This window comes from Streptomyces zagrosensis, from assembly GCF_014203645.1.
Taxonomy (GTDB): Bacteria; Actinomycetota; Actinomycetes; order Streptomycetales; family Streptomycetaceae; genus Streptomyces; species Streptomyces zagrosensis.
In genome coordinates, this window is sequence record NZ_JACHJL010000024.1 from 1 (window position 1) to 57,671 (window position 57,671).

Annotated in this window: 48 protein-coding genes, 1 tRNA gene and 2 pseudogenes (1 of these 51 running past the window's edge); 21 read left to right on the plus strand and 30 right to left on the minus strand. The window is 67.6% G+C overall.

Annotated elements, in window-relative coordinates:
• Nucleotides 1-90: 90 nt before the first annotated feature.
• Nucleotides 91-537: pseudogene (locus FHS42_RS31235) on the minus strand (BUD32 family EKC/KEOPS complex subunit); the annotation flags it as partial.
• Nucleotides 512-664, minus strand: coding sequence for a hypothetical protein (locus FHS42_RS31240; RefSeq protein WP_184578568.1), 153 nt, complete (start codon nt 662-664; stop codon nt 512-514). The pseudogene FHS42_RS31235 and the gene FHS42_RS31240, both read right to left, overlap by 26 nt.
• A 211-nt stretch (nt 665-875) precedes the next feature.
• Here FHS42_RS31240 and FHS42_RS31245 point away from each other — a divergent pair, with 211 nt between their 5' ends.
• Genes FHS42_RS31245 through FHS42_RS31260 form a run of 4 tightly spaced genes read left to right on the plus strand, consistent with a single transcriptional unit; the run spans nt 876 to nt 9,640 of the window.
• Nucleotides 876-2,135 (plus strand): helix-turn-helix domain-containing protein, encoded by a 1,260-nt coding sequence (locus FHS42_RS31245; protein WP_184578573.1) that lies wholly within the window; start codon nt 876-878, stop codon nt 2,133-2,135.
• A 60-nt stretch (nt 2,136-2,195) separates the two neighbouring features.
• Nucleotides 2,196-3,440: a restriction endonuclease-related protein gene (locus FHS42_RS31250; RefSeq protein WP_184578576.1), complete on the plus strand. Its 1,245-nt coding sequence runs from the start codon at nt 2,196-2,198 to the stop codon at nt 3,438-3,440.
• A complete protein-coding gene (locus tag FHS42_RS31255; RefSeq protein ID WP_184578579.1) occupies nt 3,437-6,766 on the plus strand; it encodes a hypothetical protein in 3,330 nt (1,109 codons plus the stop codon). The genes FHS42_RS31250 and FHS42_RS31255 overlap by 4 nt, the downstream gene beginning before the upstream one ends.
• Before the next feature lie 24 nt (nt 6,767-6,790).
• Nucleotides 6,791-9,640, plus strand: a complete 2,850-nt coding sequence (locus FHS42_RS31260; protein WP_184578581.1) for an RNaseH domain-containing protein — start codon at nt 6,791-6,793, stop codon at nt 9,638-9,640.
• 559 nt (nt 9,641-10,199) lie between these two features.
• Here the strand turns inward: FHS42_RS31260 and FHS42_RS31265 are convergent.
• The 8 genes from FHS42_RS31265 to FHS42_RS31300 form a co-directional block, all read right to left on the minus strand.
• Nucleotides 10,200-10,397, minus strand: coding sequence for a hypothetical protein (locus FHS42_RS31265; protein ID WP_184578584.1), 198 nt, complete (start codon nt 10,395-10,397; stop codon nt 10,200-10,202).
• A gap of 124 nt (nt 10,398-10,521) precedes the next feature.
• Complete coding sequence (locus FHS42_RS31270; protein WP_184578587.1) at nt 10,522-11,049, minus strand: ATP-binding protein; 528 nt, start codon at nt 11,047-11,049, stop codon at nt 10,522-10,524.
• Nucleotides 11,050-11,161: 112 nt separating this feature from the next.
• The gene (locus FHS42_RS31275) at nt 11,162-11,899 is read right to left on the minus strand and encodes a class I SAM-dependent methyltransferase (RefSeq protein ID WP_184578590.1); all 738 of its coding nucleotides are present in this window, start codon (nt 11,897-11,899) and stop codon (nt 11,162-11,164) included.
• Between the two features lie 62 nt (nt 11,900-11,961).
• Nucleotides 11,962-13,362: a hypothetical protein gene (locus tag FHS42_RS31280; protein WP_184578798.1), complete on the minus strand. Its 1,401-nt coding sequence runs from the start codon at nt 13,360-13,362 to the stop codon at nt 11,962-11,964.
• Nucleotides 13,363-13,364: 2 nt separating this feature from the next.
• The gene (locus FHS42_RS31285) at nt 13,365-14,120 is read right to left on the minus strand and encodes a hypothetical protein (protein WP_184578593.1); all 756 of its coding nucleotides are present in this window, start codon (nt 14,118-14,120) and stop codon (nt 13,365-13,367) included.
• Between the two features lie 40 nt (nt 14,121-14,160).
• Nucleotides 14,161-14,745 (minus strand): CYTH domain-containing protein, encoded by a 585-nt coding sequence (locus tag FHS42_RS31290; RefSeq protein ID WP_184578595.1) that lies wholly within the window; start codon nt 14,743-14,745, stop codon nt 14,161-14,163.
• Between the two features lie 156 nt (nt 14,746-14,901).
• Complete coding sequence (locus FHS42_RS31295) at nt 14,902-15,201, minus strand: hypothetical protein (RefSeq protein WP_184578598.1); 300 nt, start codon at nt 15,199-15,201, stop codon at nt 14,902-14,904.
• An 80-nt stretch (nt 15,202-15,281) separates the two neighbouring features.
• Nucleotides 15,282-15,791, minus strand: a complete 510-nt coding sequence (locus FHS42_RS31300; protein ID WP_184578601.1) for a nucleoside-diphosphate kinase — start codon at nt 15,789-15,791, stop codon at nt 15,282-15,284.
• Nucleotides 15,792-16,196: 405 nt separating this feature from the next.
• Between FHS42_RS31300 and FHS42_RS31305 the strand changes: the two genes are divergently transcribed.
• The 3 genes from FHS42_RS31305 to FHS42_RS31315 all read left to right on the plus strand — a co-directional run bounded on the left by FHS42_RS31305 (nt 16,197) and on the right by FHS42_RS31315 (nt 18,340).
• On the plus strand, nt 16,197-16,850 hold the full coding sequence (locus FHS42_RS31305; protein ID WP_184578604.1) for an NUDIX hydrolase: 654 nt from the start codon (nt 16,197-16,199) through the stop codon (nt 16,848-16,850).
• Nucleotides 16,851-16,852: 2 nt separating this feature from the next.
• A complete protein-coding gene (locus FHS42_RS31310) occupies nt 16,853-17,263 on the plus strand; it encodes an NUDIX hydrolase (RefSeq protein WP_184578606.1) in 411 nt (136 codons plus the stop codon).
• 210 nt (nt 17,264-17,473) lie between these two features.
• Nucleotides 17,474-18,340, plus strand: a complete 867-nt coding sequence (locus FHS42_RS31315; RefSeq protein ID WP_184578802.1) for an SPDY domain-containing protein — start codon at nt 17,474-17,476, stop codon at nt 18,338-18,340.
• A gap of 255 nt (nt 18,341-18,595) precedes the next feature.
• On the opposite strand, the gene FHS42_RS31320 is transcribed toward FHS42_RS31315, so the two are convergent.
• From FHS42_RS31320 to FHS42_RS31345, 6 genes are all read right to left on the minus strand, one after another.
• Nucleotides 18,596-18,967: a hypothetical protein gene (locus tag FHS42_RS31320; RefSeq protein WP_246495676.1), complete on the minus strand. Its 372-nt coding sequence runs from the start codon at nt 18,965-18,967 to the stop codon at nt 18,596-18,598.
• Between the two features lie 108 nt (nt 18,968-19,075).
• Nucleotides 19,076-20,815, minus strand: a complete 1,740-nt coding sequence (locus tag FHS42_RS31325) for a relaxase/mobilization nuclease domain-containing protein (protein ID WP_184578608.1) — start codon at nt 20,813-20,815, stop codon at nt 19,076-19,078.
• Entirely contained in the window at nt 20,812-21,327 is a 516-nt protein-coding gene (locus FHS42_RS31330) for a mobilization protein (RefSeq protein ID WP_312867115.1), read from the minus strand. Before FHS42_RS31330 ends, FHS42_RS31325 begins: the two co-directional genes overlap by 4 nt.
• A gap of 308 nt (nt 21,328-21,635) precedes the next feature.
• On the minus strand, nt 21,636-22,928 hold the full coding sequence (locus tag FHS42_RS31335; protein WP_184578611.1) for a hypothetical protein: 1,293 nt from the start codon (nt 22,926-22,928) through the stop codon (nt 21,636-21,638).
• 92 nt (nt 22,929-23,020) lie between these two features.
• On the minus strand, nt 23,021-23,719 hold the full coding sequence (locus FHS42_RS31340; RefSeq protein ID WP_184578614.1) for an ATP-binding protein: 699 nt from the start codon (nt 23,717-23,719) through the stop codon (nt 23,021-23,023).
• Nucleotides 23,716-24,633: a hypothetical protein gene (locus FHS42_RS31345; protein WP_184578617.1), complete on the minus strand. Its 918-nt coding sequence runs from the start codon at nt 24,631-24,633 to the stop codon at nt 23,716-23,718. The genes FHS42_RS31340 and FHS42_RS31345 overlap by 4 nt, the downstream gene beginning before the upstream one ends.
• A gap of 628 nt (nt 24,634-25,261) precedes the next feature.
• Here FHS42_RS31345 and FHS42_RS31350 point away from each other — a divergent pair.
• The 3 genes from FHS42_RS31350 (at nt 25,262) to FHS42_RS31360 (ending at nt 27,615) form a co-directional block, all read left to right on the plus strand.
• Nucleotides 25,262-25,513, plus strand: a complete 252-nt coding sequence (locus tag FHS42_RS31350; protein ID WP_184578620.1) for a helix-turn-helix domain-containing protein — start codon at nt 25,262-25,264, stop codon at nt 25,511-25,513.
• Nucleotides 25,514-25,716: 203 nt separating this feature from the next.
• Entirely contained in the window at nt 25,717-26,067 is a 351-nt protein-coding gene (locus FHS42_RS31355) for a helix-turn-helix domain-containing protein (RefSeq protein WP_184578623.1), read from the plus strand.
• A gap of 30 nt (nt 26,068-26,097) precedes the next feature.
• Nucleotides 26,098-27,615 carry a LacI family DNA-binding transcriptional regulator gene (locus FHS42_RS31360; protein WP_184578626.1) on the plus strand — a complete coding sequence of 506 codons (1,518 nt, stop codon included), beginning with the start codon at nt 26,098-26,100 and terminating at the stop codon, nt 27,613-27,615.
• Between the two features lie 335 nt (nt 27,616-27,950).
• Here the strand turns inward: FHS42_RS31360 and FHS42_RS31365 are convergent, their stop codons facing one another.
• The 3 genes from FHS42_RS31365 to FHS42_RS31375 all read right to left on the minus strand — a co-directional run bounded on the left by FHS42_RS31365 (nt 27,951) and on the right by FHS42_RS31375 (nt 31,553).
• On the minus strand, nt 27,951-29,234 hold the full coding sequence (locus FHS42_RS31365) for a DNA sulfur modification protein DndB (RefSeq protein WP_184578629.1): 1,284 nt from the start codon (nt 29,232-29,234) through the stop codon (nt 27,951-27,953).
• A 968-nt stretch (nt 29,235-30,202) separates the two neighbouring features.
• Nucleotides 30,203-30,276, minus strand: a tRNA-Pro gene (locus tag FHS42_RS31370).
• 335 nt (nt 30,277-30,611) lie between these two features.
• The gene (locus FHS42_RS31375; protein WP_184578632.1) at nt 30,612-31,553 is read right to left on the minus strand and encodes a metallophosphoesterase; all 942 of its coding nucleotides are present in this window, start codon (nt 31,551-31,553) and stop codon (nt 30,612-30,614) included.
• A 78-nt stretch (nt 31,554-31,631) separates the two neighbouring features.
• On the opposite strand from FHS42_RS31375, the gene FHS42_RS31380 reads away from it, so the two are divergent.
• The gene (locus FHS42_RS31380) at nt 31,632-32,096 is read left to right on the plus strand and encodes a GatB/YqeY domain-containing protein (protein ID WP_184578635.1); all 465 of its coding nucleotides are present in this window, start codon (nt 31,632-31,634) and stop codon (nt 32,094-32,096) included.
• A 157-nt stretch (nt 32,097-32,253) separates the two neighbouring features.
• Here the strand turns inward: FHS42_RS31380 and FHS42_RS31385 are convergent, their stop codons facing one another.
• Nucleotides 32,254-34,554 (minus strand): transglycosylase domain-containing protein, encoded by a 2,301-nt coding sequence (locus FHS42_RS31385; RefSeq protein ID WP_184578637.1) that lies wholly within the window; start codon nt 34,552-34,554, stop codon nt 32,254-32,256.
• Between the two features lie 386 nt (nt 34,555-34,940).
• Between FHS42_RS31385 and FHS42_RS31390 the strand changes: the two genes are divergently transcribed.
• Nucleotides 34,941-35,300, plus strand: a complete 360-nt coding sequence (locus FHS42_RS31390) for a WhiB family transcriptional regulator (protein ID WP_184578640.1) — start codon at nt 34,941-34,943, stop codon at nt 35,298-35,300.
• A gap of 831 nt (nt 35,301-36,131) precedes the next feature.
• Here FHS42_RS31390 and bagB read toward each other — a convergent pair.
• The 3 genes from bagB to bagA are packed head-to-tail and all read right to left on the minus strand — an operon-like array spanning nt 36,132 to nt 38,883.
• Nucleotides 36,132-37,694, minus strand: a complete 1,563-nt coding sequence (bagB, locus tag FHS42_RS31395; protein ID WP_184578813.1) for an ATPase BagB — start codon at nt 37,692-37,694, stop codon at nt 36,132-36,134.
• Between the two features lie 2 nt (nt 37,695-37,696).
• Complete coding sequence (locus FHS42_RS31400; RefSeq protein WP_184578642.1) at nt 37,697-37,909, minus strand: hypothetical protein; 213 nt, start codon at nt 37,907-37,909, stop codon at nt 37,697-37,699.
• Entirely contained in the window at nt 37,906-38,883 is a 978-nt protein-coding gene (gene bagA / locus FHS42_RS31405; RefSeq protein WP_184578645.1) for an ATPase BagA, read from the minus strand. Before bagA ends, FHS42_RS31400 begins: the two co-directional genes overlap by 4 nt.
• 72 nt (nt 38,884-38,955) lie before the next feature.
• Here bagA and sp36 point away from each other — a divergent pair, with 72 nt between their 5' ends.
• The 4 genes and pseudogenes from sp36 to FHS42_RS31425 all read left to right on the plus strand — a co-directional run bounded on the left by sp36 (nt 38,956) and on the right by FHS42_RS31425 (nt 42,075).
• The gene (gene sp36 / locus FHS42_RS31410) at nt 38,956-39,114 is read left to right on the plus strand and encodes a Sp36 family protein (protein ID WP_184578648.1); all 159 of its coding nucleotides are present in this window, start codon (nt 38,956-38,958) and stop codon (nt 39,112-39,114) included.
• Nucleotides 39,111-39,578 (plus strand): RidA family protein, encoded by a 468-nt coding sequence (locus tag FHS42_RS31415; protein ID WP_184578651.1) that lies wholly within the window; start codon nt 39,111-39,113, stop codon nt 39,576-39,578. The genes sp36 and FHS42_RS31415 overlap by 4 nt, the downstream gene beginning before the upstream one ends.
• Nucleotides 39,579-40,153: 575 nt before the next feature.
• A pseudogene (locus FHS42_RS31420) lies at nt 40,154-41,041 on the plus strand (NUDIX hydrolase); the annotation flags it as partial.
• Between the two features lie 203 nt (nt 41,042-41,244).
• On the plus strand, nt 41,245-42,075 hold the full coding sequence (locus FHS42_RS31425) for an MBL fold metallo-hydrolase (protein WP_184578654.1): 831 nt from the start codon (nt 41,245-41,247) through the stop codon (nt 42,073-42,075).
• A 153-nt stretch (nt 42,076-42,228) separates the two neighbouring features.
• On the opposite strand, the gene FHS42_RS31430 is transcribed toward FHS42_RS31425, so the two are convergent.
• The gene (locus tag FHS42_RS31430; RefSeq protein WP_003981529.1) at nt 42,229-42,903 is read right to left on the minus strand and encodes a Crp/Fnr family transcriptional regulator; all 675 of its coding nucleotides are present in this window, start codon (nt 42,901-42,903) and stop codon (nt 42,229-42,231) included.
• A gap of 274 nt (nt 42,904-43,177) precedes the next feature.
• Between FHS42_RS31430 and nth the strand changes: the two genes are divergently transcribed.
• The 3 genes from nth (at nt 43,178) to FHS42_RS31450 (ending at nt 46,392) form a co-directional block, all read left to right on the plus strand.
• Complete coding sequence (gene nth, locus FHS42_RS31435) at nt 43,178-44,002, plus strand: endonuclease III (RefSeq protein WP_184578656.1); 825 nt, start codon at nt 43,178-43,180, stop codon at nt 44,000-44,002.
• A gap of 275 nt (nt 44,003-44,277) precedes the next feature.
• Nucleotides 44,278-45,180, plus strand: coding sequence for an NUDIX hydrolase (locus FHS42_RS37760; RefSeq protein WP_312867116.1), 903 nt, complete (start codon nt 44,278-44,280; stop codon nt 45,178-45,180).
• A 12-nt stretch (nt 45,181-45,192) separates the two neighbouring features.
• Nucleotides 45,193-46,392, plus strand: a complete 1,200-nt coding sequence (locus FHS42_RS31450) for a MarP family serine protease (RefSeq protein ID WP_184578659.1) — start codon at nt 45,193-45,195, stop codon at nt 46,390-46,392.
• A 503-nt stretch (nt 46,393-46,895) separates the two neighbouring features.
• Here the strand turns inward: FHS42_RS31450 and FHS42_RS37765 are convergent.
• The 5 genes from FHS42_RS37765 to acs all read right to left on the minus strand — a co-directional run bounded on the left by FHS42_RS37765 (nt 46,896) and on the right by acs (nt 53,756).
• Complete coding sequence (locus FHS42_RS37765; protein ID WP_246495677.1) at nt 46,896-47,081, minus strand: hypothetical protein; 186 nt, start codon at nt 47,079-47,081, stop codon at nt 46,896-46,898.
• A 388-nt stretch (nt 47,082-47,469) separates the two neighbouring features.
• Nucleotides 47,470-48,405: an alpha/beta fold hydrolase gene (locus FHS42_RS31455; protein WP_184578662.1), complete on the minus strand. Its 936-nt coding sequence runs from the start codon at nt 48,403-48,405 to the stop codon at nt 47,470-47,472.
• The gene (locus FHS42_RS31460) at nt 48,402-48,866 is read right to left on the minus strand and encodes a phage holin family protein (protein WP_184578665.1); all 465 of its coding nucleotides are present in this window, start codon (nt 48,864-48,866) and stop codon (nt 48,402-48,404) included. The genes FHS42_RS31455 and FHS42_RS31460 overlap by 4 nt, the downstream gene beginning before the upstream one ends.
• A 103-nt stretch (nt 48,867-48,969) precedes the next feature.
• A complete protein-coding gene (nhaA, locus tag FHS42_RS31465) occupies nt 48,970-50,364 on the minus strand; it encodes a Na+/H+ antiporter NhaA (protein ID WP_184578670.1) in 1,395 nt (464 codons plus the stop codon).
• A gap of 1,385 nt (nt 50,365-51,749) precedes the next feature.
• Entirely contained in the window at nt 51,750-53,756 is a 2,007-nt protein-coding gene (gene acs / locus FHS42_RS31470; RefSeq protein WP_184578673.1) for an acetate--CoA ligase, read from the minus strand.
• Between the two features lie 568 nt (nt 53,757-54,324).
• On the opposite strand from acs, the gene FHS42_RS31475 reads away from it, so the two are divergent.
• Entirely contained in the window at nt 54,325-55,860 is a 1,536-nt protein-coding gene (locus FHS42_RS31475; protein ID WP_246495679.1) for a polysaccharide deacetylase family protein, read from the plus strand.
• Here FHS42_RS31475 and FHS42_RS31480 read toward each other — a convergent pair.
• Nucleotides 55,841-56,830: an ATP-binding protein gene (locus tag FHS42_RS31480; RefSeq protein WP_184578676.1), complete on the minus strand. Its 990-nt coding sequence runs from the start codon at nt 56,828-56,830 to the stop codon at nt 55,841-55,843. The two genes, FHS42_RS31475 and FHS42_RS31480, sit on opposite strands and share 20 nt — an antisense overlap.
• 102 nt (nt 56,831-56,932) lie before the next feature.
• Here FHS42_RS31480 and FHS42_RS31485 point away from each other — a divergent pair, with 102 nt between their 5' ends.
• Nucleotides 56,933-57,671, plus strand: partial view of a Fic family protein gene (locus FHS42_RS31485; protein WP_246495681.1) — the 5' portion only. The gene runs 104 nt beyond the window's last position; only the first 739 of its 843 coding nucleotides appear in the window; the start codon lies at nt 56,933-56,935; the stop codon falls past the right edge of the window.

Genomic DNA, 57,671 nt, shown 5'->3' on the forward strand with positions numbered 1-57,671 from the left:
ACTCCGGTGCTCCACCACCCGGATCACCGCCCTCATCCAGGCCGTCCTCGCCCTGCATCTGGCCAGCTCAGACCGATGATGGAAAAGGCTCAGTGCGTAGATGTCGGCCGCCGGGGTCGGTTCCGCGACTCCGCGTTCGAGGACGCTGCGGGAGATCTCTGGCGCCTCGTAGTGGACGAGGCATCCGCGGTACGGGAAGTCGTAGCTCGGGGGCACGGGTTGCCCGTGTGCCAGTGCCAGGTCGATCAGGTGCGTGTCGTCCGGGCCGATGATGAAGTGGGCGGGCTGGACGTCACCGTGGGCCCATCCTTGGGCGTGAAGACGGGCCAGGGACTGGGCGCAGGACAGGGCGACGCTCGCGTACGGCTCGATCGTGGAGTCCTTGGCCCGGCATGGTTCCCAGAGCGCGTAGAGGTCGGGGCCTTCGTGCCAGGGCTGGATGTTCCAGGTGCCCAGCTCCCATTCGCCGTAGGCGATGCTGTCAACGTCCAGCCGCTGGAACACAGCGCCCTCACGGCCGGGTGCGAGGGCGGTCCAAGCCGGAGGACTGCAGGCCGAGGGCGTAGCCGGTGGGGCCGTCCGGACTGAGGAACTCCAAGCGCTCTTGCTGGACGAGGCTCGCGCCGAAGCCGACCGAGGCCATGGTCACGGCTGATGCGGTCACTTGTGAGTCGGGGTGCAGGGCGATGAACAGTGGGCGAAGCCTGCGGCTGCTTGGAATGCCGGCCGAGGCCAGTAGTTGTCGTGAATATGGCAGTCGTCTGCCAGTTGCGTAGGTAGCGCGATACACATTTCTGGAACGGCTGGCGGACGTCATCCCTGTGGTTGGAGCGGCACCATTGCACTGAAGTCTTCATGCGACTTCCATAGAAGGCATGCCATCGCCGTTGCGCACAGTCGATCCGGTACGTCTGGTGGCTCGACGTGTCGAGCTGGGACTCTCCCGCGCCGCCCTAGCCGCCCTAGCCGGCGTTTCAGCTCGGATGATCTTCTTCTACGAGGAGGGCCGTCACACCCCCACTTCACCGCGCCTGGAGCAGTTGGCGACCGCGCTCAGATGCAAAGTAGAGACGCTCACCGGTGCCCCGCGTGGACAGGAGACGCTGATCGATCTCAGGTATGCCGCCGGGCTCACCTTGAGGCGGGTCGCCGAACTACTCAAGACCACGCCTGCGGGGAGGGAGCTGCGCGTGTCCGCGCCGAAGGTCTCCGCGCTGGAGAGCGGGGGACAGGTCACCGGGCGGCACTGGCAGGACCCCGAGGCGACGGGGCGCCTAATCGGTCCCCTGGCCAGGGCGTACGGCGTTCCGGTACGCATGGTCCTTGACGCATGGCTGCGCACCAGGCCGGAAGATCCTGCTCCTGTGTTGTCGGACAAAGCCAAGCAGGCACCTTCGAGGGCGGCACTGTCAACATGGGATTCGTTGAACGAGCGTCAGCAGGTCTACCTAGGGGAGGTCATGCGGGACGACCGGATGACCGCGACCGAGATGTGGATGCGGCGGCTTCAGCGGTTGCCCGTGCCCAAGGCCGCTGAGTGGCGCCGATTGCCCCTGGCCCTGAGGGCCGCACCTTCCGTTGCCGGATACACCCGGTTGCAGGAGCGGCTTCGCCAGCGTGGCGTTCACGATCCCGGTGTGGGGTCGACGGTGCACGCTCTAGAGCGGCGGGGGCTGTTGGTGGTCAGTGAGGATTCCGTTGACCACCCGGCTGTTGGGGAGGTTGGACGCGTGCTGGTGGAAATCACCAGGCGCGGCCGGGCTGCCGCCCGTGCGGGGCTTGGTGAACCGCGCGAGCCGGATCCTGCGCCCCACCTGCTTTCGGAGTGGCTATGGGGCGTCGTTGCCCGTGTTGCTTCCGCAGAGCCTGCTGGCCTGGAGGACGACCAACTAGCCGGCCGCTCACTGTTCTTCATTGGAGTGGGCTACCGGGGCAGGTCCGGAGCACAACCGAGTCGTGGCTTCGTGGACTCCGTCCCGGTCATGGCACCGGGAGGGACACACGTTTCGGAGTACCGCTGGCGGCTGACCCATCTCGGCCTACGCCATGTAGCGGAGTACCTGCACGTCTACCGAGACCTCTATCCGAGTGTCAATACCACAGAACTCGAAGCAATCGCGGGTAACGCGCCGTAGTTCGCGCCTTTTCTCCTTGGGCAGCCCGATTGTCAGAGGCGCCACTTACGCTCCATGACTGTGACGAGTTCAACGGAGAACAGCACGCAGGAACTTGGCGATGTCCGGGTTCGCTATCTGGTAACCCGGGCCGCCCTGCGCGCGGCAAAGGCTGTGACTGAGCCCGGACTTGAGCCGCAACAGCGGCTGGCAACCCTGATGGAGTGCCACGGAACGCTGCATGCGGCGCGCGGCCCGGGGATTCCTCTGTCGTTCGGGGAGTTCCGCCACGCGCTTGGAGGGAATTTGGCTGCCCTGCTGCCCGACGGTGTGGATCCGCTGGACTTGGAAGGGATGCTGGTCGTCGACCGGGATGGACAGGTTACGGAGGACGCCTTCGATCTCGATCTTGAGCAGCAGATGCTGCTGCACACGCTGCGGAAGCTCGACACGACCGCGGGGGTGGTGAGCGACAGGGAGCTTCAGTCGGAGATCGACCAGGAGACCGCGTTCACGCTGCTGTACAAGCAGGGTGACCAGGCCGTCTACGAAGCCGGACGGTCGGACCTGATCCGTTCCCCCTCCGGTGCCGTGGACGACCTCTGCGAACTACGGTTGCCCCCGTTGGTCGCGGACTTCTACCGGGAGATTCCCTACAACTCGCAGTTCGAGGGCTGGTGGTTCCCGTGCCCGGTATGCCGGTGGCCGATGCGGATCGTCCTACGGAAGAACAGCGGCGCTCTGGTAGGAGCAGTCCGTTGCTGGCACGCTCCGCACGCGGACATGGGGGCCTCCTACCTGTTTCGGCCGACCATGAATACCAGCGCCCCCGAGTTGCTTACTGAACCGTCGCCGGCCCGACCGAGTGGCCGTGAGGCAGTCCTGTATCCGGACCTCGGGGACATCCCGCTGGCTGTGCCCGTCGCTGGGCACAAGGCCGTCAGCCGGGGGATTTGGCGGTACACGACCGTTCCCGGACTTCCTGAACTCTCGCTGTACGACCGGCTGGTCGATCGCGGCCTCAAAGTGAAGCTGTGGCCAGGACTCGATGCTTACGACCTGCTGGTCGAGGCCGGGCCCAAGCGGGCCAAGAAGGTGCCGTTCAAGGTTGACGTGAAGGACTACACCTCAGCGGCGACGCTGGCCAAGCTGATCCATGCGCAGGACGGCGACCGCGGCGGTGCCGAGTGGCTGGTGGTGCCCGACTACCGGGCCCGCCAGGTGCCGCTGCTGTCGGGGGTGTGCGAAAAGTACAGCATGCGGGTGGCGGCGGCCTCCGAATTCGGCGAGATGGTCTGCGAGAAGGCTGGGGTGAGCTGGACATGAGTGATGTGCCGATCGCAGAGACCGCCGTCTACACGGCGCTGGCCCTCGCGGCCCACTACTTTCCCAAGTCTGTCGACGGAGACTCCCGCACTGCGGCCCCGTTCGCCGAGGCGGCATCCCTGGTCTCGGGGAAATACCGGGCTTGGGACCGGTGGAAGGAACTGCCTCACGACGAGAGGCAGCGCATCGCCATGGTCTGCTCCATCGCCCCCGGCGAACTCGCCGACGTCCGCACATTCTCGGTAGCGGCGCGCACCCTGTTGTCGCCGCTCACCGCGGACGGAACCAGCAGCGTCCCGGTGATGGGCCCCTTCGAGCTCGTGGGCACTGATCCCTTCACGGCGGATTCCGCGTTCCCCAGGCTCGGCGGTGATCCTTTGGGCTACGTCGACCGCATGACCAGCCGGTTCCGACGCCCCAGTGCCCGCCCCAAGCCTCCGGAGTTCGCCGGACCGGGGACGTGGCTTACCCGGGAGATCTTCGTCAAGAATGTGGGCCAGGTCCACGGGCGGCTGCAGATCCCCACCTACCCCCAGTTCACCGAGGCGCTCGGCCACGACCGTCTGCCCAGCGTCTCGACCGTGCCGTACCAGGCCGACTTGCGTATCCCCACGCCGGAACTGCTGCGCTTGGCAGAAGAGATCGACCTACGCTTCCCGGAGGGCAAACGCTACCTGCACAGCACTCTCGGGCAGCTGTTCAAGGTCCTGAAGACCTCGGACACGGTGTCCCCCGAGGAGGCCCTGTCGCTGACTGCCGGCGGCATGGAGATCTTCAACGCACCCACCGGTACCGGCAAGAGTGTCCTGGTCCGCGTGATGGGTGCCTGGTTCGCTGCCAATGACCTGCGCATCGCCATCGTCCTGCCGGATATCAAGGCATGTCTGGCCATGACCTGGAATGTGCGCGAAGACCTGGATCACCTGCACCGTTCCGGGATCATCGAGCAGAAGCGTACGTGCGCGCACCTGATGTCGTCCTCCGGGATGCACGACCGCGCTCTCAAGCTCGCCTCGCTGATCAACGAGTCTGTGGACGCGCCGGGCGAGTGGGGCGAACGAGCCGAACGCGACGTCGATCCCCTGGCATACGGATGTGCCCAGAGGACGTTCCTCGAATCCACCGGCGACTACCCGCCCGGACGCGAACCGTGCCTGTCGCTGCACCGACAGGGCGTTGGGTCGGCAGCCTGCCCCTGGATCCCCACCTGCGGAAAGTACACCCCCGTCTACGAGGCGGCCACCGCCAACGTCGTCATCATGAACCACTACGTCTTCATGCAAGGCCACCTGAAGATCGGCATCAACCTGGACGGCCGACCCGTTCGCAGCATGACCGCAGCCGAGTTCGCCTTGCGGACCTGCCACGCGGTGGCGATCGACGAAGTCGACCAGTTCCAGTCCCGAGCCGTAGACAAGTGTGCCAGTGAGATCGTCTTGCACTCACGGCGACACTGGTCGGCAGCGCCCCAGGAGATGGACACCGACGCCAAGCGGCTGCGCATCGACGACGAGCACAGCTTGCTACCTGCCGTCAGCCATGTCCGGCTCATGGCCGAGTTCCTGCTGCTGAGCATCTGCAAGAACGCTCTCAGCCTCCACGCCACCGAGGACGACCGCGCCCAGGCACGCATCCCCGACCAGACCAGCACCCGCTGGCACCTAGCCCGCGGACGGGACCGCACTCTCCTGCGGCTGCTGTGGCCGGAAACCGCAGCGGAGGACAGGGCAGACATCCCCGTCGAGTACTTCCAGCGGCTCAACGCGCTCATGCCCGCCCGCTACCAACGCCTCGACCCGCTCAGCGGGCAGCCGAGCCTGCTTGAACCCGACTGGCACGAGGTCAGGAGCGAGCTCAGCGCACTGGTGGCGCCCCGTGGCGAACACCTGCTGGATGCAGTCAAGCTCGAACTCCACCGACTCCTCGCGGACGCCGTCAAGGACCCTCACCAGCGGACACAGGCGATCAACCTGCTGGTCACCAGAACCGCAATGATCGAGCTGGACGAGGCGCTCTCGGCTCTCCAAGAAAAGGCCCACGACTACCGCTCCTCCGGCCTGCGCTCGGCCCAGAGGATCTCGAAGGACCTGCAGTCCGGCGCCGTCGCCTCCGTTCTGCCACTCGGCATGCTAGGCCGAGCGATCACCGGCTACCGTGTCACCGGTCTCGACGATAAAGAGAAGAACGCCGCCCTGGTCGCCCAGACCATCGCCGGCGACCCGCACACCTTCACCGCCGAACTGGGCGGCATCGTCTCGCTCATCCTGGCCGGCGTCGAGCGGCCGGTGATCGGGCTGTCTGCCACCGCGTACTTCCCCCAAGCGGTACGTGAACACCTGCATGCCCCGGTGCGCTGGTGGATGACCGACGCCCAGGCCAAGTCCATCCGGGCCCGTAAGCACCGGATCGACTACGGCGAGGGCCACCCTCTCTTCGGTGACCCCATCAAGGTCTCTGGCACCCACCCCAGCCGTAAGAAGGACGCACTCATCGAGCTGGGCAGCAACCTGTACGACCAGTACATCCACCGCGAGCTCGAACGCACCGCCATCAAGGACCCGGACCGGGCACACGTCCTGGTTGTCGCCAACTCCTACGAGCAGTGCGCCTGGCTCGCCCGCGGCATCGCCCGGGCCGGGCGCTACGACGGAGGGCTCTGCCTGGCGGTCAGGGCCGAAGACCTCCACAGCCCCAACCCCGAGCTACCCCGAGAGAACGTGGCCGTACGGCTGACCGCCGAGGAGTTCGAGGACTTCCCCCGGCACGGGAAGATCCTGGTCGTGCCGTTGTCGCTGATCGCCCGAGGACTCAACATCGTCAAGGGCACCCGCTCAGCGGTCCGCTCCGTCTACCTGTGCGTGCGCCCCCTCGCCCTGCTCAACGACCCCGCCGAGATGTACGGCAGCATCAACGCCGCCGGACTGCGAGCCCTGCCGACGGGCGGCAGCCCGCTACCCTCGCAAGCCCTGACTGAGGCCAGGGACGCCGCCTGGGACCGTCTCGCACTTCTACTACGTACCGCTCCCCAGTTCACGGCAATGCACAAATCCCTCCAGGAGGAAGTCGTCGCTGGCATGATTGTCGACCTCATCCAGCTTGCTGGCCGCGCCCGCCGCGGCGGTACCGAAGCCGTGCTGCACATGGTCGACTACGCCTTCCACGAGGACACCTGGAGTGCCGACCTGGAAACCGTCCTCAAGCGCATCCACTCCCAATGGACGCCGCAGGTACGGCAGCGCATGAACGACCTGTACGGGGAGGCACTCAACGCCTTCCTCTCCTACGCCGGCATCGAACCCCACGACACCGGCCTCCCGTGCAACTGAGCGAGCAGAGACGGAAGAGGACACGTGACCCAGCAGGACCGTGAACCCGGCAAGTACCTGAACACCCTCGCCTTCCGCTGTACCCCGGAACTGGTCGGCGACGCCGTAGTCCACGTGCGCCACTTCGACGAGGCGACCTGGAAGCTCTGGGATGACTTCGACAGGCTCTGCAAGAAGAAGTTCAGGAACGACTCGGCCCAGGCCCCGTACTCCATCGCCACCACAGTCCTCAACATGACCAGCGGCGGCTACGTGTACTTCGATCCCGACCGCCGCGCCCCGTTCCTCGCCTCCCTCCAACCTCTCGACGACAAGCTGCTTCGCCGTGTGTTCACCCTCGCGTATCACCTCGCCCTGGGCCAGGACGTCAGCACCATCGACCTCACCGCTCCTCCCGAGCTCGCCAAGCGGTTCGCTGACACCCCCGAACACACGTACTCGCTAGCCACCTACCTCCAGACCATGAAGAACGCTCAGCCCACGGCCCCCAATTGGCTCTACCGCACAGTTGCCTGGCAGCTCTCGCAGCAGCTTGCCACCGAGCCCTGGGCCATCTCCGACAGCCGGACCGTCAAGCTGCGGCCCGACACCACCGGCGGCCTAGTCGCCTTCGACGACCCCTGGACGAACGAGCAGGGCGGTCGCTACGCCCTCTCCCGCACGGCCCTCAACCTGAAGACGCTGCCCAACGTCGCGAACCCCGTACTGCTGCTGACATCACGGGTAACCCGGATCTCCTCCTCCCTGGTCTTCTCCAACACCGCCCTCGCCGAGCAGCCCGGCGAGAACCACCCACTCCTTGAGGTCGCCCTCAACGGCCGCGGCGGTGCTCGCACCATCAACCGCCTTGCGCTGCAGGCCCTCGGCCGCCTGGAGATGGACTACTCCGTCCTGCGCGCTATCGATGAGCGGTCGCAGGCGGAGCAGAAGCTGCTCGCCGAGGCGGCAAAGGCAAAAGCGGAGGGAAAGGAGCCGCCCCGCTTCCCCAGCGAGCACCCCGGCCAGGTGTGGCCCATCCTGCCGAAGAATTCCTCCTTCCCCGTCGGCACGGGTCCCGGCATGCAGCACCTGCGGTTCCTGCACCAGCACTTCACCACGGTCTTCGACACCGACGCCGTGCCGCTGGAGGCACGTGAGGTACGGATGAGCCTGCCGCACCGGCCGACGGACCCCGAGAACATCTCGAAGACGGAATACCTCCTCCGCAAGGCTGAGCGCGAGGCACATCCGGAGCCGAAGACACTGGGTCCGATCCGCAAGCGCGGCACCCTGTTCCCCACCCCGGAATCCATCTTCGCCTCAGTCGAGGCCGCAGGCTTCAAGAAACTGCGCATCGTCTGCCTCTGGTACCAGGACGACACCCGGCTCCGGATGCTTGACACCTTCTGCAAGAGCTTCGACCTCAACCCCGAAGGGCTCGACCGGGAGAACGGCCAGGAACTCCGTCTGCACGGCGACCAGATCGTCGCGGAGTTCCACCGCGCCCCCGACTTCCTCAAGCCTGGCCCCTCCGGCGGACGCAGGGACGCACTGGCAGCCACCGGCGCACCGATCCGCTCCCAGAACGGGGTACTTGTCGCGGCATGGTGCGAGACCGAGATTCCCACGTCCGCCGTGGCTGAGGAGTTTGCGGGGATCAGTTTGGACGATCTCGACGCCAAGCCGCAGACCAGGAACATCTTCGGAGACCTCGGCGTCCCGAGCCAGTATCTCCGCGGCCAAGACGAGAAGGGTGTCGTCTTCAAGCCCAAGGCCAAGGATCACCCAGCCGAGATGGCCCTTCTTGACCTCTACCGGTCACTCGGCATCCTCGACGACCGCATTGCGGACGCCCTACAGCCGGAGAAGGCGGGTTACCCGGTCGACCGCATCGCCCACGTCGGCATCCACGTACGGCAGCAGAACCGGCGCAAGGGGGAGTTCGGCCAGCCCAAGGTCGTCATCACCGCGTCCGCCCTCGTGCCTCCGCAAGCCACCGGTGGCACCTGGACCATGCTCGGGTGGAGCTCTACCCGGCCCGAGTGGCAGCCTTACCACTTCGCCCAGCCGGCCTTCCACGCCAGCGCCTACCCGGAGGGAACGGGCGACAAGAAGACCTACCGGCAGCGCTGGGACGACGCGGCCGAGACCGTCGAACGCGCCCTCGCCGACCTCACCGACGAACTCGACGGTACTCCGTACGTGGTCACCGTGGACGAGCTCGCCTCCCGACGGATGTGGGACGGGCTGCAGAACATGCGACAGGGAGGCTCGCCCGGTGACGGCAACAGCCGCTACTGGCTCCCCGGCACCACGCTGAGCCGCGATGACAGGCCGCAGGCCGTCATCCGCATCAACATCGACAGCGAAGAAGTGCCGCAGCCGGTGAGCACCACCCGTTTTGTTAAGGCCAAGGACAGCGAGCCGGTGGAGCAGGACACGGCGACCACGCTCTACCAGGTCACCACCGACTTCGGCGCACCTGCATGGATCCTTTGCAACGTCCCGCGAGCGTTCGACGGGGACGGAGCGGGTCGGCTGGGTTCGAAGTACACGCGTTGGGATGCCAAGGCATCCGTCTTCTCGGACAAGAAGGAGGACCGCCGCAAGGGGGAGATGCCGCAGAACTGGTACTCCATGACGGCCAGCGAAATCTACCCGCTCGCCTGCGCTGCCGGAGTGTCCGAGGAGGCCCTCGCCATCACCACAGCGAAGCTCTGCCACCAGAGCCAGTTCTGGGACGGCCGATCCCGATTCCCCCTCCCCCTGCACGCCGCGAAGCAGATGGATCTCGACCACCCGCAGTACCGACGCACGGCTGCACCTGAGGAGAAGCTGAGCCTGGAACTAGGTATCGAGGACGTTACTGCCGAGGGAACCGAGGAGCAGAGGTAATAGGGCTTGTAGGGGGCGGCTTCACCGAGTTCCGCAACACCACCCCCACATGCGGAACCGCGACTTGCTCGTCCCGGCATACCTGTACTACCTCGCCGGCCTTCACTTATGCGGCGCTCGTGATCTGGATCCGCAGCCTCGGACCAGCTGATCTGCAAAATCGCGAGGCCCATCACCGGATGCTGCAGACCTTGCTGGCCGCTCAAATCGGCGGCTCGGCCACGTCCGGGACTGTAAAACGTGGCTCTGTCTCACATTCGGGATGCTGTTGGTGATGTTCGTAGTGCGGGGTGAAGCAGTGCGGCGGGCTGGCTTCACGATTGCTCGCCCGGGCCATCTTCGCGGTCAGCGGCGGAACCATCCGACTGGCAGAACTACCCCGCTCGCCAAGCAGCACACCGACCGCCAGCACGGACAGCATGTTGGCGTGGTTTCACCAAACCGAGCGAAGATCACCAACAGCATCCATTCGGTGGTGATGCTGAGTAGGATATCAACGAGACTGTCTAGATGGCGTTTTCGGGCATATCTCCACGCTGACCGAGCAGATCACCGGGATTCATGCGACATCACGGGGAACCCGCAGGTCCAAGCGACACGTCTTCCGCCCGACTAACTCCTCGAAGAGGGTGGGATGCCACTCCCGCAGCTTGTCGTCAAAGTCGCCGTTCTGGACCTCACGCAGGGCCGTCGCGTATCCCACCTCGATGGCTTCGGCGATCATCTGCTGCAGCGCGGCTGGGGCGTACAGGAGCATGTGCCCCGCTTCCGGCGGTCTCGTCGCAGTTCTCCGTCTGCAGGGGGAAGCTGGCCTGACCGGGCGCCGGCCGCCAACATCGGATTGGCCTTGCCGATCAGGGACGCACTGCGGTGTCGGGAACCTAGAGCTCGCGCAGACCCATCAGGGTTCGGCCCATCACAAGCTGAGGGATTTCCGCGCTGTCGGTGCCTGAATCACGAAGTGCGGGGCTGGGACCGGCGGGTACCTCGGCCCAGACGAACTTCCCGGGGTAGGGCCTGAGGTGGTAGTAACCCCAGCGCCGGGCCATTGCCGCGGTGAGGATCAGGCCGCGGCCCCCGGTGGAATCTTCGTCAGCGGAGCGCCGTGTCGGCGGGCGTGGGTCGCTGTCGCCGACGACGAGTACGACGCTTTCGTTGGTGGACCAGAGCCTGAGCAGGATCGTACGGAATGTCGGGGAGCTCTCGTCGTCGGATGCTGTCCGTTCGGGGTGAGCGTGACAGACGGCATTGGTGGTGAGTTCCGAGGCGAGGAGGCGAGCGACCTCGATGCCTTCGTCGGGGAATCGCCAGGTTCGTAGTACGTCGACGGTGTGCCGTCGGGCCCAGGAGACGGCGTTGGGCGTGGCCGCGAGAGTCAGGTCGCTGAAAAGCGGGTGGTGCTGGTTCACGTGGATGGCTCCCTCTGAGGGTGGCCGGGTGCGGGCACCGTGGTGAGGAGGGCGGACCCCGGAGGGCAGACGGGGGACTGGCCGTCCGGGGCCCGCCCGCCGCCGGGTGGCGCTACTTCGTCGCGATGACGTAGACGCTGCCCCAGCGGCGCTTCGGGTTGGCCATGGAGGAGTCGAATGTCCAGGGTTCGACGGCGGTGAAGCCGGCCTCGGTGAAGAGCTGGACGAGCTTCTCGTGGTCGTAGGCCCACAGGTGCGCGGTGTAGTTGGGGTCGTCGTCCTGGTCCCGGAAGACGAGGTTGACGAGGTCGAGCTGGGTGTTGATGTCGCCGAGGCAGTCGCGCTTGGCGTACCAGCGGTCGATCGTCTCGGTGGAGCGGTCGAGGGGGCCGGGGTACTGGCTGAGGGCGAAGGCGGCGTCGGGCACTCCGGTGATGATCTGGCCTCCAGACTCGAGTACGCGGTGGGCTTCGGCCACGTAGTGCTTGACGGAGCGCGGGTAGTCGATGTGCTCCATGAAGTGCTCGGAGAAGAGCGTCTGGACGGTGCCCTCATGGAGGGGTATACCTTCGCGGACATCCCAGAGCAGGTCGGCGGGCGGGACAGCGTCGATGTTGAAGAAGCCGTCGATGCTGTGGGCCCCGCCGCCGATCTGCACCTTGGGGGGCTTCTCGTCGATGCGTCCGGCGGGCCAGGCGCGCTGGCCGGCGTGATGGTAGCGGTGGAGCTCGATCTCCCGGATGGCAGCGCGGAGGCTGCGGGCCAGGCCGTGGGTAGTGGCGGGATCGTCAAGCAGGGAGGCGATCTGGTCGCCGAGGAGGTCGATTGAGGGCATGCCGAAGCGATGCATGACGGGCTCCTAGTCATGGAGGATGTTGCGGGGAAGGCGAACCGCGGGCTATGCGGGAGAGGTCACGCGGCGCTGGGCGCGGCGGCGGTCCACTGGTTGTTGCGCATGAGGGTGTACTTGATGTCGACCAGCCGTGGCGCGATGGTCAGCGAGAGTTCCTCGGCCGGGTGGAGGTGACCGGCGTCGTCCTGCTCGGCACGCCAAACGCGGTAGTCGAGGTTTGGGTAGGCGGGGTTGATCCCGATCTCACCCTTGGGCATCGTGCCGTTGAACGGCGCGATGATGTCCATGTGGTTCCAGTAGTTCCAGGCTTGCAGGGCCTTGTACTGGTCGAAGTAGAAGTAGAAGTAGAAGTCGGGGTAGCGGCCGAACGTGCGCAGTTCCCGGTGGATGAGGTGGCCCAGGAGCGGTCCGAGCTGGGTGGCGAGCGCGTCGAACTCCCAGCGGGTGTGGTGCCAGGCTTCGGGGATCTCGCCAGGGGTGAAGAGACGGGCGGCGACGAGGTGGCTGATCCGCTCGACGAGGTAGGTGCTCGCGTCGACTACGTCGATGGTGGCGTCCACCCGCTGCAGGAGCGCGGCGAGCTGGTCGGGGCGGGGGCGGAACTTCGCGAGGTCGAACTTGCCGGCCATGGTGGGGAAGGAGGCGAACAGCATCTCCTTGTATAGCCAGTTGTTCAGTTCCCCGAGTTCGGCGAGGCGGCGGGTGTGCCGGGAGGTCGAGTGGAGCATCAGGTACTCCGCGATCGCCTCGAAGTACACGTAGCCCAGGATCGGGAGGCGCGGGATGGTCTCGTCGAGCTGCCGGAGGAACAGCTCGGCTTCGACGTGTGCGCCTTGGTAGGCCACGGCGGAGGCTGTGGCGAGGAAGGCCGCTGAGTTCTTCACGCGGCCGACGACCGTTTCCTCAAGGCGGTGGCGCTCGCTCTTGCTGAGTAGGTATTCGAGATGACTGTAGATCTGCAGGTGGATCTGGCCCAGTCGGAGGTAGTCGATGCCGGCGAGCCCTCGATATGCCTGCGGGGGAATGTCGATCTCGAAGATCAGCGGGGTCGGGGTGCGGTCGGTGAGGCCGAGTTTGGACAGGAAGGCTGGCGCTTCCTTCGTCAGGATGTAGGAGGCAAGGTTGTGCATGCGCAGGCCCTGGGCGGTCGCGGTGAGCGGCGCGCAGTAGATGCTGCCGACGAGGCAGCCGCCCGAGGGGTAGAGGACTCCCTGCTCACTGATCTCCTCCAGGGCGTGGGTGACGTGGAGCAGGTGCAGCTTGCCGCTGCCGTTCAGCGCGTCGAAGAGAGTGTTGTGGCGAAGCAGCCTGCCGTTCGGCGTCTCCTCGGCCAGGCGCTGGTCCCAGGCCACGGTCTGCGCGGCAAGTGGGTCATTGAGGCCGGCGGAGCCGGGGATCAAGGTGGAGTCGTAGAAGGCGTGCGCGTCGGCCCACAGGTGGTAGGAATCGAGGAAGTCCACGGTCACACCAGGCCCTTCTCTGCCAGGGCGAACCGAACGGCCTCGGGGCTGCGGGCGCCGGCGAGTTGGGCCTTCTCTGAGATGACCACGAGATCGAAGGCGAGGCTGCGGAACTCATCGAGTGCTGGCTGGCGTACGTGTCGGACGTCCGGCCACCACGTGAGTTTCGGCAGGCGATAGCGGTCGAGGGCGTCGGCGGCCTTGACCACGTCGACGATGTGCTCTGCGCGCGAGTAGTCACTGCGGTCGTCGGCGGTGAAGGCGGTGTACGGGACGTCGTGCAGCCGGACGGCGCTGGCGGCCTGCACGACACGTCGGGGCGTGGCGGTAATGCCGAAGTGCCCCCAGACGGTGTCGGCGTTCGCGGCGAGCCAGATGGCCGCACGGTCGCCGTGGCCCTGGTCGCCCTTGTCGTGGCGGCGCTGGCAGTCGTGGGTGGCGGCGGCGAGGATCGCGGTGGCGGTGTCGACGTCGTCCAGGCCGTTCGCCTCGGCAAGGACAGCGGCTAGCGCGGCCGTGCGCATGGCGTGCCGGACGCCGTGGATCGACGTGTACAGACGGGTGTCGAGCATCCAGGCGGTCGGGATCTCGGTGCGCTTGATGAGGTGCTGCGACGACGGGCGCAGGGCCCGGGGTGATGTCGGCGGGAGGGCGGGCTGGTTCTCCACGATCCACGCGACGGTGGTGTGATCGACGTACTGGTGGAGCGGTAGCTGGCCATGGGCAGCCAGCTCGATCAGACTTGGGGCCGTACTCATCTGTGCCCACCCCCTTGGTGGTCTCCGCGATGGCGTTGCTCTACCGGATGGGTGCGGCCTGCTGCTCGCGCTCCTTGCGCGCCTTCTCCGCGGCTTCGAAGGCCGCGGTGAAGTCGGCCAGCTCAGGCTCGGTCATCAAGGTCACGCCCAACTCGGCTGCGACGTCGGTGATCTTCGCGGTTGCCTCGGCGCGGTCGGCGTCCGAGGCACTGTCGTCGAGCAGGACCTCGAACTCGGCGTGATACCCCCATGCCTCGCTCCACTTGACCGCGATCTCGACGCCGCCGAAGAGGAAGTTGTGACGGAAGTTGAACGCCTCGTGCATGGTCGTCTCGAAGCCGATGGCGTTGAACACCTTCACCGCAGCAGGGACGTCGGCGGGGGCGATGGCGAACTCGGTCTCCGCGAAGGCCGTTCCCTGACCGATCTTGCTTCCCTTGAGCGTGATCTTGGCGGTCCCGGCGGCCGTGTTGTCGGTGACTTTCAGGAGCTGGTCGGGGAGCACGTAGAAGTAGATGTGCTTGTCATCCTTACCCAGGTCCGCGCCGTCTGCCTTCAGACGGGTAACCAGCTGGTCGTGGGCTTCCTTGGTGAAGCGGGCGCGCATCTCGATCTCGATGGCCATGGGGTGCTGTCTCCTCGATTCAGGCATGGCGAAGCCGCCCGGACTTGCCGCAGGGGGGCCTGTCCGGTGGGGGTGCGATGTGGAATTGACGATCTGGGGCGGGGTGATGCGGCCGGCCCAAGGGCCGACCACATCACCCGATGGGCATCTGCGGTGTCACCCGAGGTCGCCGAAGCGGTCCTGGACGACGCCCGAGTGCAGGTAGGTCGGAAGCGAGACGCCGCCCACCGAGGTGCGGCTGGTGGCGACCTGTTCCTCTGTGTCGCTGGGGAAGCCTTCCAGGAGGCGGAGGCACTGCTGGACCCATTCGCGCGACCTGGGCCAGTCACCCAGATCGCGGTACCGCACCGCCAGGGCGTACGCGGTCTCGGTGGCTGCCCACCGATCGGTCACCAGCTCGCGCTGGAAGATCGACTCCAGTTCATCGGCGGAGGCCGTGCGGGTCTGGTTGGTCATGGTGCCCTCTCAGGTCGGACGGTCGTGCCCCAGTGGTGATCAACGCGTCAGCGTCCCCACGGTGACGCCGTGACTCGCCTCTAGTAGGTGTAGATCTCGGCCAGCGTCTTGTAGTCCTGCAGCTCGTCCTTGTCGAACCACAGTTCCACCTCCTGCTTGGCCTCCTCGGCGTTGCCGGAGGCGTGGACGAGGTTCGCGACCGCCTTGCCCGTCGTGATGCTGGCGGCAGAGCTGTAGTGCGAGAGGTCGCCGCGTACGGTGCCAGCCGGAGCCTGGTTCGGGTACGTGCTGCCCACGATCTTCCGGACGGTGGCGATGGCGTCGAACCCCTCCAGCACCAGGGCGATGACCGGACCCTGCTGCATGAACGTCGACGTGACGTTGTAGACCTCCGAACCCAGCCGCTCCTCAAGGTCGAAGTAGTGCCGGCGGGTGAACTCCTCGTCCATCAGCTTCATTTTCGTGCCGACGATCTTCAGCGCTGCGTCCTCGAATCGCGTGATGACCCTTCCTGCCAGGCCACGCGCCAGCGCATCGGGCTTGAGCAGGACGAGCGTGCGCTCGACGGTGTGTGCCTGATCCTGGGGCATTGACTCCCTTTCGCCTTGCTAGCAACCGGATATGACGGGTTCTCAGCCGTCATCTGCTGAGGTTACCGGCGCTGACAGGGCGGTTCGTTCGTACGGGCGATGCCCCAGAAGGGCTAATGCTGCTGGCGGTGAATCGACCAGCGAGGAAGGGGAAGGAATGAGCCAACTTGCCCACATCTACTTACTGTTGAGGCAGCGCAGCTAAGATCTCCTCCGCGGTCGCTTGGCGCTCTCGCACCACTCGTTGGACTCCCGGGTGCTGAGTAGTTCACCGGGCGAGTCCTTGCCTGGTGACTCCAATTCTTCCCGAGCTCCACCCGCACCACCATGTAGCGCCAGTGCAATGGGAGTGCACATTCGAAGCGCAGGTTCCTGCACCGCGAGCGACGACGGAGAGGCAGCCTCGTGGACGTGATCGAGGTATGGAGCGGCCGCTACGCCTGCCTGCTGCAATCCGCGCTGCGCCTCACCAACGAACAGTTCGCCGCCCGCCTGGGCATCGCCGTGCGGACTGTCGCCACCTGGCATTCCGACGCGGCTGTCGTACCCCGCCGGGAGATGCAGCAGCTCCTCGACACCGTCCACGAGCAGGCCCCGGAGGCCGCGCGACAGCGCTTCGCGCTCTTGGTCGCCACGGAGCGGGCCCCGCAGGCAACGCCTGCGGCCGGCGCCCAAGCGCTCCGCGTTGCCATCGCCGTGGTCGTCCGGGACGACAAGGTGCTGTTGGTCTGCCGACGCGACGACGAAGCGACTGGCATCACCTGGCAGTTCCCCGCCGGTGTGATCAAGCCCGGCGGCAAGGCGGAGACCACCACGGTGCGGGAGACACTCGACGAAACCGGCGTCCACTGCGCCGTACGGCAGCACCTCGGCAACCGCCTCCATCCGTTGACCGGCGTGCTGTGCGAGTACTTCCTCTGCGAGTACCTCGCGGGTGAGGCCAAGAACACCGACACCGTCGAGAACATCGACGTGATGTGGGTCCCCAGAAACGCAGTGCCCCGCTTCATCCCCACCGATACGATCTTCCCGCCCATTCTCGCCGTGCTGGAGGAGTAGACATGTCGCAGCAGAACGCAGATGAGCGACCGGGCATCGCCGCGGCGATCGTCGTTCACGAAAGCCGTGTGCTCATGGTTCGACGCCGCGTCAGCGAGGGTCAGCTCTCCTGGCAGTTCCCGGCAGGCGAGGTCGAGCCCGGCGAGGCGCGCGAGGACGCAGCCGTGCGCGAGACAAAAGAGGAGACCGGCTTGGATGTGGCTTCGGTCAAGCTCCTTGGCGAACGGGTTCACCCGAAGACGGGTCGGCTCATGTCGTACACGGCCTGTGAGGTCGTCGGCGGTACGGCCTACGTCGCGGACACCGACGAGCTCGACGAACTTGCGTGGGTGGCGCACGCCGACATCCCCAACTACGTTCCGTACGGGCTCTACGAGCCGGTGCAGCAGCACTTGGACGCTGCTCTGAGATAGCGGAGCGACCCGTCATGGAACGGCGGGCGGGGTAGCTAGCCGGAGTGCTGAGTGCAGGTGATCAATACCGAGGCGCGCTGGCGAGTGGCGTCCAGTTCTCGCTGCTCGGGAGCTTGTTCGGGGCCTACGGGTAAATCTGTCGGTCTTTTCGCCAGCTCGCCATCGGCAGACAGGGAATCAGCTGAAATGACTGGTGCGCTGCGGCAAGGCATGTCAACGTACGACACCCAGTCGAGCACCCTTCCCCGAGTCCAGGGAGGCGCCCTGTACCCCGAACCTCTGCTCGACCCGTCGAACCCGAACCAGGGTGCCCTGCCTGCGTACTGGGTCGGTCCCCGGCACCTGGCCGGAGACGACGGACGTCTCTACGACGTCGTCGCTGACACGCTCGCCGGCCTAGGCTGGACCAGCCTCATGATCGGCCGCGGACGGCAGGAGCCCAACGAGGCACCGGAGGACCGTCAGGTCCTACGCAGCACCGTCCTGCACATCAGCCCCGACACCCTGCGATGGGCTCAGTGGGTGTTGCCGGACGAGCCGTTCCACCTCGGTGACCTGCCGGTCGCGTGGCAGGTGTCCGCCCGCTCGGATGCGAGCAGTCCGCTCGCGGACTGGTCCGCCTACTTCACCCGCGACGTCCCGGGTGAAGTCGTCGGCGACTTCCTCTTGGCGCTCGACGCATGCGGCCAGCCCGGCGCGATGTCCGCCGGTCCCGAGGCGGTGCTCGATGCCGTCACTGCGCATGGTTGGCTCCGTGACGCCGATCAACCCCATGCGGCAGCGATGCACCCCACCTTCACTTCCCGCCTCGGCCTCGGCGAGGTGCCGCCTCCCATCCAGGACTCCGACCCCCGCGCTCTGACCGCCGAGGCGAAATCGTCGGCGGTGATGGGCTGGCAGGCGTGGGCTGAGCTTGGCGTGGGCGCCTCATACCTGTGGGCCGCGTCGTTTAGCGCCAGAGTGCCGCACAGCCTTGTCGCGGCGTTCGCCTCCTCGCTCAGTTCCACCGCACCGGTGCTACGCCGGGTGTTGCCGGAGAGCACGCGGGACCGGCTCCTGCGTGCTCCCGCCAGCTGAGCAATGCCCCCTGCGCTACGAAGCCGGGCCTCCCGAACGGGAGGCCCGGCTTCACACTGCTCTGGCAGCTTTTGCATGCAGCAGGGGTGCGGCCGAGGCGGCGGGCGTGTGTCAGTGCTGGATGCTGTGTCCAGCTTGTTGGCACCGCTGAGAGACGGTGCCTATTTGATCTTTCCTGGCTCTGATCGCCGAGGCCGGGAAGCGCTCCGGCCATGCCCATGTCTTGCTCTGGTGAAGCAGCAACGCGTCCCTTCGTCAGAAGGTGTTGGCGGTGAAGGGACGCGGCGGTTCGGCTATTAGGCCGAGCAGGCGATTGAACTCGGTGCGGTCGCCTTCGCTCATGATCTCGTGGGCGTTGCCGAGATTCTTCACAGTGAGCTGCTGCATGAACGGGGCAAGGAAGCGCTGCAGAGCTTCCGGGGCGTCAGCACATTCCTGCCGGTACTCCACGAAGCGCTCGAACTGCGCCTCAAAATCGTCGCGAGTCGCCGTGAGAACGCGAGCCTGTTCCTCCTTGCTGAACGGGCGTCCGTCGCGATGGCTCCATGTGCTGGTGTCGGCTCGGTACTTGAAGTCCGCGTCGGCGAGGAGGGCAATGATGTCGGGTCGGGATGAGGGTGTGGTCATGCGGGTGTGTTGCTCCTCGTGGGGTTGGTTGGGGAACATCAATCGTCTGGAGAATCGCCGGTTGGGCTAACCGGCGATCGTCGGCTATGTTGCGCCCGTTTCCCAGGGTCAGCGCTGACGGCTGGAGGGGTTCGCCGCCCTGGCCGCCGGTGGTGCGGTGGGTGCTGGGGCCGGGATGCGACGGCCATTGCGGGCTGGTGTGGCCTGGGGGTTTTCGGGTGCGGCGGGCAGATGGGCACTGCGGAGCAGGCGCCAGACGAGGACGTCGCTGATGGAGTCGGCGGTGCCGAGCTCGCGACGCCGGGTGGCTTCGGCGAGCAGCGCTGCCGGGTCGTGGCCCGCTTGCCGGGCGTCGGCGAGTGTGGCGGCCAGGGCGGGCCAGCCGGGCTCGGCTTGGATTCGCTCCGCGAGCTCTGGCAGCGCTTGGCGCAGGAGATCGGCTTGCCGCTGCCGAATCCGCGTCGATAGATGCTGGCCTCGCTGGCGGAGGGCGGCGATTGGATGGGCTGCGGCGGCCTGGTAGGCGCTGCGCAGATGCTCGGCAGCTTGTTGGGCTGCGGCTGCCTGCTGACTGTGGTGCCTTTTGGTGTGCCAGTTCGCCGCGGTGATGGCGAGGAAGATGGCCATATCGATGACCATCGCCATGGTGGCTCCGTCTTCGACGCGGCCGGGGGCGGGGCCGCTGTGGACGAGATCGTGGGCGGCTTGTCGCAGGGCGTGGTCGTGACCGCGTACGGCACGGACGTGGGAGCGGCTGGCCCGCTCGAACACGGAGGCCGCCTGCCGGAGTTCAGTGCGGGTGTGGGCAGTAGAGGTCTTGGCGAGCGCGTCCAGGACCTCCCCTGCCGCGGCGATCTGTGCTGCTGCCATGCCGTCATCGCCGTGATCAATGATCAACAGAGCCTGCCAGGTGGCAGCGGCAGCCCGGCGCCGAGCGAACGCGGGATGGGTCACCGGCGGCAAGGTGGGCTGCACAGGCTCGCGCCCGCCCTCGGAAATCGCCTCTAGGCGCTGGGACCAGCGTTCGCGGATACGCGGCAGGGACAGGTCGGGGGCGAGTGTGGAGCCGGCATAGAAGACCGGCTCGTCGTCCTTGTTACGGTCGTCAGGCAGCGCGACCTTGTAGCCGAGCAGGTCACCTGACGGTGCGATCCGCTTGCCGATCAGCAGCCCGTCGGCGGCCAGACGGTCGAAGAACTCATCCGTGGAGGCAGCGCCGGCCGACGCGCCGCGCACAGTCTCGCGCAGCCTCTCCCGCGCCGTACGCTCCTGCCCTTGCCGTTCGGCTTTGTGGCGTTCGGCGCTGGTGGGCCGCCGGGCTGCGGTGCCGTCGCCGGGTGTGACGCGGTGCAGGTCGTAGTCGGCTTCGATGAGGCGGGCTGCGGCCTGTGCGCGTTGGCCGGAGCGGTGGTGGTCGGGGCGGCGGCCGTCCTCACGGACGAGGGTGGCGATGATGTGGATGTGGTCGTCGGCGTGGCGGACGGCAGCCCACCGGCATCCGGTGCTGTCCCCGCCGCCGGGGTCGATGCCGGTGGCGGCCACGATGCGGCGGGCGATGTAGCCCCACTCCTCGTCGCTCAGGATGCGGTCGGTGGCTGTTGCGCGTACGGAGCAGTGCCATACGTGCTGGTCGGGTCGCTGGTCTTCGTCGAGGAGGTGCAGTGGCTGGTCGAGGACCCGCTGGAGGTCTTCCTTCGTTACGGAGGGGTCGCGGCCGGGGTCGGGGGCCATGTCGTCGTAGGAGGCGACCAGGTGCGGGTCGAGGTGCTCCTCGCGGGTGCCCTTGCCGTAGAGGTAGTTGAGCAGCCCGCGTGTGTTGCTGCCTTGTTTGTGGATGCGGGGGATCAAGCGGTCTCGTCTCTCTGGCGTTCGATGATCCGCTCGACGGCGCCCCTGGTGGCGGTGGCCGCGCGGCGGACGTCCGCGAGGGCGTCTTCGATGCGGGCGATGTCACCGCCGGAGTTGAGGGTCTTGGTCATCTGGTTGAGGTTGCTGCCGGCCCAGCCGAGCTTGCGGCCTGTGGCGAAGAGTTCCGTGAGGATGTCGTGGTCGGCGGCGATGGTGGCGGCGGTGCGGGTCTGGTCGCGGGCGGCGGCCAGGGCGGAGTGGGCGAGGAATCCGGCGATGCTCATGCCGACGGCGTCGGCGCCGGCCTGGATGAGGGTGTGTTCGCGTTCGTTGAGGCGGACGCTCTGGGCGGGGCGCTGCTTCTTGTCACGTGGACGCGATTTCCCCCTGGCCCGGCGCTTGCGTCCGGCTGTGCTTGGCTGCGATCCGCCCTCGGTCGCAGCCTTCCCGTCCGGCGTCCCCTGGCGCTGGTCGGGCCCCGCCACCCCTGGGGCGGGGACGGGTTCGGACACTCCCCCCACGGGGGAGTGTCCGAACCTCCAACTTGCTCGGCTTGGGGCTGGGGTGGCTTGTGTCTCGTTCCGGTGGTGGTCCGGATTCTTGGTGCACGAATCCTGCATGGAGAGCAGCTCCTGATGGCAGAGCGAAAGAGCGGATGAGGCTGGCGCACGGGCAGGAGCCCCGCCTCCCCGCCGTGGTGAGAGGCAATCGCGGGGGGAGGGTCGTGCCTGGCGAAGTGGCATGACAGGGGGCTTGTGGGCAGGCGGAGTTGATGGTCCGCAGGTTCCGTGCCGGTGTTCGTGACTGACCGGATATCCGGTCAGTCCGCTGGGACGCTGGTCTTGGCCGCCTGTTCAGCGGCTAGGAACCCCTTGAGTTCGGTGAGTCGGTCCTCGGAGATGGTGAGTTCGGCCTCGCGGATGGCGTTCCGCAGCACGGCGCGGGTGGCTGTTCCGTGCACTGCAGTGGCCTCGCGGCCGATGGCGAGTAGCTCGTCCATTTCGGCACCGGGAGGACGGACGTAGCGTTGCGTCGCAGGGACGTCTTCTCCGGAGCGCGACTCGGTGGTCTCGGGAGTGGGTGCCGAATCGTGCAGGGGGAGTTGGTTCTGCACGGATCGAGGAGGCAGGGACTCGGGGCGAAGGTCAGGGCCGGGGTGTTCCGTGGCTTCCTCGCTCTTCGAGGTGCAGTCGGCACCTGATCGGCTGCGCGGGGGAGTTGTCCCGACATGGCGCGTGGTGCCCTCGTGCGGAGTGAAAGCAGTCCAAGGCGATGGCAGTTCGATCGTGGCCAGCGCTGTCGCGTGACGGCGGACAGCGAGCTGGTGCAGCAGCACTTCGCGCTGGCGCTGGTCGATTCCCACAGAAGCTTGGGCGACGGCGCGTGAAAGCTGTCGTGCGGTTCGCCGGCCTCGCCAGCTGACGCGCTGTTTCTGGGTTCGCTCCGCAAGGTGCGTGGCCAGGGCGACGGCTCTGAGGGTGGCACGGTCGCGGGTGATCTGCGCGGCATCTCGATCACGTTCGGCGATCCCAAGGCGGGAGAGGATGCGTTCGCGTACTTCGCGACCTACCCGGGCGAGGACGCTGTGGGACGCGGCCTCGGGCGTGCGGATGCGCAGTTCGATGCCCATGGCCTGATGCCAGAGCAGTGCGGCCATGACCGGGCCCACGAAGGCCCGCACCGTGCCGCCGACCACACCCGACTCGGCGTACGCGGGTATCACCTGCACAGCGGTGATCACCCAGGTCAGGATGCCGGGCAGGCCGGGGGCTTGCTTGGGGCCGTGGAGGTTCTGCCGCGCCAGCAGTGCCGTGGCGAAGAGGGCGAGCTCGGCGGCGGCGAACATCGCAGTGCGCTCGGTGGTGCCGCTCATGTCCAGGTAGTCGGCGGCGAACCGCCAGCTGGTGTCGGCGCTGTAGGCGGTACATCCGACCGCGGCCAGTGCGGCGACCCTGACTGCGGGCGTTCCGGGCTGTCGCGTGGCGTGGTTTCGGGGAGCGCGTCGGTAAATCAGCCAGCTGACCAGCAGCACTGTGCATGCGGCCAGGAGGGCGGCGAGCGCGATAGTTATCGCGTTCCAGTGCCCGAGTGCGGGCAGGGCGAGTTGCGTCATACAGGGGTCTCCAGAGGCCCGCCGCGCCGTGTGGGCAGGCGTGGGCGCGGACGGGCGGCGTGGTGAAGGTGAGCTGGGGCGGCGCCGTGCGGTCAGACGGCGAGCTGGCGTCGGCGGTCAGCGCCGGTGAGGACCACGGTGGTGGTCATCTCGGCGAGACGGGAGGCGACGCGGTCGCCGACGGCGTCGCGCAGCGCGGCGGTCGGCAGATTGGTCGTGAGGAGCGTGGGGAGCAGGTCGGTGTAACGGCGGTTGATCAGCCGGTACGTGATCTCCTCGGTCCACTCCGACTGCTTGGCTGCGCCGAGGTCGTCCAGGATCAGCAGCGGGCAGTTGCTGAGGGTGGCGAGGTCGCGCTCGGCGTCGTGGCCGGGACGTGGGCGCAAGCGGGCGTACAGGTCGGCTGTGGTGGCTGCCTCCCACCGCAGCCGCACCCCGGCGGTCAGCAGCGACCGCACCGCGCCGTACGCCTGGTGCGTCTTGCCGGTGCCGGTGGGCCCGGCGATCAGCAGGGACGGTCCGAGTGCGATGCCCCGAGTGCCGCTCGGGCCGGGCCGTGCGGCGAGGGCTACCTCGTCGACCCAGGCGGCTACCTGCTGGTGGCCGGCGAGGGCGTGGCGATAGCGGGGCGGAATACGGGCCTCGGCCAGTTCCAGCGCTGTCACCCGCTCCGAAGGGGCCTCGGCAGGTGACGTAGTTGGATCGATGCCCCGATCGGCGAGGATCGTGCCGAGGCGGGCGGCCAGGGTGCTGATGCGCTGTGGTTCCCGGCTGGTGGTGGCTGCGGTCACAGCTGGCCCCCGTAGGCCGCCTCGACGTCACCGGGTGCCGGGTTGGTCCACGCTCGGTGCGGGGCGGCAGCTGCCCGCGGTGCGTTCATGGCCTCGTTGACCAGGCTCGGCAGCAGGCTCACGGACAGGCTCTTGGCACGCATGCGGTCCATCCCGGCGCGGATATGGTCAGGTGCGACGCCCTCGCCGAGCAGTTTGCTGAGCACCCGGCCGAGGCGGCCGAGCACGTCGCTGGGCGGTCGGTGTTCGCACGAGGCGACGTACTCGCCGACCAGACTCTTGGCCGAAACCGAAGCCGAGTCAGCCTGTGGCGCGGGGGCGCTTGCGCACACCACCGGAGGTGATCCTAGATCCAGGATCCTAGGTCCTAGATCCGGACCCTGATTGCTCACTGCGGTCTCCCGGCGTTGTGGTGCGGGCTCACTGAAATTGCCCTGACCTGCGGTTGCGTGGTTCACGCAGGGCTCGCTACGTTCGCGTGACGCCTCAGGGCCTCCACTGTGAGGGCTCACGGTCTGTTCACGGAGGACCCCGTGAACAGGCGAGGACGCCTCGTCGGATCGGCCCCCTTGGTGGCGCGGGCAGGCCGGGCAGCGGCTGCCGCTGGGCCGGTTGATCTTCTGGTGGCGGGCCCAGGCGACGATGTGCAAGTACCGCTTGCCGTCGTTGCCTTCGTACCGGCAGATCAGACCCGCACCGTCGAGTTGCGTGAGGTCGTCCTCGACCTCCAGCGGGCCGTGCTCGGGGCGCAGGGACCACAGGGCGCCGGCGATGACGGCGGCCTGGTCGCGGAAGCGGCCGTGGTCGTCTGCCTGCGTGAGCAGGCCGAAGAAGGTCCGCTCGGCATGGACGCTTACCGCGGTGAGCGACTCGGAGATGAAGGCTTCCGGCTTGATCGTGCGTATCCGCGCCATGTCTATCGCCCCGCCTTCGCGAGCGCAGCGGGGGAGCCGGCCGACAGGGATGCGACTACCGTCGTGAGGGTTGTAACTTGTTGGGGCATAGACGGTTCCTCACCCGGTGGCGTTGTAACCGCCACCATCTTGATCGTCCAGGTACGGGCGATTTCGGTAGGGGACTTCCTGGCCCCCGGCGTTGGCCCGCCGGGGGCTTTTTCTATGCGCTCGCCAGTTCCGTGGTTCAGGGCGCATGGCCAAGACAGCCACACCCTCTCCGCGCAAGTCCAGCATTCCGTCGAGAAAGCGCACAGCTCTCGGCGAACGCGTCGCACGCAGCTCCCATAAAACGATAGACCCGAATTAGCGGCTGACCCAATAGTTGGCACAAAAGGGGCGACTGGTAAATCGGCTCTGGGGTAGCCAGAGCGGAAGACGATGCGACCGGGCGATGCAAGAGGCCCACGTCAAGCCCCATGTGGGTGCTACCAGGATGAGGGCACCCAGCGGTTTGGTCATCCGCGAATTCTGGGCTATGTTGCGTCGCTCGCGGGGGGCTTGGGAAGCAGATCTGACAAAAAAGACGCGGAACATAGCAGCAGATCGCCGGTTACCCAAACCGGCAATGCAGAGCTACAACTGACCCATGCCTGAAAGCCCTCTGGGAATTGGTCCGGCCGGTGTGCTGACCGCCCGCGCCATTACCCGTGCCCGCACGGCTCGCGGATTCGCCCAGCGCCAGCTGGCCGAAAGGGTCTCCGCGCTCGGCCGCCCCATGACCATCACTATGTTGTCCCGCATCGAATGCAGACAGCGTCGCTGCGACATCGACGACCTCATCGCCATCGCAGCCGCCCTCGGCCTCTCGCCGCTCGCCCTGCTCGTCGAGACGAGCTAGCGGAACGAGCCTCAACAGCGCTCCCCGGGTGGGCCAACACCCGGCAGCCGCTACGTACATCACCTCGCCCGTACCTGAACCACCAAGACCGGCGTATCCGTATCCGCACGGCCGCGCCAGAGAAGGAACCCCCTTGCGCCGAGAGGCCATTCCCCCTGCCCTGATGCCCCTCCGCCTCCGTACCGCGAAGGAGGCGGTACCGCGTGGCTGAGCAGACCGGCACCGAGGTAGCGGTGCCCCGCCTCTACCGCCCCGACGAAGTTGCCGCCGTACTCGGCTGCTCCGCCTGGTGGGTCAAGGACCGGGCCCGTCGTCGCCAGATCCCATTCGCTCGCGTGGGCCGTGCCTACCGCTTCACCGCCGCCCATCTCGCCGAGATCATCCGCCTCCACGAGGAGCGACCGACCGTCGCTGCGCGACCGCCGGCCCCTGGCGCCCCGCCCGCGGCACCTGCTCGACGGTCCAGTGCACCCGAGTCGGCTCCGCCGTCCGGCCGCCTGCGCGCCAGGCCGCCACGCCGATCCAACCGAGCCGAGTTCGACACCGCCGCGTAGAACGCCGCACCGAAGAGGAAGGAAACGCACTTGGGTTTCGCGGAGAAGCGCGGATGTTACTGGCGTGCCCGATACAAGACCGCTCCCGGCAAGCACCTCACGGTCGTCGACGAGCATGGCAAGGCGATCAAGTTCGCCACCAAGGGCGAGGCCCAACGCTCGGCGGGCGAGGCTGAGAACAAGTACCGCCGCGGTGACTGGCGCGACCCCGCGCTGGGGCAGGAGACGTTCGGCGAGTACGCGAGCCGCTGGTACGAGGCCCAGGATCTGGCCGCCTCGACCATGCAGAACTACAAGCGCCACATTGAGGAGCACCTCCTCCCCGACTTCGAGGATCATGCGCTCGCAGGCATCCTGCGCTCGGACGTCGAACGGTGGGAGAAGAAGGAAAGGGCCCTGTACGCGGCCTCCAGCGTCAAGACCTGGCGCTCCACGTTCCACCTGATCTTCGAGGACGCGATCGACGAAGGGCTGATCGCGTCGAACCCGGCGACCAGGCGGCGCGGGCGGGGCAAGCGTGCGGGCCGCTCCCGTGACCGAGGCCCGGAGAAGGTCGTCACCGATCCGCTCGGCATCCTGTTGACCGCCGAACGGGCAGCCCTGCTGTCAGGTCGCGATGATGAGTTTGTCGCCGTCGTCCTCAAGGGATACACCGGCATGCGCTGGGGCGAAATCGTCGGCCTGGAGGCCGAGTTCGCCCGTCCCGGCTCTGTACGCGTGGAGTGGCAGCTGTACGAGCTCGACTCGGGTGAGATGGTGCGCTGCCCGCCCAAGGACGACAGCTATCGCACCCTCGACTCGATGGACTGGCTGTCCGCCCTGGTCAGCAACCATGTCGCCCGCACAAAGCCGACGCCCTGCCCCTGCCACGGCAGGACCTACGTCTTCCGCGGACAGGGCACGGCTCGTACGGGCGGCCACCAGGGCGCGAAACTCGTCGACGTCGCACGCCGTGCCGCTGTCTCCACAGGGACAGTGTCCAACGTCCTCAACCACCCCGACCGCGTCGCCGATTTGACGCGAATACGGGTGGAGGAGGCCATCACGGACCTCGGGTTCGTACGAGGCGGCGCGGTGGTGGAACCCGCGGCACACTGGCGCAGGAACGGTTTCGCGACCTGGCTGTTCACCCCGGCGGTATCGGGCTGGTACCCGAAGAAGGCCCCGCAGGAGGCGCGACCCGTGCCACTACTCGGCGACCCGTGGCCAGGAGTCCCCGCGCGAGGACGCGGCGCCGCCCAACGGGCCGACGCCTGCTGGCTCCCGATCGCCAAGGGCCTCACGCCTCACGGCCTGCGACACACCCATAGGACCGTGATGGAGGACCTCGGCACCGAGAAGGTCCTCATGGACCAGCGCATGGGACACATCGACGGGTCCGTCTCGGCGCGCTATGCCCACGTCACCCCTGGCATGCGCAAGCGCCTCATACTCGGCCTGACAGAGCAGTGGGAGGCAACGCTTGACGCCCGGCTGGCCCTCTGTCCGAGTTCGTCGGTGCGCGTGCTCAACGACCTCCTGCGCGCACGCGCGGTCTTTCTCCAGTAATTTCACGGTGGCCTGTGACGGCGTTGCGCGGCAACGCCGTTACGGGGACAAGGCGATGGCCGCGTGACGACCAAGCCCACAGGGAACGAACTGGGTCGGCCGTACGCCGGGGCGGTGCAGGTGCACTACCCGGAGATTGCGGAGCGCGTTAGCAGCCTGACGCCACTTGAGATGGTGCCGATCGGTCCAATGTCGGTTTCAAGCTGGAACGGGGCCATCGGTACGCGACCCTTGGGCTGGTCGAACACGTGCACTCGATTTTCCGTCGGGTACGTTGGGAATCAAGGAGCCCCCTCCGCGTGAGATGTGGAGGGGGCTCCGGTGTTGCTGGTGGATCAGATGGCGGCCGGGGCCTTCTTGTACCAGTCCGTGATCACCTTGGTCAGGTGCACGACGTTCTGCTGTCGCATGATCGGGGCGGAGGCGTTCGGCTCAAAGTCCTCGTTCGCGGCTGTGGTACGCCAGATGCTGTCCTCGGTGACAGGGGCGGTCATGTGCCGGTCGAGTCGCTTGAAGAACTCCTGGATGTCCCCGTCTTCTGCTCCGTCCTCCCGCAGGTTGCGGTAGACACCGCCCAGCACGCGGAGCACGCCCACCGAGCCCAGAAGCGAGGACTCGCGCAGCCTCATGGCCCTGGTGGGAGGCGCCGGCGGCTCGTTCTTCTTCTTCTCGGAGAGCGAGGGGTCGTAGTTGTCTACGTCCTCCTCGGTGATCTCGGCGAGCGAGGTGAAAGCGATGGAGATGACGTCTAGGAAGCTGCGGACGCTCTCGATGACCTCGTTGTCAGTCAGTGACTCGACCTTCTTACTGACACGGCCACCGGGGCCGGCGATGACGGCTCGCGTGATGTCGGCTACGTGCTTCGCGCCCATCAAGTTGCGGTTGGTCAGGGTCATTCGGTCCCGCTCGATGTCGACCTTGCCCAGGAAGAGAGGGTGGGTGACGATGTCGCTGAGCGTGCGGTTGGCGATGCGCGATGTGTCGAAGCGGGCCCGAACGGCACCGGAGATGCCTTTGGCGTTGTCTGCGACGTCGACGAACATCTGCTGGCCCTGGACACCGTCGCGCTCTACATAGATGTCAATGCCGACGAACTCGTCCTTGAGTCGCTGCATTCGGCCGACTAGAGCCTCGCGGTCCTGCTCCAGTTTTACCCTCTTGGCGTCGTTGGCGCGGTGGATCTCCCGGTCGATGCGGGAGACCTCATCCGTGATGCGCTTCTTTTCCAAGTGGACCCCGAGGATGCGGTGCTGGCCGTCAATCGTGATCAGGCGCCCGATACCGCCGATGGACCATGGGACGGTGAGATAGCCGACCGACCCGTCTTCGCTGATCGGTTCGAAGCGGCAGCCGCCCGTGTCGCGGATGAGGAGGGCCGGAGCCACCCAGCCGGGGTTGTCGGCGAGGTACTGACCGAAGCCCTTGGCATGGTTGATGTCCACCTTGCGGTTGTCCGGGTCCGGCTTGGCCGGGTCGGGGATGGTGAGGATGACCGAGAGGTCGGCGAGCGGGATGCGCGTCGTGTAGACGATCCGGCCGCCCTGGCTGGTGCGGATTGCCAGGTAGGTGGACTCCTCGCGCACCAGGGAGAGGCGCGATGAGTCGATAGTGATACTCACAGGTAACTTCCTTTCTGGGCACGTAGCTTGCTGCGCAGCCCACATAAGGCGGAAGATGCTCGTGTACCTAACTGTCCGTCAAATTGTATCTCTAGTAACAGATTTAAGCGGCAAAGTAGCTCTCACTTCTTGTAATCGGGAGGGCGTGAGGCCGTCATTGGCCAGTGCCCTCGTGCCCAGTTGGTGAGGTAGTCCCATGAAGTAGTGCGCGGATGCTTGATGTTGGCAAGCAACCGACTACTGACGCTCGGGGGGGCATCTAGCTCCTTTCCGTCCCGTGAGGCAGTCCGCGATGATCACCGTCAAGACTCGTTCCTTGGGGAATGGGCGGAGTGGCCCTGGCCGTGATGGGGTGCGCGGGCATCGCCTTGCAGTACGCATCCGACCTCGTGGACCAGGCCATCAGCGGTGCCATTGAACTGGATGAGGCGTATGCGGTCGCCCGGGAGGCCAAGGCCAAGTCCATGAGACCCAGCTCGCCTACCTGCGTGAGGAGGGCGCCGAACGCGCCGACGGGTCGTCGATGGCTACCTGCTACTGAGTGGCGCGTGGGCGAGTGGTGGCAACCGGGCAGCCACCCGGCTTCCTCCCAGCACCACCGTGGGGTGACACGCCCCACCGATGCGAGACCGGTTCGCTCGGCAAACTGGCCTGGGGCCGACGCGTCCTTGCCTTGTCGGCCGCAGGGCCGGAAGAGCCGAACTCGCGAAAGGTCGAAGATCGAAAGACGAGGGCCGCATGTAGTGCGGTGCCCGTCTCAGTAGCCACCTCGCGCTGCAACGCACCTCACTCGCGCGTGCGCGACCGCTTCCACCGAGATGTGCGGGCGCTGCCTGCGTGGGGGACGTGAGCCGCCTGAGGATCGGATTCCTGCTTCGGCTCCCAAACGGCTCCCAAGAGAGCCCCAGGAACGAGTCAGGGGCCTGATCCACTAAGTGGATCAGGCCCCTGACCTGGTGTTACAGCTGTCGGGGTGGCGGGATTTGAACCCACGACCTCTTCGTCCCGAACGAAGCGCGCTGCCAAGCTGCGCTACACCCCGAAGCAACGAGCTCTACTTTAGCGGACCGGTCGCTTGAGACGAAATCCGGTTACCTGCCTCCCGCGGCCGGGCCGACCTGGGATGGAGCCGGGCCGGGTGCGATATTCAGCCGCTCCGCCACTCGGCCGCACTCAGCTGCCCAGGCCACCCCGTCTCACTCGGCCAGCGCAGGCGCCACCCCGCCACTCCGCTCCACTCAGGCCATCTGCCCCTCAGCCATCACAGACACCCGCCACCTTGGCCACGCCCCCAGCCTCGGCCGAGCCTGCTCGGTGCTCGGTGCTCGGCGGTCTGCGGTCTGTGCTCGGTGCTCGGTGCTCGGTGCTCGCTCAGGGTCAGTCTTCGCGCGGGGTCAGGGTCAGGAGGGTGGCCTCTGGGGGGCAGGCGAAGCGGACGGGGGTGTAGCGGTTGGTGCCGCAGCCTGCGGAGACGTGGAGGTAGGAGCGGTGGCCGCCAGCGCGATGGGTGGACAGGCCCTTGACCCGTTCCGTATCGAGGTCGCAGTTGGTGATCAGTGCGCCGTAGAAGGGGATGCAGAGCTGGCCGCCGTGGGTGTGGCCCGCCAGGATCAGCGGATAGCCGTCGGCGGCGAAGGCGTCCAGGGTGCGGAGGTACGGGGCGTGGACGATCGCCAAGGAGAGGTCGGCGTCACTGTCGGGGCCGCCCGACACCTCCGCGTACCGGTCGCGCTTGATGTGCGGGTCGTCCAGGCCGGTCAGCGCGATCTCGATGCCGTCCAGCTTCAACCGTCCCCGGGTGTTGGACAGGCCGACCCAGCCTGCCGCGTCGAACGCGTCCCGCAGTTCCTCCCACGGGTTGTGTACGGCGCCGACCACGGGCGGGTTGCCATTGAGGCCGTACCGGCCCTTGGCCCTCTCCATCAGGTAACGGCCCGGGTTGCGCAGCATGGGGCCGTAGTAGTCGTTCGAGCCGAAGACGTACGCACCGGGAAACTCAAGGAGCGGGCCGAGGGCATCCAGCACCTCGGGGACGGCTTCCGAGTCGGAGAGGTTGTCGCCCGTGTTGACCACGAAATCGGGCCGTAGGCCTGCGAGCGTCTGTAGCCAGCGCTGTTTCTTTCGCTGTCCGCTCACCATGTGAATGTCGGATACCTGAAGCACCCGAAGTGGCTCCATACCCGGCGGCAACACCGGAACGCTGACGCGTCGCAGCCGGAACGAGCGGGCTTCGAACCCCGCCGCATAGGCAAGGCCGGCCGCGCCGACTGCCGTGATTCCAGCGGTGATTCCCAGGGGTACTTTGTATCGCGAGCGCATGGGTCCCATCGTCGCAGAACGCACGGCACCCCTGAAATCACGGGGCGTTTCGTCGTGCCTACTGGCAGACTCGACGGCATGACCACGCTCAAGACCAGGCTTAAGAGTGACCTCACCGCGGCCATCAAGGCCCGCGATGAACTGCGCTCTTCCACACTGCGGCTCACCATCACGGCCATCAGCAAGGAGGAGGTCGCGGGCGACAGCGCCCGGGAGCTGTCCGACGCCGAGGTGGAGAAGATCATCGCGCGCGAGGCGAAGAAGCGTCGCGAGGCGGCGGAGGCGTTTGCCGATGGTGGGCGTGCGGAGTCGGCGGAGCGGGAGCGCGCCGAGGGCGAGGTGCTCGCCGAGTATCTGCCCAAGCAGCTCACCGATGAGGAGCTGAACGCCCTGGTGGCCGATGCGGTCGCGGAGGCCAAGGCCGGTGGGGCTGATGGGCCGCGCGCGATGGGCGCCGTCATGAAGATCGTGAACCCGAAGGTCGCCGGCCGGGCGGAGGGCGGTCGAGTGGCTGCCGCGGTCAAGCGGTCCCTGGCCGGCTGAGCCTGCCGGAGCGGTGGCCTCGTTGGCTCCGCTCCGGCCATCACCGAGTGGGAGCGTCCCACACCGACCCACACCAAGCTTTTACGCCCGGGCGGCAGCCGCCCCCCACCGCAGGCCGTTCCGGCTCACCCCGAGCTCGCTCGGCGTATCGTGCGGTCTAGCGCCAATCCGGCCAGCCGCCGTTGCTGCGGTCACCGTCGTTGCCTCGGCCGCCGTTACCGCCGCCGTCGCCGCCCCCGAGGATGTCCGGGATGTCGATGTCGGGCCACGGGTTGTCACCGCTATTACTGCTATTACCGTTGTCGCCACCGGAGCGGCCCGGCTTGTTGCGTTTGTCGGGCTTGTTGTCGTCCCTGTCGTCGCCCTTATTGTCGGGCTTTTTCTCCTTGTCGGGGTTGGCGATGTGCACCGTTTTGAAGCCGGGCGCCGGCTTGCCCTCCAGGGCGCCGCTCATGGCGTCCTTCCAGATCGGCCCCGGGATGTCGGCTCCGAATACCTTCTCGTGGTGGACGCCACCGATGGTGATGTTCTTCATCTCGACGTCCCTCTCGCCCGGGCCGCCGACCCAGACGGCGCCCGCGAGATTCGGGGTGTAGCCGACGAACCAGGCGGCCTTGCGGTTGTCCGTCGTACCCGTCTTGCCCGCGCTGGCCCGGCTGCTCAGGCCCGCTTTCCTACCGGTGCCATCCTCGACGACGCCGCGCAGCAGGGTGTTGATGGTGTCGGCGGTCTTCTTCGACATGGCCTGCGAGCACGTGGACTGCGGCACCTTCAGCTTCTTACCGCCAGGGCCGGTGATCGAGTCGATGAAGACCGGGGAGCAGTAGACGCCGCGGTTGGCGAAGGTCGCGTAGGCGTTGGCCATGATCAGTGGGGACATGTTGGCACTGCCGAGCGTGATGGAAGGGCTTTGGGGAAGCTTGTCACCGGACGCGGGATGTACACCCATCTTGTTGGCCAGTTCAGTGACCGGGCAGATCCCGATGTCACTGATCAACTGGACGAAGTAGGTGTTGACCGACTTGGCGGTCGCCTCCTGCATCCGGTACGGACCGACCTCATCGCGGTTCTCGTTCTGGACGGTCTCGGGGTCGTGGTCGTCGTTGCGCCAACTGCCCGAGCAGGTGGAGACGGGGCTCGGGTAGTCCATCTGATACGGCGATGAGTAGCGCTGGGTGGGCTTCTTGCCCTTCTCCAGCGCGGCGGCGGCGGTGATCGGCTTGAATGTCGATCCGGTCTGGAAGCCGTACGCCGAGCCGCCCATCTTCTTGTCGGCGGACAGGTTGATCTGTGTCTCGTTCTCGCCGAAGCCGTACGGCCGGGACTGGCCCATGCCGAGGACCTTGCCGCTGCCCGGTTCGATCAAAGTGACGGCCGTGGCCACCGTGTCCGACTGGTAGACGTGCGCCTTGATCGACTTTTGCACCGAGTCCTGCGCCCGCGGGTCGAGCGTCGTACGGATCGTCAGGCCGCCCTGGTTCCAACGCTTCGCCCGTGCCTTGGAGGTCTTGCCGAATACCGGATCGGAGAGGAAGACCTGTCGTACGTAGTCACAGAAGAAGCCGGCGCCATCGACTGCGGTGATGCAGCCGTTCTTGGGCCTGCTGATCTTCAGGCCTAGCGGTTTCTTCTGCGCGGCGGCGGCCTGCGCTGAGGTGACGTCCTTCACCTCGGCCATCCGCCCCAGCACGGTGTTGCGCCGCTCGGTCGCCTCCTGCGGGTCGTTGACCGGGTCGTACCGGCTCGGCGACTGAACGATCCCCGCGAGGAGCGCCGACTGTTCCAGGTTGAGGTCCTTGGCGCTCTTGCTGAAGTAGCGCTGGGCAGCGGCCTCCACGCCGTACGCCTGCTGCCCGAAAAAGGTGATGTTCAGGTAGTTCTGAAGGATGCGCTTCTTGCCGAGTTCCTTCTCGACCTGGATCGCGTACTTCAGTTCCTTGATCTTTCGGCCGATGCTCTGTTCGGTGGCAGCGGCGAACTTGCCGGAGTCGTTCCCGGCCTCCTCGATGAAGACGTTCTTCACGTACTGCTGGGTGAGCGTCGAGGCCCCCTCGGAGACCCCGCCTGACTGCGCGTTCTTGTTCACCGCGCGCAGTACGCCCTTGAGGTCGATCGCCCCGTGCTCGTAGAAGCGTGCGTCCTCGATCGCGACGATCGCTTTCTGCATGTACGGGGAGATGTCCGCCAGACCCACCACGGTCCGGTCGCGGGAGTAGACCTTCGCGATCTCGTTGCCCTTGACGTCCAAGATCGTGGTCCGCTCGCTCAACGGCGGCGCCTTCATGTTGGCTGGAATCTCGTCGAAGCCTTCGACGGAACCCTTGGCCGCGAGGCCGAGCACGCCCGCGGCGGGCAGCGCAAGGCCGGCCAGTACGGCTCCGGAGAGCACGCTGACCCCGAGGAACTTCGCGGCCTGCTGGGTCGTGGTGAGACCTCCGCCGGAGCGCTTCTTTCCCATGGAGGCAGCCTACGTTCTCATTTGCCGGACAGGCGCCCGCCTGTTCGCCTACGCTGTTTCACGCCAGCCCCAGTCGCACGCTGCCGCAACACCTCCGCCGTCACTCCAGTGAGTGATGAGACCTGCCGATATTGCCGGCATATGACATGAGATATCCCCATATGTCATGGGGGACTTGTGCCGTATTGTCGGAAAAGATGTCAATGTCGTCAGGTCACTCCGTTGGGTGATCTGCCGCGTACGCATAGTCCGTTCGGGCCATTCAAGATTGGGCCCGCAGGGGGTGTTGCGCCCTGCCTGCCTTCCGTAACGTCCTCAACTGGCGACGGTGAATATGCCGTTTGTCGCCGTGGGGGAGCCTCAATTCGGGAGAGGACGGCGCCAGCATGGGCTGGGTAACCGACTGGAGTGCGCAGGCAGCCTGCCGCACTACCGATCCGGATGAACTTTTTGTACAAGGCGCAGCACAGAACAGAGCCAAGGCGGTCTGCACCGGCTGCCCGGTACGCACCGAGTGCCTCGCGGACGCTTTAGACAACCGCGTCGAATTCGGTGTGTGGGGCGGCATGACTGAACGCGAACGGAGGGCGCTGCTGCGTCGCCGTCCGACGGTCACCTCGTGGCGCAGATTGCTGGAGACGGCTCGCACGGAGTACGAGCGCGGCGCGGGCATCCTGCCCGTGGGGCTCGACGAGGACGAGTTCGACACCTACGACCACGATCACGACTACGCCGCAGTCGGCTAGCGGACGGCTCCAACTGGGCCGATCGTTTCGACTGTCGCGCACATGCGTCCGCCATCGGGCGCCATGAGGCGGCCTCTTGCTGCCAAGGTCCCGAGACGGCCTTGCCGTGCGATGCCTCGCGCAGCGCGGTTCCCACCTGTGGGACCGTCTCAGGTGCCATACGTGGCCCTTCGCGCTGCCTGACGCCCTTCCAACTGCCGCTCGTTGGTGGTTGCTGGCTGCCGCTTCGCCATGTCGCCTTCCCCGACGCCGCGTTGGCTGCCTGACGCCTCCCGTAGCCCCGTCTGGCGCCCTATAGGCCCGCTCGGCGCCCCGTGGGCCCGTGCTGACGTTCCCGTAGCACCTACTCACTTCTCGCGGTCTCAACGGTCACCCCATGGTGGTACGGACGCGCTGTCGTGCGTTCGTCTGACGCCTCCCGGCCTGTGTACGGCCGGTCTTGTGCTGTTTGTGTTCTGCTCTGTTTTCGCCCCGCTCCCGCCCCGTTCCTGGCCTGCGTCATGTCTGTGCCATGTCTGCGTCCGCGGGACGTGTGCCGTGCGCCGGTGGCCTGGTTCGTACGTACGGAAGCACGAACGTCTGGGACCGGCGAGCAGAGGTGCGGACGCGGATACGGATACGGACGAGACGCTGCCGAGGCACGGGCACGGGCATGTACGCGGAACGTAACCGATGCCGGGGCCGCTGGTCCTGGGAACGCGTGTGCCACTACCGCGATGGCAGGTTCTGGCCACCGTGTCTGCGGTACGTGTGCGATGCCTCCGTGCGCGAGACCTTCGGTGCGGGTACGGGGCCTGCGGCGTGCCGCCGCAGGAGCAGGCGGGGCGCGCGCTACTTCTGCTGCTGGGCGAGGCGGTCGCCCACGGCCCGCAGGCCCGCCAGGTCGTGTACGTCGCCCGGCAGCGCCGCCACCTCGGCAACCGGGACCCTCGGGTGCAGGGCGGTGAAACGATCCCGTGTGCGCTGTTCGCGGGTGAGTAGGGACATCCGCTCGGCGTGCAGCCGTAGCAGCCCCGCGGCCAATTGCTCGGCGTCGATGATGCCGAAGCCGTCGCTCGGGGCTGAGTTGGCCACGGCGGTCTCGTGCGCGACGTCTGCCGGCTGCGCCGGGGTCTCCGGGGGAGTGGTGACCTCGGTGGCGGTGGCATCGACCGGGCCCGTTGCCGATTCCGCGGCGGGCGGGGTGCTGGAGGTGGTGCGTGCTGTGGTGGTGGCGTGCGGCTCCTCGTTGCGGGCCTGCGCGCCGGTGGGGTCGGCGTGCCCTGCCGTGTCGGGCGGGAGCTGGGTTGTGGGCTGGGGTGAGCTTCCTTCCACCTGCCCGGTGGAAAGATCCACAATGCCGCCGCCAGGCAGATTTTCTGTTGAGTCGGCCAGCGCCGCCGCTGCCGCGTGCCCGCCGCCGGCCCCTTCGAGAACATCTGCGGCCGGCGCGTCGGCGAGCGTGTCTTCGCCGGCGGCAGTCGCCAACAGACTCTCGGCTGCCGCAAGCGCCCGCTCCGCCGAAAGCTGCGCGGCACCGCTGCCGTGCACCCGGTTCAGCACCAGCCCCGCTAGCGGCATGCGCTCGGCGGCCAACCGTTCGACGAAGTACGCCGCCTCGCGCAGCGCGTCCCGCTCTGGAGCGGCCACCACGATGAAGGCGGTGCCGGGGGCCTGGAGAAGCTGATATGTCGCGTCGGCGCGGGTCCTGAAACCACCGAACATGGTGTCCATGGCCGCCGCGAACGTCTGTACGTCGCGCAGCAATTGACCACCGAGCAACTTGCTCACGGTTCCGGTCATCATCGACATGCCGACATTCAGAAACTTCATCCCGGCCCGGCCGCCAACCTTCGCCGGGGCCATCAAAAGCTTGATGAACTTCCCGTCCAGGAAGGAGCCGAGCCGCTTGGGCGCGTCGAGGAAGTCGAGCGCGGAACGGCTCGGCGGGGTGTCCACGATGATCAGGTCCCACTCGTCGCGGGCGCGGAGCTGGCCGAGTTTCTCCATGGCCATGTACTCCTGCGTGCCGGCAAAGCCGGCCGACAGGGACTGATAGAAGGGGTTCCGCAAGATTGCGGCGGCTCGTTCGGCGTCCGCGTGCGTCTCGACGAACTCATCGAAGGTCCGCTTCATGTCCAGCATCATGGCGTGCAGTTCGCCGCCGGCAGCGTCGTCGATGCCCTTGACCTGGCGCGGGATGTTGTCGAGCGAGTCGATGCCCATCGACTGCGCCAGCCGGCGGGCCGGGTCGATGGTGAGGACGACGACCTTGCGCCCCCGCTCCGCGGCCCGTACTCCGAGCGCCGCGGCCGTCGTCGTCTTGCCGACCCCGCCGGAGCCGCAGCACACCACGATCCGGGTCTGCGGGTCGTCAAGCACCGCATCGGCCTCCAGCCGTGGCGCCGCGTCCATCGTCATGCCGCCTCCTGCCCGTACGTGTGCACGGCGTGCGGGGTCGTTTCGCCGGTGGGTGTGTCGTGCTTGATCGCGTCGGTCCTGACCGCGTTGTGTGTACCCGCGTTGTGTGTACTCGTGCCGTGCGTACCCGTGTCGTGCGTGCTCGCGCCGTGCGTACCTGTGTCGCACGCGCCCGGGGCGGGTGGGCGCGCCGTACGCCGGTCGTTCACGCAGCCCACTGCTTCCGCAGGTCTGCCGCGAGCCGGTAGAGCCCGGCTAGATCGACGCCTTCGGTGAGGAGTTCCAACTCGTGGGTCGGAAGGTCGAGTCGGGACAGCTCGGCGCGCTGGGTGCGTTCCAAAGTGACCCGCTCCGCATGCTCATGGGCCTGCTGGACAAGCGGCTCGACCAGCCGTTCCGCGCGCCCGCCGGCGCGCGGCGAGCCCAAGCCCGCCTGGGAGAGGGCCCGTGCGATGCCGGCCCGCTCGTAGGTGGCGGCGGCATCCACGGCCGAGGCGTCGAGGATCGCGGGCCGCACCATGTTGATCACCACGTCACCGACCGGGAGCCCTTCGGCGCGTAGCTCCGCGATGCCGTCCACGGTCTCTTGGACCGGCATCTCTTCAAGGAGCGTCACCAAGTGCACGGCTGTCTCCGAAGACTTGAGGACCCGCATCACGGCCTGCGCCTGGTTGTGTATGGGGCCCACCCGGGCCAGCCCGGCGACCTCGTCGTTGACGTTGAGGAAACGGGTGATCCGACCGGTCGGCGGGGCATCCATGACGATCGAGTCGTACGCGAACCGGCCGTCCTTGCCCTTGCGCCGCACCGCCTCGCACGCCTTGCCGGTCAGCAGCACGTCCCGCAGTCCCGGGGCGATCGTGGTGGCGAAGTCGATGGCGCCAAGCTTCTTCAACGCACGCCCAGCGCTGCCCAGTTTGTAGAACATCTGCAAGTAGTCGAGGAGCGCCAGCTCGGGGTCGATGGCGAGCGCGTGCACCTCGCCGCCGCCCGCTGCGACGGCGATCTTGCGTTCCTCGTATGGCAGCGCCTCCGTCTCGAAGAGTTGGGCGATGCCCTGTCGGCCCTCGACCTCGACCAACAGGGTGCGCCTGCCCTCGGTGGCGAGAGCCAACGCGAGTGCCGCGGCGACCGTGGTCTTGCCGGTGCCGCCCTTGCCACTAACGACATGGAGCCTGCTCACATCTGTGAGCCTAACCAGTCCCCTTCCGGGCTACGCACGAGGCTCCCGGGGAGAGGCATTACAGTCGGCACCATGACCAAGTGGGAATACGCGACCGTGCCGCTGCTCGTCCATGCGACCAAGCAGATTCTGGACACCTGGGGCGAGGACGGCTGGGAGCTCGTTCAGGTGGTTCCGGGCCCGAACACCGACAATCTCGTGGCCTACCTCAAGCGGGAGAAAACCGCGTGAGCGCCGTCGAGCAGCGGATCGCCGACCTCGGGCTGACGCTGCCCGAGGTTGCGGCACCGCTGGCGGCGTACGTTCCGGCGGTGCGTACGGGGCCGTACGTCTATACCGCGGGCCAGCTTCCGATGGTCGCGGGCAAGCTGGCGCTGACCGGCAAGGTCGGGGCCGAAGTCACGGCCGACGAGGCCAAGCAGCAGGCCCGCATCTGCGCGCTCAACGCCCTGGCGGCCGTCAAGTCCCAGATCGGCGACCTCGACCGGGTGGTCCGGGTGGTCAAGGTAGTCGGCTTCGTCGCCTCGGCAGCCGACTTCACCGGCCAGCCGGGTGTCATCAACGGCGCGAGCGAGCTGCTGCGCGAGGTCCTCGGCGAGGCGGGCGTGCACGCGCGCAGCGCGGTCGGCGTCGCGGTGCTGCCGCTGGATGCGCCGGTGGAGGTCGAGATTCAGGTTGAGGTCGCGGGCGCCTAGCCGCGCCTATCCGCCTCAAGGCCGCGGGCGCAGCAGCCACTACGGCTGATGCGCCCGCAGCCGTACCCACCGGCGCGCGTTCGCAGCCGCCTGGCGCCCGCTTGCACGCCGTAGTCGTACGGGCTGCTGCGCCCGCGTACGCGCCGTAGCCGTACGGGCTGCTGCACCCGCGTACGCGCCGTAGTCGTACACGCTGCCGCGCCCGCTCGCACGCGGGAGCGCTCGCACTCCTGGCAGCGCCTGGCAGCGCCCCAGGCGGCGATAAGCACCGGGAAGCACCGAGAGCACTGAGGCGCGCCGAGAAGCGCCGGGGACCGCCAAGAACCGGGCACAGTGCTCAGCGGCGGTGCCGGGCCGGGCGCGGGCCAGGCTTCATCTCCTCGTCATGACTCCCCCTCGAACATCCGCGTACCAGCGCATAGCATCCGGCCATGTCCACTACGAATGGTGCGGGGCCCGGAACACCGAAGGCCACGCGAGCGGCCACGCCGAAAAGCGCGCCGGACGCGGCGACGCAGGCCGCTCCGGAGCCCGCCCCGGGGACGAGGGCCGCACCGGCCGCACCGGCCGCACAAATCGCACCGGCCACGCAAGCCCCGCCGGCCACCCAAGCCGCACAGTGGTTTCCGCCGGAGTGGCCCGAGCGCATCCGGGCCCTGGCCAATGGGGAGCTGGAGCCTCCCGTCGCGCGCCGGGCGGCCACCGTGCTGCTGTTGCGCGACGCTGCCGCCGGACCCGTCGTCTACATGCTGCGCCGCCGCGCCTCCATGGCCTTCGCCGGGGGCGCGTACGCGTATCCCGGTGGGTCCGTGGACGCGCGCGATGAGGAGCGTGACACCGGTTGGGCCGGCCCCTCCCGTGCGCAGTGGGCGGTGCGGCTCGGGACCGACGAGACCACGGCGCAGGCCATCGTCTGCGCTGCGGTGCGCGAGACGTTCGAGGAGGCCGGGGTGTTGTTGGCCGGTCCGGACGCGGAGACGGTCGTCGCCGACACCACCGGTGACGACTGGGAGGCGGACCGCGCCGCGCTGGTGGCCCGCGAGCTGTCGTTCGCCGACTTCCTCGCCCGCCGTTCGCTGGTCCTGCGCTCCGACCTGCTGGGCGGCTGGGCGCGTTGGATCACCCCGGAGTTCGAGCCACGCCGCTACGACACCTGGTTCTTCGCTGCCGCGCTCCCCGAGGGCCAGCGCACCAGGAACGCCTCGACGGAGGCGGACCGTACGGTATGGATCAGGCCACAGGAGGCCGCCGCCGGGTACGATCAAGGCGAACTGCTGATGATGCCGCCGACGATCTCGACGCTGCGTCAGCTCGTGCCGTACGCGACGGCCGCCGACGCGCTAGCCGCCTCCGCGGGCCGCGATCTGACGCCCGTCCTCGCCCGTGCCACGCTCCGCGACGGCGAGATCGAGCTGAGCTGGCCCGGGCACGAGGAGTTCACCCGGCACTTCGCTTCCGCCGGCCCTGCGACCCCCGGGGCCTCGACAGCCTCTGTAGTTTCAGGGACCTATCCGGCCCCTGAAACCTCCGCAGCACCCACAATTGCCGCGACCCCCGTCGCGGACGGCGCGTGCCTCGCTCCGGCCGCCACGTCCGTACAGCCCGCGCCACCCGCGCAATCCGCGCCCGCACCTTCCCATCCCGCTGCCACGGACGGAGCCAGCGCATGACGAATGCAGCCGCACTTCCCGGCCAGCCACGCGGCGGCGCGATCGGGGGCCCGGCGACCGCCCGGGCCCGCTGCGTACTCGCACCCAACCCATCGGCCATGACGCTCGACGGCACCAACACCTGGATCGTGGCCGAGCCGGGTGCGCAACTCGCCGTCGTCATCGACCCGGGCCCGCTCGACGAGGGGCATCTGGCCCATGTCATCGACACGGCCGAACAAGCTGGCCACCGAATCGGCCTCACGCTGCTCACCCACGGCCATCCCGACCACGCGGAGGGTGCGGCCCGGTTCGCCGAGCTCACCGGTACCCGCGTACGGGCGCTCGATCCGGCGCTGCGGCTCGGAGACGAGGGCCTTGCCGCCGGCGATGTGGTCACCACTGGCGGCCTTGAGCTGCGCGTGGTGCCCACTCCCGGCCACACCGCGGACTCGTTCTCTTTCCATCTCCCGGCCGATGGGGCGGTGCTCACCGGGGACACGGTGCTCGGGCGTGGCACGACGATGGTGGCGCACCCCGATGGGCGGCTCGGCGACTATCTCGACTCGCTGCGACGGCTGCGCTCGCTGACGGTCGATGACGGGGTACATACGGTGCTGCCAGGGCATGGCCCGGTGTTGGCCGACGCGCGCGGCGCGATCGAGTTCTACCTGGCGCACCGGGCCAACCGTCTCGCCCAGGTCGAGACGGCCGTCGAAAACGGCTATCGCACCCCGTCCGATGTCGTCGCGCACGTCTATGCGGACGTGGACCGCTCGCTGTGGCCGGCCGCCGAACTGTCCGTACGCGCCCAACTTGAGTACCTCGGCCAGCGCGACCTCATCTGAGCCTGGGCCGGTCGCCCGCTCCGCGCGCCGCGCGCGGGGCGTACGGTGCGCCCTGCGCACGCGGGGCGCACGCCACGGCCCCGGCGGAGTGGCTGGGCCGACCCGCCGGGGCCGTGGTGTACATCAGCGGTGGAGCCTGGGGCCTTGAGCCCGTCAGCGGCTCCGCTTGGCCAGCCGCTCCACGTCGAGCAGGATCACCGCACGCGCCTCAAGGCGCAGCCAGCCGCGACCGGCGAAGTCGGCGAGGGCCTTGTTGACGGTCTCGCGAGAGGCGCCGACCAGTTGAGCCAGCTCCTCCTGAGTGAGGTCGTGCACGACGTGGATGCCCTCCTCCGACTGCACGCCGAAGCGGCGCGAGAGATCGAGAAGGGCCCGGGCCACGCGGCCTGGCACGTCGGAGAAGACCAGGTCAGACATTTGGTCATTGGTCTTGCGCAGGCGGCGGGCCACTGCCCGCAGCAACGCCGTGGCCACCTCGGGCCGGGCATTGAGCCAGGGCTGAAGGTCACCGTGACCCAGGCCGAGCAGCTTCACCTCAGTGAGGGCGGTTGCCGTGGCGGTGCGCGGTCCGGGGTCGAACAGCGACAGTTCGCCGATCAACTCGCCGGGGCCGAGCACGGCCAGCATGTTTTCGCGGCCATCAGGGGAGGTGCGATGCAGCTTCACCTTGCCCTCTGTGACCACGTACAGGCGGTCGCCCGGGTCCCCTTCGTGGAAGAGCGCGTCACCCCGCGCGAGGGTGACCTCCCCCATGGAGGCGCGCAGCTCAGCGGCCTGCTCGTCATCGAGCGCCGCGAAGAGCGGGGCGCGCCGCAGAACGTCGTCCACGAGATCTCTCCTTGTCGACATGCACAGGGGACCGTGGTCTCCATGATGCCGGACGGTAAAACAGTGCGATCAATCACAAGTTTGACGCACCGGCTTCAAGGACCCTACGGCAGGGGTCCGATCGAGCAGTGGTTTTCCAGCGCTCGGGGCGGATGTCGGTGGCGGGCCTTACGCTGGCCGAGTGTCCAATACGCCGGTGAGAGCACAGGGCAAGGGGCCCGGAGGGGCCTTCGATGGAGGCAGGGTGAGGACGTCCGCATCAGGTGATTCCGCTGTGAGCGAACAGGAGTCGAGTCAGGTCGCGAAAGCCGTTAAAGCTGTGAAACCGGGCAAGCCAGAGTCGCGGCTTGCGCTGGTGCGTCGGGCCCGGCGCATTAACCGTGAACTGTCCGAGGTGTATCCGTATGCGCACCCGGAGCTGGACTTCGAGAACTCGTTCCAGCTTCTGGTGGCCACGGTGCTGTCCGCCCAGACCACTGACCTGCGGGTCAACCAGACGACTCCGGCCCTCTTTCGTGCCTATCCGACGCCGGAGGACATGGCCGCCGCCGACCCGGAGGCGTTGGAGCAGCTCATCCGCCCGACCGGCTTCTTCCGGGCCAAGGCAAGATCGCTCCTTGGCCTGTCCGCCGCGCTGCGCGATCGCTTCGACGGTCAGGTGCCGGGCCGGTTGGAAGACCTGGTGACTTTGCCGGGAGTCGGCCGTAAGACGGCAAATGTTGTTTTGGGGAATGCTTTCGGCGTACCGGGAGTCACGGTGGACACCCACTTCGGGCGGCTGGTGCGGCGCTGGAAGTGGACCACACAGGAGGACCCGGTAAAGGTCGAGGCGGAGGTCTGCGCCCTCTTCCCGAAGAGCGACTGGACGATGCTTTCGCACCGCATCATCTTCCACGGCCGCCGCATTTGCCATGCGCGCAAGCCCGCGTGCGGCGCCTGCCCGATAGCTCCGCTCTGCCCGTCGTACGGGGAAGGCGAGACCGACCCGGAGAAGGCGCGCAAGCTGCTGAAGTACGAGATGGGCGGCCAGCCGGGGCAGCGCCTGCGGCCCCCCGCCGACTATCCCGGCAAGCCCGCTCCGCCACTGGAGGCCGAGTGATCGGCGGTGACGAGGACGGGGGCGTCGGCGCCTACGGCAGCGCCGACTCGCATCGTGAAGGCCGCTTCGATGGCGGGGGCCCAGACGCTGCGCCCGGAGCGGGCCCGATCCCCGGGCCTAGCCTCGCGCACGGCCCGGGTGCCGGTGGCTCAGGACACGGCCCGGGCGCCGGAGGCTCAGGACAGGGTTCGGGCGCTGTTGGCTTAGGGCATGGTTCGGGCCCGGGGCGGAGCCTGAGCCGTGGGCCGGGGGAACGCCAAGGCAGCTCCGGCTCCGTGGCTGGCGGCTCCCGCGACGGCCGGGCGGTCGCCGTCAGCGAACACGGGCTGCCTGACTGGTTGCTGCCCGTCGCACGGGCGGCGCGGACCATAGAGCCGCATCAGCTCAGCCGTTTTCTGCCCCCGGGCAACGGCACGGGCCGTCAGTCCGCCGTGCTCGTCCTCTTCGGCGAGGGGCAGGTGAGCCGCTATGGCGCGGTCGCACACTCGTCGAACGAACACACCCGCGAGCACACCCGCGAGCACACCCGCGAGCACGCCCGCGAGCACGCCCGCGAGCACGCCTCCCGAGCTGACCAGGGAGACCACGAACAACCCCCGGCGCGCGCCCGCGAACAGGGCCTGGCGCGCGATCAGGAGCGCACTCCGGCGCGCGGCGACTCCTATGGCGGCGGCCCCGAATTGTTGCTCATGGAGCGCGCCGGCACGCTGCGTTCGCACGCGGGACAGCCCTCCTTCCCCGGCGGGGCACTCGATCCGGAGGACGGCGATCCGATGGGGGACGGGCCCCTGCGTGCTGCGCTGCGCGAGGCGCAGGAGGAGACTGGCCTCGACCCGGCCGGGGTGCAGCTTTTTGGCGTGCTGCCGCGGCTGTACATTCCGGTCAGCGAGTTCGTCGTGACGCCGGTTCTCGGCTGGTGGCGACGGCCGAGCCCGGTATCGCCCGTCGATCTGGCCGAGACTGCCCGGGTGTTCACGGTGCCGGTGGCCGAGCTGACGGACCCGGCCAACCGCGCCGTCGCCGTGCACCCCAGCGGTCACCGTGGGCCTGCGTTTCTCGTCGGCGGCGCTCTGGTCTGGGGGTTCACTGCTGGGGTGATCGACCGCATCCTGCACTTCGCTGGCTGGGAACTGCCGTGGGACCGCGAACGACAGATCCCGCTCGACTGGCGTGCATGAGACGGTGACTCAGTGAACGTGCTGGACATCCTGCTGCTTGTCGCCGCCGCCTGGTTCGCCGTCATCGGCTACCGCCAGGGTTTCGTCGTCGGCGTGCTGTCCGTGACCGGGTTCCTCGGCGGCGGCCTGGTGGCCGTGTATCTGCTCCCGGTGATCTGGGACCAGACCACCGACAACGCCGCTCCTGGCTCGTTCGGCGCGGTCTCGGCGGTCGTGATCGTCATCGTGTGCGCCAGCATCGGGCAGGCGTGTACGACCCAGCTGGGCAACAGGCTGCGCCGGCACATCACCTGGTCACCGGCGCGTGCCATCGATGCCACCGGCGGCGCCCTGGTCAACGTCCTCGCCATGCTGCTGGTCGCCTGGTTGATCGGCTCCGCCATCGCCGGTACCTCGCTGCCCACCGTGGGCAAGGAGGTCCGTAACTCCAAGGTGCTGCTCGGCGTGGCCCGAGTGGTGCCCGAGGAGGCCAACACCTGGTTCGCGGACTTCAGCTCGGTGCTCGCGGAGAACCGTTTTCCACAGGTGTTCTCGCCGTTCGCGAACGAACCGATCACTGTGGTCCCTGCCCCCGACCCCGAGCTCGTCAACAGCCCCGCCGTGGACCGCGCGAGGAAGAGCATCGTCAAGGTCGTGGGCACCGCCTCCGGTTGCGGCAAGGTTTTGGAAGGCACCGGTTTCGTCTACGCGCCGCACCGCGTGATGACCAATGCCCACGTCGTTGGAGGCGTCGATGAACCGACCGTCCAGATCGGCGGCGAGGGCAAGCTGTACGACGCGGAGGTCGTGCTCTACGACTGGAAACGCGACATCGCCGTCCTGGAAGTCCCCGCGCTGCGCGCCCCCGCCCTGAAGTTCGCCGAAGGTGACGCGGGCAGTGGCGACGACGCGATCGTCGCTGGCTTCCCGGAGAACGGCGCCTTCGATGTGCGTTCCGCCCGAGTGCGCGCCCGTATCGAGGCCAACGGCCCGGACATCTACCACCGCGGCACCGTCCGCCGCGACGTCTACTCCCTCTACACAACCGTGCGTCAGGGAAACTCCGGCGGGCCCCTGCTGACCCCTGAAGGCCTCGTCTACGGCGTGGTCTTTGCCCGCTCCCTCGATGACGCGAACACTGGTTACGCGCTGACGGCGGATGAGGTGCGCGAGGACATCCGTAAGGGCCGTACGGCCGCCGACCAGGCTGACAGCCAGGGCTGCGCCATGTAGCGCGCGGATGCGGACGAGGGCGTGCGTCACCATCATCCCGACCCCGAGTCGGCCGCACACCGAGTCCGCGTTCGCCGTGGTGTCTCCATGGCGGCCTTCCGCGCGCGGGCGTGGAAGGCCGCCGCCTGGTAGCCAGCGCCCACCAGCGGCGTACGCCATGGCCACACGGCACGCCGCCGTGCCCGTACGCCCCTCGCTGTGTGGTACGCCCCCGCCGTGTCGGGCTCTGCGGAGCCCGCGCGCCACGACGGAGCCAGCGGTGAGTGCCCCGCGCGCGGCCGGTGAACACATGCCCATCACCGAGCGCGTCCGATGCGGCGCTGAGGCAGTGTGCCTCCACCGCGGGGGTGGGCCGCTGCGCGGGGAGTTGCCCCGTCGCAGCGGTACGCGGTTCCTGACGCGGCCGTGCGCGGTACCCGCCGCGCGTACACGATCAGGAGGTAAGGGGTCCGGCGGAAGCGAGGCCACCGCGAGGGAGCGCGCGGCCCGCCCGCCGGAGGAAGCTACCGGCTGCGCGGATGGCGCAACCGCGCCGATACCCAGCGGGCACGGCGGCGGATAATGCGTGGAATACCAAGATGAGGGTCGTGGCCCGGCGGATGCCCGAGGCCGCCCCGCTCGGAGACGGTTAGCGCGGCGTCGCGGCCACGGTCGTTCGCTGCGTCACGGTAGTCGTGCGTCCAGCCCATACCGGGAACTCTGCCCGTGGCCCAAGGTCGGTAATCACCTGCGGGGCCGTCAATTGGCCTATGCGGGAGGCAAGTGGAAGTCTGCCTGCACAGCGCCCCACCGACCCCTGCGCCCGAGCCATGACACCGGCCCGCGAGCCCGTACCGGCAACGCTACCGGGTACTGCCAGGTACCGGTCCTCAACGGCTGACTTGGGTCGCGCACCGGCCTGATTCGATCCCCTTGCGGACCCTCGCCCCCGTCTCGGCGGACTGCGCGACCTCGCCGGCCTGGGGCGATCGGACGGCCGAAACGGTCAGCGGGCTCCGGGCTCACGGGCGCGTCAGCAGGTTCTGTCAGCAGGCGGCGTCAACAGGCGCTGTCAACGGGCGCCGTCAACAGGCGTCGTCAGCGGTCCGGTTCGGGGTCCTGTAGCCAATTGACCAACTCCGTGGAGAACGCCATCGGGTCCTCCTCCGGTGGGAAGTGCCCCAACCCGTCGAAGAGCCGCCAACGGTACGGCGCCTCGACGTACTCGCCGGAGCCCGCCGCGCTGCGTACCCGCGTCACCGGATCGAGCGAGCCATGCAGATGCAGCGTCGGCACCCGGACCGGGCGCTTCATCCGGCGGTAGAACTGCACGCCGTCCGGACGGGCGAGGGAGCGCACCAGCCACCGGTAGGGCTCGATGGAACAGTGCGCGGTCGAGGGGATGCTCATCGCCTGCTGGTAGGTCTCGATGGCCTCATCGTCCGGTGGACGCGGCCCCGACCAGTCCCTGACCAGGCGTCCGACCAGTGCGGCATCGTCCGCGACGAGCTGCCGTTCGGGCAGCCAGGGCCGTTGGAAGCTCCAGATGTGGCTGCTGGCCCGACTTTGTTTGACGTCGGTGAGCATGGCGGAACGCCAACGGCGCGGATGCGGCATGGAGGACACGGCCAACCGCCGCACTAGCTTGGGCCGCATCACCGCGGCCGTCCACGCCAGGTAGCCACCGAGGTCGTGACCGACGAGCGCGGCATCCGGTTCGCCCAGCGAGCGGATGACGCCGGTAACGTCGAGCGCGAGGTTGGCAGGGTCGTAGCCACGGGGCGTACGGTCGCTGCCGCCGACGCCGCGCAGGTCCATCGCGACCGCGCGAAAACCGGCCTCCGCTAGCCGTGGCAACTGGTGCCGCCAGGCCCACCAGAACTGCGGAAAGCCGTGTAGCAACAGAACCAGCGGTCCATCCCCCATCTCAGCGATGTGGAACCTTGCGCCGTTCGCCGAAACATCCCGATGTGTCCACGGACCATCGGGTCGTACGACGGACGCGAGCCGAGCAGGGGGTTCGGGGACCGTCATGCAGACGAGCGTGTCACAACATGGGCGCCGGAGGGGATGGCCTCGCCCTGTGTACGCGGGTGCGGTTTGACGTTACCCAGCACGGCGGCGGTCTCCTTGGCTGAGGCAATGGACTTCTGCGGCGGCTTGACCTTCTTGAACTTCATCAGCGCCAGCAGGCCGAGCAGCACAGCCAGGAACCAATAGATGCCACCCACGATCAGAAAGCACCAGGCCAGACCGAGATCGGTCCAGGAGCGGAGCCCGTACGCAAGCGCGAAGCTGAGCACCGGCAACGAGAAGAGCAACAGGATTCCAGCCACGATCCCGGCGGTGCTGCCCATCGCGACGCGCTTGACGTCCTGCCGTAGCTCCGCCTTGGCCAGTGCGATCTCGTCATGCACCAACGCGGACAGTTCACTGGTGGCCGTGGACACCAGTTGCCCGAGGCTGCGGTTTTCGCCGTCGTCGGCTGCACTCATCGCCTGTGTCTCCCTCGTCTTCTATCTGCTGGCCCGCAGGGGGCCGCGTACGGACGTCCTGCGGAGCTTCTACCTGGCTGTCGTGGAACCGAAGCCTCTCAGATCATGCCGGACCGTCGCTCTCGGAGGTGGTCTGCGATGCGGTGACCTCCGCCAGTCTGCGGTGTTCAGCGGCCTTCTTCTCGTAGATCGCCGCCATCCGGAGGTGATATTCGGGCTTGTCCAACTCGTAGATGTCCGGAATGCCGTCCTGATCGTCGTCTCGCTCCTCCTCCTCGTACAACTTCTTGTACTTGTTGTTCCGCAGCTTGAGCAGCACGCCCGCACAGACCGCGGCCAACACAGAACCGATCAGCACCGCGGCCTTCACCTCGTCGGCCAGCAGCGGGTCGTCGGGGAAGGCAAGCTCGCCGATGAGGAGCGAGACGGTGAAGCCGATGCCGGCGAGCGAGGCGACGGCCAACACGTCCGCCCACGCCAGTTCGTCGTTCAACTCGGCCTTAGTGAACCGTGCGGCCAGCCAGGAGCCGCCGAAGACCCCTATGGTCTTGCCGACCAGGAGCCCGAGCACCACGCCCAGCGTCTCCGGCTTGGTGAACACGTCCGCGACCGCGCCGCCCGAGATGGACACGCCCGCCGCGAACAGCGCGAACAGCGGCACCGCAAGCCCGGCCGACAGCGGTCGCACCAGGTGCTCGATGTGCTCGGCGGGGGAGTGTTGCTCGCCTTCCCGTACCGTGCAGCGCAACATCAGGCCCATCGCCACCCCGGCAACGGTGGCATGCACGCCGCTGGCGTGCATCAAACCCCAAATCACCATGGCCAGCGGCACGTAGATGTACCAGCCGTGCACGCCCTTGCGGTGTAGCACCCAAAAGAGGGCGAGCCCGACGAAGGACAGCGCCAGCGCGACCAGATTGATGTTGGTCGTGAAGAAGACGGCGATGATCAAGATGGCGAACAGGTCATCGACGACCGCGAGGGTCAGCAGGAACGCGCGCAGCGCGGCGGGCAGTGAGCTGCCGATGACGGCGAGTACGGCCAGGGCGAACGCGATGTCCGTCGCCGTCGGCACCGCCCATCCGCCCAAGCTGCCACCGCCGCTGAACGAGACCGCGGTGTAGACGAGCGCGGGGACCACCATGCCGCACACGGCGGCGATCACCGGCAAGGCGGCGGCCTTGGGGTCGCGCAGCTCGCCCGCCACGAGTTCGCGCTTAAGTTCGATGCCAGCGACGAAGAAGAAGATGGTGAGCAGGCCGTCCTGGGCCCAGGCGCCGACGCTGAGATGCAGATGGAGCGAGCTCGGCCCGAAGGAGAAGCTTTTGACGTCGTTGTAAACGTCGCTGAGTGGAGTGTTGACGAACAGCAAGGCTGCGATGGCGGCGACGAGCAGCAGTACGCCACCGACCGTCTCCGTACGCAGCGCCTCCGCTACGTAGTTCCGCTCCGGAAGAGACAGTCGTCCAAGAAACTTACGGTTGCTAGGCGCGGCCACGATGGGCTGACCTCCAAGGGCAGGACTGACGGCGGATACACCTGTGGTGTATGCCGACCAGACTTCCCGGCGCGCCCTGTGTTCTTGTCGCCTTATTTACGCGACGCCGCACAGCTTAACCGGAACAGCCGAGCCGTGTTCGCGCCCCACGGGGACCTCTTTATGGTGCAAACCCTGACCAGGCGGTTCTTGACCTGTGGCTTTCCTCTTCTGGGTGACCGTTCAACGGTGGTGCGGGGTGCGGGGTGCGGGGGTGCGGTCGTGCGGGATGCGGGATGCGGGATGCGGGATGCGGGATGCGGGGAGCGGGGAGCGGGGAGCAGTCGTGCGGGATGCGGTGGTGAGGAGCAAGCCGATGAGGGGCGAGGTGAGGGGCGGCGGCGCGTGGGCCGGGTGGGCGGGTCGGGGTGGATCGGGGCGGATCGGTGGGCCGAGAGGACCGGGTGGGCCGAGCGGTCAGCGGGCTGAGTGGGCCAGTGGCCTGTGCGGGCGCGGTGGCCCTTGCGGGCCTGGGTGCGGGTTGCGGGTGCGGGGCTCGGGGGTGGGTGCGGTGCGGTGTGGTGCGGCCCCGGCCCCGGCCCCGAATGTGGTGGGGGCTCCGGGTTCGAGCATGGGTGTGAGGTCCGGGGCGGGCTTCGGGGTGGCGAGGTGCGGGCTCGGGTGGGGCGCGGGCCCCGGGGCGGTGACGTGTGGGCTCCCGAGGGTGGTGCGGACTCGGGCGTGGCGCAGCCCCGGGTGGGGTGCGGTGCGGGCCATGTGCCTCGTGCCTCGTGGTGCGGCGGGGCTCCGTGCCCCGTGGGCGCGCCCCCGTGCCCCGGATACCACGTAGCCCCCGGCCCAGCGAGGGTTTTGCTCCAAATGGCATGTACCGAGGAGAGCCCGCTCGCGCCGCAGGAGTGTCGAGCGGCTGGGCGGCTGCGTGTGTCGGCGTGCTTGGCCCGGCTCATTGGGTGGCCCAACCCGGCTGGGCCACCCGAGGGCCGGACCGGCCGGGCACGGGCCGGGCCGACCCGGCCTGAACCGGCCTGGACCAGGTGCCAGGTAGGGCGGCGCCGATGGATCGCGGTGATGGGCAGCAGTGGCGGTCCGACGCGTCCCGGAGTTGCAGCTGAGCGTGCGGCAGTGGGGCGGCTTGACCCATCGGCGGGGCGCCCCCTGCGGCCCCCTCCGTCTGAGCGGTGCCCTGCCTGGACTCTGCTTGTGCCTCAGTCCGTCCGCTGGCCGGGGGTCTGCTTTTGCTGCTGCCCGTCTCCTAACCGGGGGTGGTCGGTTGCTGTGTGGTCTCCCGTTTTGCCGCCGACGTTTTGCCGCCGACGCGCCGGGCCAGGGCCCCGGCGTGGCTTCGCTGGTGCTCAGTGTGTTGTGCCCTGTGTGCCCGTGGTGTCTCAGTCCTCGCTGGCGGCGCCCGGGAGCTGGGACTGGATCAGGTCCATGACGGAGGAGTCAGTCAGTGTGGTCACATCGCCTAGCGCTCGGTTTTCGGCAACGTCCCGCAGCAGTCGCCGCATGATCTTCCCGGAGCGGGTCTTGGGCAGCTCGGCCACTGGCAGTACGCGCTTCGGCTTGGCGATCGGGCCGAGCGCCTTGGCCACGTGCGCTCGCAATTCATCGACCAGGCCCTCGTCTTCCGCCGTTGCTCCGCCACGCAGGATCACGAAGGCGCAGATGGCCTGAGTGGTCTGCGGATCGGTCGCGCCGACCACTGCCGCCTCAGCGACCTTGGGGTGGGAAACGAGCGCCGACTCCACCTCGGTGGTGGAGATGTTGTGGCCGGAGACGAGCATGACGTCATCCACCCGGCCAAGCAGCCAGATATCGCCGTCCTCATCCCTCTTCGCGCCGTCACCCGCGAAGTACTTATTCTCAAAGCGTGCCCAGTAGGTGTCCAGGTAGCGCTGGTCATCGCCCCAGATGGTGCGGAGCATCGACGGCCACGGCTCGGTCAGCACCAGGTAACCGCCGGACCCGTTTGGTACCTCGTTCGCGTCGTCATCCACCACGGTGGCCGCGATGCCAGGCAGCGGAACCTGCGCCGAACCCGGCTTGGTCTCGGTGACGCCTGGCAGCGGGCTGATCATCATTCCGCCGGTTTCGGTCTGCCACCAGGTGTCCACGATCGGTGCTCGGTCCCCACCGATGTGCTTGCGGTACCACATCCATGCCTCGGGGTTGATCGGCTCGCCGACGGACCCCAGGATGCGCAGCGACGACAGGTCGAACTTCGCCGGAATGTCGTCGCCCCACTTCATGCAGGCGCGGATTGCGGTGGGCGCGGTGTACAGGATCGTCACCCCGTACTTCTGCACGATCTCCCACCAACGCCCCTGGTGCGGTGAGTCGGGTGTGCCCTCGTACAGCACCTCCGTCCCGCCGTTGGAGAGCGGCCCGTAGACGATGTACGAGTGACCGGTCACCCAACCGACGTCCGCCGTGCACCAGAACACGTCCGACTCGGGCTTCAGATCGAACACCGCGCTGTGCGTGTACGAGATCTGGGTCAGATAGCCGCCGGTGGTGTGCAGGATGCCCTTTGGCTTACCCGTGGTGCCCGAGGTGTAGAGGATGAACAGCGGGTGCTCCGCTTCGAATGCCTCCGGGGTGTGCTGGTCAGACTGACGGCCCACCATCTCGTGCCACCACACATCGCGGCCCTCGGCCCAGGCCGTGTCCTGTCCGGTGCGCCGCACCACGAGAACGCTGCGCACGTTCTCCGTGCCCGGGCGAGTCAACGCCTCGTCCACAGCGGGCTTGAGCGCGGACGGCTTGCCACGTCGGTAGCCACCGTCTGCGGTGATGATGACCCGCGCGTCCGCATCGTTGATCCGGGTGGCTAGCGCATCCGCCGAGAAACCACCGAACACCAGCGAGTGTGGTGCCCCGATGCGGGCGCATGCCAGCATCGAGATGACCGCCTCGGGGATCATCGGCAAGTAGATCGCGACGCGGTCCCCGGCCTGGACGCCCAGCTCCGTCAGCGCATTGGCGGCCTGTGACACCTCGCGCTGCAACTCGGCGTACGTGATCGCCCGGGTGTCACCCGGCTCGCCTTCGAAGTGAATAGCGACGCGGTCCCCGAGCCCGTTCTCCACGTGCCGATCGACGCAGTTGTACGCGACGTTCAGCTTGCCGTCAGCGAACCACTTCGCGAACGGTGGGTTCGACCAATCCAGCGTCTCGGTCGGCTCCGTCTCCCAGCTCAGCCGACGGGCCTGCTCGGCCCAGAAGCCCAGCCGATCAGCCTTCGCCAGCTCATACGCTTCCGCGGTGACGTTGGCGTTCGCGGCCAAGTCGGTGGGCGGCGCGAAACGCCGCTCTTCCCGAAGCAGATTGGCCAGGCTTTCGTTGCTCACGACTTCTCCCATTCCCAGCGTGCCCGTTGTGTCCCAGGTCATAGCTCATCAGCCTGCGGCACGCCCTGACAAGGGCTGTTGATAAAAATTGGTGTAGACCTCTATCGGATGACGCTCCTCCGGCCGTGTGCTGGCTGCCCCCGAGGCTGGTGAGGTGGGTCCTCGGTCGCCCAATGCTGCCTGCATCTGGGCTCACAATGCGGTGCTCCAGTTTCGGAACAGGGGACTGTTTTGTATTGGGAAGCCGTACGACGCTGCCATGCGAGGGGTGCGGGGCGATGGTGGCGTCGGGGCGGTACCTGATGCGCCGGACTACGGGGTCGGTGACCAGCGGCTGCGCGGGGGCTCGGCCAGGGCGTAGTGCAGAAAGGGGCGAGCCCACCGTGAGTGATGACGATATGTGCTCAGTTCGTCACCCTCGGCGTCAGTAAATGGATCGTAATGCCAGGCGAAGGCCGCAGGGAAGAGGTCTCGATCAATCGCGCTGGTCATTCCATCTATCGGGTGATGGGAGGTTTGAAGAAGCCTGCCATTTCTTACCTATTCATTAACTTATGGGAAGCTTGCCCCTTTTCCTGTGGGCGCTCATAGGTCGAAAACGAGGTGGGAGATGACGGCCGGACGCAAGGCCACAGCAGGGATAGTCCTGACGGCCATACTCGTCGGCATAGCGGGCTGCTCCGGCGGTTCGGGGGAGTCCGACGCCGGCAGCGAGGAGAAGGGGCAGGCGGCGAAGGCCGCGAAGCCGCTACGGCTGATAGGTGACGGCTCGACCGCGTACACCGGTGCCCAGCCCAGCCAACCGAACCCCCAGCCCCTGCGCCCCGGTCAGCGGCCACCGCAGTTCGTCGTCTTCTCGTGGGACGGCGCCGGCGAAGACAGCCAGCGGCTCTTCTCGCGGTTCCGCGAGGTGGGGAAGCGGTACGACGCGACGATGACGTACTTCCTCAGCGGGGTGTACATGCTCCCCGGTGCCAAGAAGGATCTGTACCACCCGCCCCAGCACGCGCCCGGTGCGTCGGACATAGGTTTCAATGACGCCAAGGGCATCAAGGACACCGCCGAGCAACTCGCTGGGGCCTGGCGCGACGGGAACGAGATAGGCACGCACTTCAACGGCCACTTCTGCGGCCCCGACCGAGGTGTTGGCACCTGGTCGGTGGACGAGTGGCGCAGCGAGATCCGGCAGGCCGAGTCGTTCGTCAAGAACTGGAAGACCAACACCGGTCTGCGCGACGGGCAGCCGCTGCCCTTCGATTACAGTGCCGAACTCGTCGGCGGGCGTGCTCCCTGCCTCGAAGGTCAGCGGAACTTGATACCGGCCGCCCGTTCTATGGGCTTTCGCTATGACGCCAGCGCGTCCGGCGGCCGACAGGTCTGGCCCGCCAAGCAAGGAGGCATCTGGGACTTCCCGCTCCAGCAAGTCCCGATGCCGGGCCGCGCCTTCGAGACGCTGTCCATGGACTACAACTTCCTGGTCAACCAGTCCGGTACGACACAGGGAGACCGCGCGAAGCACGCCGCCTGGGGCAAGCAGATGCGCGACGGGCTGCTCAAGGCGTTCGACCGTGCCTACAACGGCAACCGGGCGCCCCTGCTCATCGGTAACCACTTCGAGTCGTGGAATGGCGGAACGTACATGCGCGCCGTCGAGGACACCATCAAGAACGTCTGCCCACGACCGGACGTGCACTGCGTGTCGTTCAAGCAGCTCGCTGATTGGATGGACGCCCAGGACCCGCGCGTACTGGAGAAGCTGCGGAAGCTGGATGTCGGTGAGCGGCCGAAGGGCGGCTGGGCCGGATATCTGGGGGCCCCGCACGCCGCTTCCCCGTCCCCCGCTGATCAGCCCTCCGGTGAAGAGGATTCCGCGGGTCGGCCTGCCGGCGATGAGGACGCAGGTGCTCAGTCCTCCGATGACCCGGCCTCAGCCGGTCAAGATGCCTCACGCCAGGAGCGAGATGCCTCACGCCAGGAGCGAGATGCCTCACGCGAGGAGCGAGGAACATCGGGCGGGCACGGCTCGCTGGCGTCACACGAGCGACGTGGAGCAGTAGGCTCGCACGCCGCGGAACAGCCGCCCGGTGCCGTAGGGCAGCCATTCGGCGGCGAACTGATGGGCCGCATCAGGCCGGTTGCCGGGTAGCAACAGGCCTCTCGTCCAAGATGAACGCGGGGTCCACCTGCGCCGCCAGGTCCGCGCCGGTACGCGCGTTGCCCCAGCTCTCCGCGTTCTTGAGGTGGAAGTGGACCATCTGGCGGGTGTAGCGCTCCCAGTCGCGTGTCTCGTACGCGGCATCCGCGGCCTCGTGGAGCGTGCGCAACGCCTGCCGGTTGGTCTCTTCCAGTAGCTCGAACTGAGGCGGTCGGCCCTTCTCCATTGACCGCACCCAGTCGGAGTGGCTGACGGTGACAAGTAGGTCATCGCCGACCTCATCGCGCAGGAAGGCGAGGTCGTCCGGGCCCTGAACCTTGTTGCCCACAACGCGCAGCGCGACTCCGAAGTCTCGTGCGTACTCCTTGTACTGCCGGTAGACCGCAGTGCCCTTCCGGGTCGGCTCCGCTACCAGGAAGGTCAGGTCGAACCGGGTGAACATGCCGGAAGCGAAGGAGTCGCTGCCCGCTGTCATGTCAACGACGATGAACTCGTGTCGTCCATCGATGAGATGGTTTAGACACAGTTCCACCGCGCCGACCTTGGAGTGATAGCAGGCCACGCCCAGATCGGACTCGGTGAAGGGTCCGGTTGCCATGAGCTGCACTTCGCCGTCGTCAAGGCGCACAAGACGGGCGCACGCGTCGAAGATGGGGTTGCCGTCACCGACACGCAATAGCCTCGACCCCTCTCCTGGCGGCGTCGTCTTGATCATGGAGTCGGTGGAGGTGATACGCGGGTTCGTACCGCGCAGGTAGTCCTTGATCAGCGGAAGCTGCGCGCCCATCGCGGGCGGCGCGGCATCCGCGTGGTCTGCCAGGCCCAGGGCGGCTCCGAGATGTTGGTTGATGTCCGCGTCGATGGCGACGACGGGAACGCGTGCGGCGGCGAGGTGGCGGACGAAGAGCGAGGACAGCGTGGTCTTACCGCTGCCGCCCTTCCCTACGAAAGCGATCTTCATGTTCACCGAGCGTAGGCGGGCTCATGGGGCGGAAGGCCGCTATTGGTGAAGAAGACCACTCCAATGAGGGGTGTGGCCGCCGATGTGCGTAGTGTCGTACTCATGAGTAGTCCGTCATCCGATCCGCTGTCCGCGCTGGTGGCCTTGCCTGGTGTGGCCGACTCCGTTGACGCGGTACGCAAGGCCGTGGACCGGGTCTACGGCCACCGGGTCATGCGCCGTCGCAGCCACGAGGTCGCCTCTGAGGCGGCTCTGCGCGGAGCGCGTGGTTCGGCGGCGCTCGCCGGTGCCGACTGGGCACTGGAGGAAGTGCGTCGCCGCACCGACTTCGGCGCCGAGGGCGAACCGCGCACGGTGGGTGCCGCACTACGACTGACGTCCGAGGCAGGACAGTTGTTGAGCATTTGGCGACAGTCGCCGCTTCGAGTGCTGGCCAGACTGCACTTGGTGGCCGCGGGCGATGCCGCGCAAGGCCAGTTGGCTAGCGGTGCCGATCCAGTTGGACGGCCGAGGCTGGCGGGCGAGTCGGTCGATGAGCCGCTGGTAGAACTGCCGCTGCCGGACGCCGACGAGGTTGCGGGTCGGTTGGACGGTCTGACCCGGCTACTACTCGCGGGCACCGAGGCTCCCGCACTCGTGGGAGCGGCCGTGGTGCATGGGGAACTGCTAGCGCTGCGACCGTTCGGGTCACACAACGGCCTTATCGCTCGTGCCGCCGAACGCGTCGTGCTGGTCGGCAGCGGCCTCGATCCGAAGTCGATCTGCCCCGCAGAGGTGGGTTACGCGGAACTAGGGCGGGCCGGCTACGTCGGCGCGCTGGAGGGCTACGTGTCGGGTGCGC

Bases quoted from the DNA above. Each gene is read 5' to 3' on its own strand.
- FHS42_RS31245 (WP_184578573.1), top strand. From the start codon at position 876: ATGCCATCGCCGTTGCGCACAGTCGATCCGGTACGTCTGGTGGCTCGA.
- FHS42_RS31255 (WP_184578579.1), top strand. From the start codon at position 3,437: ATGAGTGATGTGCCGATCGCAGAGACCGCCGTCTACACGGCGCTGGCC.
- FHS42_RS31265 (WP_184578584.1), bottom strand. From the start codon at position 10,397: ATGCTCCTGTACGCCCCAGCCGCGCTGCAGCAGATGATCGCCGAAGCC.
- FHS42_RS31275 (WP_184578590.1), bottom strand. From the start codon at position 11,899: ATGCATCGCTTCGGCATGCCCTCAATCGACCTCCTCGGCGACCAGATC.
- FHS42_RS31285 (WP_184578593.1), bottom strand. From the start codon at position 14,120: ATGAGTACGGCCCCAAGTCTGATCGAGCTGGCTGCCCATGGCCAGCTA.
- FHS42_RS31290 (WP_184578595.1), bottom strand. From the start codon at position 14,745: ATGGCCATCGAGATCGAGATGCGCGCCCGCTTCACCAAGGAAGCCCAC.
- FHS42_RS31295 (WP_184578598.1), bottom strand. From the start codon at position 15,201: ATGACCAACCAGACCCGCACGGCCTCCGCCGATGAACTGGAGTCGATC.
- FHS42_RS31300 (WP_184578601.1), bottom strand. From the start codon at position 15,791: ATGCCCCAGGATCAGGCACACACCGTCGAGCGCACGCTCGTCCTGCTC.
- FHS42_RS31310 (WP_184578606.1), top strand. From the start codon at position 16,853: ATGTCGCAGCAGAACGCAGATGAGCGACCGGGCATCGCCGCGGCGATC.
- FHS42_RS31315 (WP_184578802.1), top strand. From the start codon at position 17,474: ATGTCAACGTACGACACCCAGTCGAGCACCCTTCCCCGAGTCCAGGGA.
- FHS42_RS31320 (WP_246495676.1), bottom strand. From the start codon at position 18,967: ATGACCACACCCTCATCCCGACCCGACATCATTGCCCTCCTCGCCGAC.
- FHS42_RS31335 (WP_184578611.1), bottom strand. From the start codon at position 22,928: ATGACGCAACTCGCCCTGCCCGCACTCGGGCACTGGAACGCGATAACT.
- FHS42_RS31345 (WP_184578617.1), bottom strand. From the start codon at position 24,633: ATGGCGCGGATACGCACGATCAAGCCGGAAGCCTTCATCTCCGAGTCG.
- FHS42_RS31350 (WP_184578620.1), top strand. From the start codon at position 25,262: ATGCCTGAAAGCCCTCTGGGAATTGGTCCGGCCGGTGTGCTGACCGCC.
- FHS42_RS31375 (WP_184578632.1), bottom strand. From the start codon at position 31,553: ATGCGCTCGCGATACAAAGTACCCCTGGGAATCACCGCTGGAATCACG.
- FHS42_RS31380 (WP_184578635.1), top strand. From the start codon at position 31,632: ATGACCACGCTCAAGACCAGGCTTAAGAGTGACCTCACCGCGGCCATC.
- FHS42_RS31385 (WP_184578637.1), bottom strand. From the start codon at position 34,554: ATGGGAAAGAAGCGCTCCGGCGGAGGTCTCACCACGACCCAGCAGGCC.
- FHS42_RS31390 (WP_184578640.1), top strand. From the start codon at position 34,941: ATGGGCTGGGTAACCGACTGGAGTGCGCAGGCAGCCTGCCGCACTACC.
- bagB (WP_184578813.1), bottom strand. From the start codon at position 37,694: ATGGACGCGGCGCCACGGCTGGAGGCCGATGCGGTGCTTGACGACCCG.
- sp36 (WP_184578648.1), top strand. From the start codon at position 38,956: ATGACCAAGTGGGAATACGCGACCGTGCCGCTGCTCGTCCATGCGACC.
- FHS42_RS31425 (WP_184578654.1), top strand. From the start codon at position 41,245: ATGACGAATGCAGCCGCACTTCCCGGCCAGCCACGCGGCGGCGCGATC.
- FHS42_RS37765 (WP_246495677.1), bottom strand. From the start codon at position 47,081: ATGGGCTGGACGCACGACTACCGTGACGCAGCGAACGACCGTGGCCGC.
- FHS42_RS31455 (WP_184578662.1), bottom strand. From the start codon at position 48,405: ATGACGGTCCCCGAACCCCCTGCTCGGCTCGCGTCCGTCGTACGACCC.
- FHS42_RS31460 (WP_184578665.1), bottom strand. From the start codon at position 48,866: ATGAGTGCAGCCGACGACGGCGAAAACCGCAGCCTCGGGCAACTGGTG.
- acs (WP_184578673.1), bottom strand. From the start codon at position 53,756: ATGACCTGGGACACAACGGGCACGCTGGGAATGGGAGAAGTCGTGAGC.
- FHS42_RS31475 (WP_246495679.1), top strand. From the start codon at position 54,325: ATGACGGCCGGACGCAAGGCCACAGCAGGGATAGTCCTGACGGCCATA.
- FHS42_RS31480 (WP_184578676.1), bottom strand. From the start codon at position 56,830: ATGAAGATCGCTTTCGTAGGGAAGGGCGGCAGCGGTAAGACCACGCTG.